The sequence below is a fragment of the Lonsdalea quercina genome, assembly GCF_900107885.1.
GTDB classification, from domain to species: domain Bacteria; phylum Pseudomonadota; class Gammaproteobacteria; order Enterobacterales; family Enterobacteriaceae; genus Lonsdalea; species Lonsdalea quercina.
In genome coordinates this window covers 1-57671 of record NZ_FNQS01000005.1, presented here as the reverse complement: position 1 = coordinate 57671, position 57671 = coordinate 1, and the positions used below count along the sequence as shown (strand labels likewise).

Annotated in this window: 48 protein-coding genes and 1 other annotated feature (1 of these 49 running past the window's edge); of the genes, 30 read left to right on the top strand and 18 right to left on the bottom strand. The window is 56.9% G+C overall.

The genetic code is table 11. From position 1 onward, the window contains the following. The 5 genes from serC to ihfB form a co-directional block, all read left to right on the top strand. Positions 1-602, top strand: the 3' portion of a protein-coding gene (serC, locus tag BLU64_RS08485; protein ID WP_026743459.1) for a 3-phosphoserine/phosphohydroxythreonine transaminase. It extends 484 nt beyond the left edge of the window; only the last 602 of its 1086 coding nucleotides appear in the window; its start codon lies off the left edge, out of view; its stop codon occupies positions 600-602. Positions 603-692: 90 nt separating this feature from the next. Continuing rightward, positions 693-1982: a 3-phosphoshikimate 1-carboxyvinyltransferase gene (aroA, locus tag BLU64_RS08480; RefSeq protein ID WP_026743460.1), complete on the top strand. Its 1290-nt coding sequence runs from the start codon at positions 693-695 to the stop codon at positions 1980-1982. Positions 1983-2167: 185 nt separating this feature from the next. Further along, positions 2168-2857: a (d)CMP kinase gene (gene cmk, locus BLU64_RS08475; RefSeq protein ID WP_074728396.1), complete on the top strand. Its 690-nt coding sequence runs from the start codon at positions 2168-2170 to the stop codon at positions 2855-2857. A 104-nt stretch (positions 2858-2961) separates the two neighbouring features. Then, the gene (rpsA, locus tag BLU64_RS08470; protein ID WP_026740441.1) at positions 2962-4635 is read left to right on the top strand and encodes a 30S ribosomal protein S1; all 1674 of its coding nucleotides are present in this window, start codon (positions 2962-2964) and stop codon (positions 4633-4635) included. Positions 4636-4724: 89 nt separating this feature from the next. After that, positions 4725-5009, top strand: coding sequence for an integration host factor subunit beta (gene ihfB, locus BLU64_RS08465; protein WP_026740440.1), 285 nt, complete (start codon positions 4725-4727; stop codon positions 5007-5009). A gap of 597 nt (positions 5010-5606) precedes the next feature. On the opposite strand, the gene hisIE is transcribed toward ihfB, so the two are convergent. The 8 genes from hisIE to hisG are packed head-to-tail and all read right to left on the bottom strand — an operon-like array spanning position 5607 to position 12675. Then, a complete protein-coding gene (gene hisIE, locus BLU64_RS08460) occupies positions 5607-6221 on the bottom strand; it encodes a bifunctional phosphoribosyl-AMP cyclohydrolase/phosphoribosyl-ATP diphosphatase HisIE (protein WP_026743462.1) in 615 nt (204 codons plus the stop codon). Then, positions 6215-6991 (bottom strand): imidazole glycerol phosphate synthase subunit HisF, encoded by a 777-nt coding sequence (hisF, locus tag BLU64_RS08455; RefSeq protein ID WP_026743463.1) that lies wholly within the window; start codon positions 6989-6991, stop codon positions 6215-6217. Before hisF ends, hisIE begins: the two co-directional genes overlap by 7 nt. Further along, positions 6973-7710: a 1-(5-phosphoribosyl)-5-[(5-phosphoribosylamino)methylideneamino]imidazole-4-carboxamide isomerase gene (gene hisA / locus BLU64_RS08450; RefSeq protein WP_026743464.1), complete on the bottom strand. Its 738-nt coding sequence runs from the start codon at positions 7708-7710 to the stop codon at positions 6973-6975. The genes hisF and hisA overlap by 19 nt, the downstream gene beginning before the upstream one ends. A 6-nt stretch (positions 7711-7716) precedes the next feature. Continuing rightward, positions 7717-8307, bottom strand: coding sequence for an imidazole glycerol phosphate synthase subunit HisH (gene hisH, locus BLU64_RS08445; protein WP_074728394.1), 591 nt, complete (start codon positions 8305-8307; stop codon positions 7717-7719). Continuing rightward, positions 8307-9374, bottom strand: coding sequence for a bifunctional histidinol-phosphatase/imidazoleglycerol-phosphate dehydratase HisB (hisB, locus tag BLU64_RS08440; RefSeq protein ID WP_074728392.1), 1068 nt, complete (start codon positions 9372-9374; stop codon positions 8307-8309). The genes hisH and hisB overlap by 1 nt, the downstream gene beginning before the upstream one ends. 15 nt (positions 9375-9389) lie before the next feature. Then, positions 9390-10463 (bottom strand): histidinol-phosphate transaminase, encoded by a 1074-nt coding sequence (gene hisC / locus BLU64_RS08435; RefSeq protein ID WP_026743467.1) that lies wholly within the window; start codon positions 10461-10463, stop codon positions 9390-9392. After that, positions 10460-11770 carry a histidinol dehydrogenase gene (hisD, locus tag BLU64_RS08430; RefSeq protein ID WP_074728391.1) on the bottom strand — a complete coding sequence of 437 codons (1311 nt, stop codon included), beginning with the start codon at positions 11768-11770 and terminating at the stop codon, positions 10460-10462. Before hisD ends, hisC begins: the two co-directional genes overlap by 4 nt. Positions 11771-11775: 5 nt before the next feature. Beyond that, a complete protein-coding gene (gene hisG, locus BLU64_RS08425) occupies positions 11776-12675 on the bottom strand; it encodes an ATP phosphoribosyltransferase (RefSeq protein WP_026743469.1) in 900 nt (299 codons plus the stop codon). Between the two features lie 66 nt (positions 12676-12741). Continuing rightward, positions 12742-12864 (bottom strand) — a sequence feature (His leader region). A 192-nt stretch (positions 12865-13056) separates the two neighbouring features. Between hisG and BLU64_RS08420 the strand changes: the two genes are divergently transcribed. Continuing rightward, entirely contained in the window at positions 13057-13881 is an 825-nt protein-coding gene (locus tag BLU64_RS08420; RefSeq protein ID WP_026743470.1) for an SDR family oxidoreductase, read from the top strand. A 10-nt stretch (positions 13882-13891) separates the two neighbouring features. Here BLU64_RS08420 and BLU64_RS08415 read toward each other — a convergent pair whose 3' ends face one another. Both BLU64_RS08415 and BLU64_RS08410 read right to left on the bottom strand, forming a co-directional pair. Beyond that, positions 13892-14617: a response regulator gene (locus BLU64_RS08415; RefSeq protein ID WP_026743471.1), complete on the bottom strand. Its 726-nt coding sequence runs from the start codon at positions 14615-14617 to the stop codon at positions 13892-13894. After that, positions 14607-16250, bottom strand: coding sequence for an ATP-binding protein (locus tag BLU64_RS08410; protein ID WP_026743472.1), 1644 nt, complete (start codon positions 16248-16250; stop codon positions 14607-14609). Before BLU64_RS08410 ends, BLU64_RS08415 begins: the two co-directional genes overlap by 11 nt. Before the next feature lie 428 nt (positions 16251-16678). Here BLU64_RS08410 and BLU64_RS08405 point away from each other — a divergent pair, with 428 nt between their 5' ends. The 10 genes from BLU64_RS08405 to BLU64_RS08360 all read left to right on the top strand — a co-directional run bounded on the left by BLU64_RS08405 (position 16679) and on the right by BLU64_RS08360 (position 26977). Then, on the top strand, positions 16679-18043 hold the full coding sequence (locus tag BLU64_RS08405) for a 2-hydroxycarboxylate transporter family protein (RefSeq protein ID WP_026743473.1): 1365 nt from the start codon (positions 16679-16681) through the stop codon (positions 18041-18043). A gap of 58 nt (positions 18044-18101) precedes the next feature. Further along, positions 18102-18986, top strand: a complete 885-nt coding sequence (locus BLU64_RS08400) for a fumarylacetoacetate hydrolase family protein (protein ID WP_074728389.1) — start codon at positions 18102-18104, stop codon at positions 18984-18986. Positions 18987-19058: 72 nt separating this feature from the next. Further along, positions 19059-20102: a [citrate (pro-3S)-lyase] ligase gene (gene citC, locus BLU64_RS08395; protein ID WP_074728387.1), complete on the top strand. Its 1044-nt coding sequence runs from the start codon at positions 19059-19061 to the stop codon at positions 20100-20102. A gap of 32 nt (positions 20103-20134) precedes the next feature. Further along, positions 20135-20425, top strand: a complete 291-nt coding sequence (gene citD, locus BLU64_RS08390) for a citrate lyase acyl carrier protein (RefSeq protein ID WP_026743476.1) — start codon at positions 20135-20137, stop codon at positions 20423-20425. Next, the gene (citE, locus tag BLU64_RS08385; RefSeq protein WP_026743477.1) at positions 20425-21300 is read left to right on the top strand and encodes a citrate (pro-3S)-lyase subunit beta; all 876 of its coding nucleotides are present in this window, start codon (positions 20425-20427) and stop codon (positions 21298-21300) included. The genes citD and citE overlap by 1 nt, the downstream gene beginning before the upstream one ends. Before the next feature lie 36 nt (positions 21301-21336). Beyond that, positions 21337-22866, top strand: coding sequence for a citrate lyase subunit alpha (gene citF / locus BLU64_RS08380; RefSeq protein WP_074728385.1), 1530 nt, complete (start codon positions 21337-21339; stop codon positions 22864-22866). Continuing rightward, positions 22859-23395, top strand: coding sequence for a citrate lyase holo-[acyl-carrier protein] synthase (citX, locus tag BLU64_RS08375; RefSeq protein WP_074728383.1), 537 nt, complete (start codon positions 22859-22861; stop codon positions 23393-23395). The genes citF and citX overlap by 8 nt, the downstream gene beginning before the upstream one ends. After that, on the top strand, positions 23373-24269 hold the full coding sequence (gene citG, locus BLU64_RS08370) for a triphosphoribosyl-dephospho-CoA synthase CitG (RefSeq protein ID WP_026743480.1): 897 nt from the start codon (positions 23373-23375) through the stop codon (positions 24267-24269). The genes citX and citG overlap by 23 nt, the downstream gene beginning before the upstream one ends. A gap of 137 nt (positions 24270-24406) precedes the next feature. Then, positions 24407-25144: a flagellar brake protein gene (locus BLU64_RS08365; RefSeq protein ID WP_074728480.1), complete on the top strand. Its 738-nt coding sequence runs from the start codon at positions 24407-24409 to the stop codon at positions 25142-25144. 471 nt (positions 25145-25615) lie between these two features. After that, positions 25616-26977: an APC family permease gene (locus BLU64_RS08360; RefSeq protein WP_026743482.1), complete on the top strand. Its 1362-nt coding sequence runs from the start codon at positions 25616-25618 to the stop codon at positions 26975-26977. 209 nt (positions 26978-27186) lie between these two features. Here the strand turns inward: BLU64_RS08360 and sbcB are convergent, their stop codons facing one another. From sbcB to BLU64_RS08340, 4 genes are all read right to left on the bottom strand, one after another. Further along, positions 27187-28662: an exodeoxyribonuclease I gene (gene sbcB, locus BLU64_RS08355; RefSeq protein ID WP_083351067.1), complete on the bottom strand. Its 1476-nt coding sequence runs from the start codon at positions 28660-28662 to the stop codon at positions 27187-27189. A gap of 169 nt (positions 28663-28831) precedes the next feature. Further along, positions 28832-29569, bottom strand: a complete 738-nt coding sequence (locus tag BLU64_RS08350) for a LutC/YkgG family protein (RefSeq protein ID WP_026743484.1) — start codon at positions 29567-29569, stop codon at positions 28832-28834. Beyond that, entirely contained in the window at positions 29569-30996 is a 1428-nt protein-coding gene (locus BLU64_RS08345; RefSeq protein WP_026743485.1) for a LutB/LldF family L-lactate oxidation iron-sulfur protein, read from the bottom strand. The genes BLU64_RS08350 and BLU64_RS08345 overlap by 1 nt, the downstream gene beginning before the upstream one ends. Before the next feature lie 9 nt (positions 30997-31005). After that, the gene (locus BLU64_RS08340; protein WP_026743486.1) at positions 31006-31725 is read right to left on the bottom strand and encodes a (Fe-S)-binding protein; all 720 of its coding nucleotides are present in this window, start codon (positions 31723-31725) and stop codon (positions 31006-31008) included. Positions 31726-32457: 732 nt separating this feature from the next. On the opposite strand from BLU64_RS08340, the gene BLU64_RS08335 reads away from it, so the two are divergent. The 8 genes from BLU64_RS08335 to BLU64_RS08300 all read left to right on the top strand — a co-directional run bounded on the left by BLU64_RS08335 (position 32458) and on the right by BLU64_RS08300 (position 42692). Then, positions 32458-32796, top strand: a complete 339-nt coding sequence (locus tag BLU64_RS08335; RefSeq protein ID WP_026740414.1) for a DUF496 family protein — start codon at positions 32458-32460, stop codon at positions 32794-32796. Between the two features lie 335 nt (positions 32797-33131). After that, entirely contained in the window at positions 33132-35396 is a 2265-nt protein-coding gene (locus BLU64_RS08330) for a ComEC family protein (RefSeq protein ID WP_074728381.1), read from the top strand. A gap of 928 nt (positions 35397-36324) precedes the next feature. Continuing rightward, positions 36325-38073: a lipid A ABC transporter ATP-binding protein/permease MsbA gene (msbA, locus tag BLU64_RS08325; RefSeq protein ID WP_026743488.1), complete on the top strand. Its 1749-nt coding sequence runs from the start codon at positions 36325-36327 to the stop codon at positions 38071-38073. Continuing rightward, positions 38070-39080, top strand: coding sequence for a tetraacyldisaccharide 4'-kinase (lpxK, locus tag BLU64_RS08320; protein ID WP_026743489.1), 1011 nt, complete (start codon positions 38070-38072; stop codon positions 39078-39080). The genes msbA and lpxK overlap by 4 nt, the downstream gene beginning before the upstream one ends. A gap of 48 nt (positions 39081-39128) precedes the next feature. Next, positions 39129-39311 carry a Trm112 family protein gene (locus tag BLU64_RS08315; RefSeq protein WP_026740410.1) on the top strand — a complete coding sequence of 61 codons (183 nt, stop codon included), beginning with the start codon at positions 39129-39131 and terminating at the stop codon, positions 39309-39311. Then, a complete protein-coding gene (gene kdsB, locus BLU64_RS08310) occupies positions 39308-40060 on the top strand; it encodes a 3-deoxy-manno-octulosonate cytidylyltransferase (protein ID WP_026743491.1) in 753 nt (250 codons plus the stop codon). The genes BLU64_RS08315 and kdsB overlap by 4 nt, the downstream gene beginning before the upstream one ends. A 268-nt stretch (positions 40061-40328) precedes the next feature. Then, on the top strand, positions 40329-41642 hold the full coding sequence (pelN, locus tag BLU64_RS08305) for a pectate lyase PelN (RefSeq protein WP_051625561.1): 1314 nt from the start codon (positions 40329-40331) through the stop codon (positions 41640-41642). A gap of 156 nt (positions 41643-41798) precedes the next feature. Next, positions 41799-42692 (top strand): YcbJ family phosphotransferase, encoded by an 894-nt coding sequence (locus BLU64_RS08300; protein WP_026743493.1) that lies wholly within the window; start codon positions 41799-41801, stop codon positions 42690-42692. Here BLU64_RS08300 and elyC read toward each other — a convergent pair. Further along, on the bottom strand, positions 42689-43465 hold the full coding sequence (gene elyC / locus BLU64_RS08295; RefSeq protein WP_026743494.1) for an envelope biogenesis factor ElyC: 777 nt from the start codon (positions 43463-43465) through the stop codon (positions 42689-42691). The two genes, BLU64_RS08300 and elyC, sit on opposite strands and share 4 nt — an antisense overlap. Before the next feature lie 153 nt (positions 43466-43618). Here elyC and cmoM point away from each other — a divergent pair, with 153 nt between their 5' ends. From cmoM to btsR, 6 genes are all read left to right on the top strand, one after another. After that, positions 43619-44404 (top strand): tRNA uridine 5-oxyacetic acid(34) methyltransferase CmoM, encoded by a 786-nt coding sequence (cmoM, locus tag BLU64_RS08290; RefSeq protein WP_074728379.1) that lies wholly within the window; start codon positions 43619-43621, stop codon positions 44402-44404. After that, positions 44401-45723: a chromosome partition protein MukF gene (gene mukF, locus BLU64_RS08285; protein WP_026743496.1), complete on the top strand. Its 1323-nt coding sequence runs from the start codon at positions 44401-44403 to the stop codon at positions 45721-45723. Before cmoM ends, mukF begins: the two co-directional genes overlap by 4 nt. After that, the gene (gene mukE / locus BLU64_RS08280) at positions 45704-46423 is read left to right on the top strand and encodes a chromosome partition protein MukE (protein WP_026743497.1); all 720 of its coding nucleotides are present in this window, start codon (positions 45704-45706) and stop codon (positions 46421-46423) included. The genes mukF and mukE overlap by 20 nt, the downstream gene beginning before the upstream one ends. Next, a complete protein-coding gene (mukB, locus tag BLU64_RS08275; RefSeq protein WP_074728377.1) occupies positions 46420-50862 on the top strand; it encodes a chromosome partition protein MukB in 4443 nt (1480 codons plus the stop codon). The genes mukE and mukB overlap by 4 nt, the downstream gene beginning before the upstream one ends. Positions 50863-51308: 446 nt before the next feature. Continuing rightward, positions 51309-52997 carry a sensor histidine kinase gene (locus BLU64_RS08270; protein WP_026743499.1) on the top strand — a complete coding sequence of 563 codons (1689 nt, stop codon included), beginning with the start codon at positions 51309-51311 and terminating at the stop codon, positions 52995-52997. Then, positions 52991-53710, top strand: a complete 720-nt coding sequence (gene btsR, locus BLU64_RS08265) for a two-component system response regulator BtsR (RefSeq protein WP_074728375.1) — start codon at positions 52991-52993, stop codon at positions 53708-53710. The genes BLU64_RS08270 and btsR overlap by 7 nt, the downstream gene beginning before the upstream one ends. Before the next feature lie 29 nt (positions 53711-53739). Here btsR and yjiA read toward each other — a convergent pair whose 3' ends face one another. Genes yjiA through BLU64_RS08250 form a run of 3 tightly spaced genes read right to left on the bottom strand, consistent with a single transcriptional unit; the run spans position 53740 to position 57129 of the window. Further along, positions 53740-54702 (bottom strand): GTPase, encoded by a 963-nt coding sequence (gene yjiA / locus BLU64_RS08260; protein ID WP_026743501.1) that lies wholly within the window; start codon positions 54700-54702, stop codon positions 53740-53742. 17 nt (positions 54703-54719) lie between these two features. Next, positions 54720-54923, bottom strand: a complete 204-nt coding sequence (locus tag BLU64_RS08255; RefSeq protein ID WP_026743502.1) for a YbdD/YjiX family protein — start codon at positions 54921-54923, stop codon at positions 54720-54722. Positions 54924-54975: 52 nt separating this feature from the next. Continuing rightward, positions 54976-57129, bottom strand: coding sequence for a carbon starvation CstA family protein (locus BLU64_RS08250; RefSeq protein ID WP_036153281.1), 2154 nt, complete (start codon positions 57127-57129; stop codon positions 54976-54978). Between the last annotated feature and the right edge of the window lie 542 nt (positions 57130-57671).

The following is a 57671-nucleotide window of genomic DNA, read 5'->3' as shown; positions in this document are numbered from 1 at the left end:
AGCCTGAGTTCGGCGACAAAGTTGTGGTGGCCGACTACTCCTCAAGCATTCTGTCCCGCGCCATTGATGTGACTCGCTACGGCGTAATCTATGCTGGCGCACAGAAAAACATCGGTCCTGCCGGCCTGACGCTGGTGATTGTACGCGACGACTTGCTGGGTAAATCTCGCCGGGAATTACCGTCTATGCTGGATTACAAAATTCTGGCCGACAACGATTCCATGTATAATACGCCGCCGACATTTGCCTGGTATCTCTCCGGGCTGGTGTTTAAATGGCTCAAAGCGCAGGGCGGGTTGGTCGAGATGGAGAAGAAGAATCAGGCCAAGGCCGAGCTGCTTTACTCCGCCATCGATCGCAGTGATTTCTATAGCAACGATGTAGCGGCATCCAACCGCTCCCGCATGAATGTGCCTTTCCTGCTGGCGGATGCCGCGCTGGACAGCGTATTTCTGCAAGAAGCGCAGAGCGCTGGCCTGCATGCGTTGAAAGGGCACCGTGCCGTTGGCGGCATGCGTGCATCCATCTATAATGCGATGCCCCTGGAAGGCGTGAAGGCCTTGACCGAGTTTATGGCTGATTTCGAACGTCGCCACGGCTGATACCGCATCATGCGGCCGTGGTCGCTCTATATAAAAACCCCGGTCTGATACCGGGGTTTTTATATCAATATTTTGGAGACAACAATTCTCATGCAGGAATCCCTGACCCTACAACCCGTAAAACGTGTTAACGGCACGATCAATCTCCCTGGTTCGAAAAGCGTATCCAACCGCGCGTTGCTATTGGCGGCGCTGGCGGAAGGCACGACGCGCTTAACCAACTTGCTGGATAGCGATGACGTACGTCACATGCTGAATGCGCTCAAGGCGTTAGGCGTCAGCTATCAATTGTCTGCGGACCGTACCCAGTGCGACATCGTGGGACTAGGCCATCCGTTTCATGTCAGTGAGCCGCTCGAATTGTTCCTTGGAAATGCCGGAACTGCGATGCGTCCGCTGGCTGCCGCGTTGTGCCTAAGCGAAGGGGATATCGTCCTGACAGGCGAACCGCGCATGAAAGAGCGTCCCATCGGTCACCTCGTAGATTCTCTGCGTCAGGGTGGCGCGCGCATCGACTATCTGGAGCAGGAAAACTATCCGCCGCTGCGTTTGCGCGGTGGTTTCCAGGGCGGCGATATTACGGTGGACGGCAGCGTATCGAGTCAGTTCCTGACGGCGTTGCTGATGATGTCGCCGCTGGCGCCTCAGGATACGCGTATCAGTATCAAGGGTGATTTGGTTTCCAAGCCGTACATCGACATCACCTTGCATATGATGGAATCGTTCGGCATCACCGTTGAAAATAAGGGATATCAAACGTTCCAGGTTGCGGGGCAACAGCGCTATCGTTCTCCGGGTGATTATTTGGTGGAAGGGGATGCGTCCTCTGCATCCTATTTTCTGGCTGCCGGCGCCATTCGGGGCGGAGTGGTGCGAGTGACTGGCGTAGGTCGCCACAGCGTTCAGGGCGATGTTCGTTTTGCCGATGTGCTGGAAAAAATGGGGGCGATTATCCGTTGGGGCGATGACTACATCGAATGCGAGCGCAATGCGCTACATGCGATCGACATGGACATGAACCATATTCCCGACGCGGCCATGACCATCGCTACTACGGCCCTGTTTGCGGAGGGAGGCACTACCACGCTGCGCAATATCTACAACTGGCGCGTCAAGGAGACCGATCGTTTAGCCGCGATGGCCACCGAGTTGCGTAAAGCCGGCGCTGAAGTAGAAGAAGGGCATGACTATATCCGCATCACTCCGCCGAAACAGCTGACGTCAGCTGAAATCGGTACGTATAACGACCACCGCATGGCGATGTGTTTCTCGTTATTGGCATTATCTGATACGCCGGTAACGATCCTCGACCCTAAATGCACGGCGAAAACCTTCCCCGATTATTTTGAACAATTGGCCAGACTGAGTCAGTTTGCTTAATGCCTCTGCTTTCAGGGGGGGCGCTTACCTCCCTGAATAGTTTTATTCGCTATTTGTATAAGAATTCGCCGAATATTTAGCAGGTGCAAGCCTTTTATTTAATGTTTATCGCTATGTCGGCGTATAATAGCTGACTTTATTGTCTACAATGGCACGAAGATTTTCCCTGTGTGAAGGAGAAGAACATGGCGGTGACTGCACCGGTAATTACGGTTGACGGGCCGAGTGGCGCGGGTAAAGGCACGCTATGCAAGGCATTAGCGGAAGCGTTGCACTGGAATCTGTTGGATTCAGGCGCTATCTATCGCGTATTGGCGCTGGCGGCTTTGCATCACCAGGTGGATATCCACTCTGAAGAAGCGTTGGTGCCGCTGGCGACGCACCTTGATGTCCGTTTCGTTCCCGAAGACGGGCAGTTGAAAGTCGTACTGGAAGGTGAAGACGTCAGTCTGGCAATTCGCACTGAAGAAGTGGGCAACACGGCGTCGCAGACAGCGGCATTTCCCCGCGTACGTGAGGCGCTGCTGCGGCGTCAACGCGCTTTTCGCGAAGCGCCCGGCCTCATTGCCGATGGACGGGATATGGGAACCGTCGTCTTTCCCGATGCGGCCGTGAAGATTTTTCTCGACGCCAGCGCGGAAGAGCGTGCGCAACGCCGCATGCTGCAGTTGCAGGAGAAAGGCTTTAGTGTTAACTTTGAACGTCTTTTATCCGAGATTAAAGAACGCGACGATCGCGATCGTAATCGAGCCGTAGCACCGTTGGTGCCGGCGCCGGAAGCCCTGGTGCTGGACTCGACCGAGATGTCGTTAAATGAAGTGGTTGAAAGGGCGCTGGCTTATGTAAGTCAAAAGCTGGGTCCGGCAAACCAATAAATAATCCCACCTCGCTGTAAGGATGCGTAGCGAGGTATGTGAAACAGCCCCATCGAGCAGGATGCCAGATGGACGTTAAATTAAGAAACCCTAAGATTATCAACATGACTGAATCTTTTGCTCAACTCTTTGAAGAATCCCTGAAAGAAATCGAAACCCGTCCGGGTTCCATCGTTCGCGGTGTTGTTGTTGCTATCGACAAAGATGTCGTACTGGTTGACGCCGGTCTGAAATCTGAGTCCGCCATTCCGGCTGAGCAGTTCAAGAACGCGCAGGGCGAAATTGAAATTCAGGTTGGCGATGAAGTTGACGTTGCACTGGACGCTGTCGAAGACGGCTTCGGCGAAACGCTGCTGTCTCGTGAGAAAGCTAAGCGTCACGAAGCATGGCTGATGCTGGAAAAAGCTTACGAAGAAGCTGCGACTGTTACTGGTGTTATCAACGGTAAAGTTAAAGGTGGTTTCACCGTTGAGCTGAACGGTATTCGTGCGTTCCTGCCTGGCTCCCTGGTAGACGTGCGTCCGGTACGTGACACGCTGCACCTGGAAGGCAAAGAGCTTGAGTTCAAAGTGATCAAGCTGGACCAGAAACGTAACAACGTTGTGGTTTCCCGCCGTGCAGTTATCGAATCCGAAAACAGCGCAGAGCGCGATCAGCTGCTGGAAAACCTGCAGGAAGGCATGGAAGTTAAAGGTATCGTTAAGAACCTCACTGACTACGGTGCATTCGTTGATCTGGGCGGCGTTGACGGCCTGCTGCACATCACTGACATGGCTTGGAAACGCGTTAAGCATCCGAGCGAAATCGTCAACGTTGGCGATGAAATCAACGTTAAGGTGCTCAAATTCGACCGCGAACGTACCCGTGTCTCTCTGGGTCTGAAACAGCTGGGCGAGGATCCTTGGGTTGCTATCGCTAAACGTTACCCGGAAAGCACTCGTCTGACGGGTCGCGTAACCAACCTGACTGACTATGGCTGCTTCGTTGAAATCGAAGAAGGCGTTGAAGGTCTGGTTCACGTTTCCGAAATGGATTGGACCAACAAAAACATCCATCCGTCTAAAGTGGTCAACGTGGGCGACGTGGTTGAAGTTATGGTTCTGGATATCGACGAAGAACGTCGTCGTATCTCCCTGGGCCTGAAACAGTGCAAATCCAACCCGTGGCAGCAGTTCGCTGAAACCCACAACAAGGGTGACCGCGTAGAAGGTAAGATCAAGTCTATCACTGACTTCGGTATCTTCATCGGTCTGGACGGCGGCATTGACGGTCTGGTTCACCTGTCCGACATCTCCTGGAACGTCGCTGGCGAAGAAGCTGTTCGCGAGTACAAGAAAGGCGACGAAATCGCTGCCGTTGTCCTGCAGGTTGATGCAGAGCGTGAGCGCATCTCCCTGGGCGTTAAACAGCTGGCTGAAGATCCGTTCAACAACTACCTGTCTATGAACAAGAAAGGTGCGATTGTTACGGGTAAAGTTACTGCCGTTGACGCTAAAGGTGCTACAGTTGAATTAGCTGATGGCGTTGAAGGTTACCTGCGTGCTTCTGAAGCCGCGCGTGACCGCGTTGAAGACGCAACTCTGGTTCTGAGCGTTGGCGATTCCGTTGAAGCGAAGTACACCGGTGTTGACCGTAAGAATCGCGTAGTTAGCCTGTCTGTTCGTGCTAAAGACGAAGCTGACGAGAAAGATGCAATCGCTTCTGTTAACAACAAACAGGACGAAAGCAACTTCTCCAATGCAATGGCTGAAGCTTTCAAAGCAGCTAAAGGCGAATAATCACGGTGGACCGGGTGGCGCCATGCCGCCCGGTCTCAAACGGTAGTAAGTTACTATGGTTTTTAAGAGACCATATACTTGGAGGAACTATGACCAAGTCTGAGCTTATTGAAAGACTTGCTGGACAGCAATCTCATATCCCGGCCAAGTTGGTCGAGGACGCGGTGAAAGAGATGCTCGAGCAGATGGCGAGTACGCTGGCAGAAGGCGATCGTATTGAGATCCGTGGGTTCGGCAGTTTCTCACTTCACTACCGTGCACCGCGTGTCGGACGTAACCCGAAGACAGGTGAAAAGGTGGAACTTGAAGGTAAATACGTTCCTCATTTCAAACCTGGCAAGGAACTGCGCGATCGTGCGAATATCTACGGCTGATTAACGGTTGTAGTTAAACGCCCTCTTGCGCGGCATTACGTGCAACAGACAGCTAAGTAAAAATTCTAAAAGGCGCCCTTAAAAGGCGCCTTTTTTCTATCTGAGATTCGGCCCACTAGCTTATCTCTATCATTATTAATGATTGTGGGGCGAGTGACTTGAATAAATCTATCGGTCATCACTAATCGTCAGAGGTATGCCAGAAAGACTCAGGCGAAACGACCAGCCATGGCAACGTCAAGCGACGTGGTCTGAGTGGCAGCCTCTGTGAGGGGAAAAGGGAAAGCGGCAGCGGCGGCGAATGTACGGCGCAGTGTACTGAGGCATCATATAGCCGATATGCAGCGTTTTTGAGACGTCAAAGGTGTAGACCATTAAACATCCTCAGAAATGATGAGGAGCAGGGCTGACGCACGTGCCGGATGCTTTAAAACCGGGACCTCGGCGAGGACAATTAGCTCGGTGTGTGATAAGGCGAACTAAGCCGATTTGGGTGACATGCAGACAGCGGCTGGCGTCGCTATCGGGGATGTACACGCGAATTTCGAGATGTGGGTCACCCCAGCGACTCCAGGGGTGACCCACGTAGAGGGGCGATTACTGGGTATGACGTTGTTGCAGACAGCCTATAATGGTCGCCAGATCCAAGTCCTGATCCTGAAGCAGTACCAGCAGGTGGTACATCAAATCGGAGGCTTCGTTGGTCAATTCCTCCCTGTCATGTACCGTTGCGGCCAGCGCAGTCTCCAATCCTTCTTCGCCGACTTTTTGTGCGATACGCTTCGTGCCGCTGGCATACAGCCGCGCGGTGTAGGAACTTTCCGGATCGGCGCTCTTGCGGCTGGCTAACAGCTGTTCCAGCTCAAACAGAAACTGCCATTGGCTGGCGGCCGGTGCGAAGCAGCTGCTTGTGCCGGTATGGCAGGTAGGGCCAACCGGATTGGCCAGAACCAGCAGGGTATCGTTATCACAGTCCGGCGTGATGGAGACGACGTTCAGGACATTGCCTGAGGTTTCGCCTTTGGTCCACAGTCGGTTTTTGGTGCGGGAGAAAAAGGTGACTTTTCCTGTTTCTTCGGTCGACTGCAGTGCTTGCGGATTCATATAACCCAGCATCAGCACTTCGCCGGAGACGGCATGTTGTACGATAGCTGGCAGCATGCCGTTGGTTTTTTCCCAGTCTAACTGGCTTCTTTGTTGTTCTGTTAACACACCCGGATCTCCACGCCTTGTTGCTTGAGGAACTGTTTTAGTTCGCCAATATTAATGATTTGTTTATGGAAGACAGATGCCGCCAGCGCGCCATCGACGCGTGCATTCTGAAATGCTTCCAGAAAATGCTCGCGAGCGCCGGCGCCGCCGGAGGCGATCAATGGCACCTGACAGACGTCTCGTACCTGCCGCAGTTGTTCCAGATCGTAGCCGTTGCGGACGCCGTCCTGGTTCATCATGTTGAGAACAATTTCACCTGCGCCGAGCTTCTGAACTTCCTGAACCCAGTCCAGCGTCTCCCACTGAGTGACGCGGGTGCGATTTTCGTCGCCGGTGTATTGATTAACATGATAACGCCCGGTGTCGGCATCATGCCAGGTATCAATCCCGACCACGATGCATTGGACGCCGAAGCGGTCGGCCAATCGGGAAATCAACGTCGGGTCGGCCAGCGCCGGCGAGTTGATGGAAATTTTATCCGCGCCGAACGACAGGATCTGGGCGGCTTCTTCCAGACTTTTGATACCGCCGGCTACGCAGAAGGGGATATCGATCACTTCTGCCACGCGAGAGACCCAGGTTTTATCCACGACGCGGCCGTCGGAAGACGCCGTAATATCGTAGAACACCAGTTCGTCCGCGCCTTCTTGCGCATAGCGCTGCGCTAGAGGAACGATATCGCCAATAATTTCGTGGTTGCGGAATTGAACGCCTTTGACCACCTGCCCGTCACGAACGTCGAGACAGGGAATTATCCGTTTTGCCAGCATGCAATGGCCTCCGCTACGTTAAATTTTCCTTCCAGCAGGGCGCGACCCACGATGACGCCTTGCACGCCGCTGCCGCGCAACGAGTCGATATCTGCCAGAGAGCCAATACCGCCGGAAGCCTGAAACGCCACCTGCGGATATTGCTGGCTGATCTCTCGATAAAGATCGACGTTTGAGCCCTGCAACGTGCCGTCGCGTGAAATATCGGTGCACAGCACGTGACGCAAACCGAACGGCAGAAAGCGCTCGACGGTCTGCTCCAGCGTGATCCCCGAATTCTCCTGCCAACCGCTGATCGCCACATTTTTGACGCCGTCGGCATCAATACGCACGTCCAGCGCCAGTACTAATGCCTCGGCGCCGTAACGGGTAAACCACGACTGCACCAATTCCGGTTCTTTTACCGCGGTGGAGCCGATGACGACGCGGCGGGCGCCGGCTTCCAACAGGGCTTCTACGTCCTGCTCGGTGCGGATACCGCCGCCGACCTGTACCGGCACGGAGACGCCTGCCAACAGCGTTTTCAGCAGAGGGATCTGACGAGCGGCCGGGTCTTTCGCCCCGGTTAAATCAACCAGATGCAGCACCTGTGCGCCTTGCTGCTGATAATCCTGCAGGCGAGGAAGCGGATCGCTGCCGTATTGCCGCTGCTGTCCGTAATCGCCCTGATGCAAACGGACAACCTGCCCGTCGATCAAGTCTAAAGCGGGAATAATCATGACCGTTTACATCTCCAGAAAGTTTTTCATCAACTGCGCGCCGGCGGCGCCGGAACGTTCCGGGTGGAACTGCACGCCATAGAAGTTCTCTTTTTGCACGGCCGCCGTAAAGGCGTCGCCGTATTGAGCCTGAGCGATGGTATCGGCGCAGACCGGCATAGCGTAGCTGTGCACGAAGTAGAAGTAAGCGTCTTCAGGAATGTCGCGGAACAGGCGGTGACCCGCCTGTGGCGTCAATTGATTCCATCCCATGTGCGGCAGAGGCAGGCCTTTGTCTTCCATTTTCAACACGGGCGCATCCACGATGCCCAGGGTGTCGATGCCACCGTTCTCATCGCTGGCGCTGCCAAGAAGCTGCATACCTAAACAGATGCCCAAAACGGGCTGGGTGCAGGCCTTGATCAGGTCGATCAGATCGCGTTCTCTCAACTGATTCATCGCGGCCTGTGCCGTACCGACGCCCGGTAGAAACAGTTTATCGGCGTGTAATACCACGTCCGACTCGCGGCTGATGACCGGATCATAGCCCAGACGTTTCACCGCATAGGCGACGGAGGACAAATTGGCACAGCCGGTATCCAGAATCACCACGTCCATTACAGTACTCCTTTCGAACTCGGCAGCGTATCGCCTTCAACCCGAATAGCCTGACGCAGCGCGCGGCCAAAAGCTTTAAACAAGCTTTCGACGCGGTGGTGGTCGTTGCGGCCTTTGGTCTTGAGGTGCAACGTGCAAGCCATCGCATAAGACAGCGAACGGAAGAAGTGTTCGACCATTTCCGTGCTCAGATCGCCCACGCGCTGATAGTTAAATTCCGCTTTATATTCCAAGTGCGGGCGACCGGAGATATCCAGCGCACAGCGAGCCAGACATTCGTCCATCGGCAGCACGAAACCGAAGCGGCCGATACCGCGTTTATCGCCCAGCGCCTTATTCAATGCTTCGCCCAGCGCCAACGCGGTATCTTCTACCGTGTGGTGGTCGTCGATGTACAGATCGCCTTTGACTTCAACCTGCATGCGGAAGCCGCCATGAGTGGCGATCTGGTCCAGCATGTGGTCGAAGAAGCCGACGCCAGTGCTGATTTTGCTCTCTCCCTCACGGTCAAGCCAGACGTTGACGTCGATGGCCGTTTCGCGCGTCACCCGGCTGACGTGCGCGTGCCGATCGCGGCGGGTCAGCTGGGCGACGATATCAGCCCAGTTCAGCCCGTCTCGCTGGTAGCGCAGACCGGTGATCCCCAGGTTTTTCGCCAGTTCGATATCCGTTTCCCGATCGCCGATGACATAGCTGTTGCCGCTGTCCATCACGTTGTCTTTCAGGAACGCGTCAACCAGCGCCGTTTTCGGTTTGCGGCAGTCACAGTTGTCGGACGGCAGGTGCGGGCAGATCAGCACACGTTCGAAGGCAATTCCCTGAGAGGAGAAGATCTGCATCATCAGATCATGTGGCGGATCAAAGTCTTCCTGCGGGAAGCAGGCGGTGCCCAGTCCATCCTGATTCGTGATCATCACCAGTTTAAAGCCAGCCTTTTGCAGCGCCAGCAGCGAAGGAATGACATTCGGCTCCAGCGCCAGTTTGTCCAGCCGGTCGACCTGATAATCCTCAGGCGGCTCGGCGATCAGCGTGCCGTCACGGTCGATAAAAAGGTATTTCAATCCCACAATCGTTCCTCAAGATTAAGCGGTGGTGATGCCGGAAAGCGCCTGCAGGGCAGCGATAACGCGTTCGCATTCGTAGCGGGTGCCGACGGTAATTCGCAGGCAGCCGGCCAGCCCGGGCTGTTTATTTTGGTCGCGCAGAATAATGCCTTGCTCCCACAGCGATTTAAACACCTGGGTCGTCGGGTCGAACTTCACCAGCAGGTAGTTGCTTTCGCTGGGGAAAACGGATTCCACGCAGTCGAGCGGCCGCAGCGCGTCGGCCAGCCAGCGACGGTTTTCCAGTATCCCGGCGACGTTTTTCTTCATTTTGGCGATACCCGCGTCGCTCAACGCCTGAGCGGCGATGTCCGCGACCGGCAAAGAGAGCGGATAGGGGGCAATCACCTTCAACAGCAGCTGAATAACGTCTTCGTTCGCCAGCGTGAAGCCGCAGCGCAGCCCTGCCAGCGCGAATGCTTTGGACAACGTGCGCAGGATCACCAGATGAGGATAGTCTGCCAGCCAACTGACGGTAGACGCCTCCGGGCAGAACTCGATGTAGGCTTCGTCGATAACGACCAGCGCCTTGTCCTGCGTCAGTTCTAGCAGGCGGCGCAGATCTTCCGGGTTGACCAGGTTGCCCGTCGGGTTATTCGGGCTGCAAACGTAGATCACCTTGACGTTGTCGAGCTGACGTTCGATCGAGTCCATATCCAGCTGCCAGTCAGCGGTGCTCTGCGCCATGCGGCGTTCGACACCAAATGTTTCGGCGCTGACCGCGTACATGCCATAGGTCGGCGGGCAGAATAGAATGGCATCTTTGCCGGGTTCGCAGAAGGCGCGGATCAACAGTTCGATGCCCTCATCCGCCCCACGGCTAGTCAGCACCTGCTCCGGCCGGACGCCCGCATAGGCCGCGTAGCGTTCGATAACCTGTTTCGGCTGGCATTCCGGATAACGGTTCAGCGTCGGCAGCGTGAGCTGGTATTCCGGCTCCTGAGGATATTCGTTGGCGTTTAGCCAGACGTCGCCGCTGCCGCCCAGTCGGCGGGCCGACAGGTAGGGCGTCAACTGACGGACGTTTTCACGTGCCAGATTGTCGATGCTCATGCTTGCTCCTTTAGGGCGGCGACGCGCAGGGAGACGGCGTTTTTGTGGGCGGTCAGCTGTTCTGCCTGCGCCATCACCTCGATCGCGGGCGCCAGCGCGAGCAGGCCCTGCGGCGTTAATTGCTGAACGGTCATCCGTTTCTGGAAGTCCGCCAGACCTAAACTGGAGTAGGTGGCGGTATAACCGTAGGTCGGCAACACGTGGTTGGTGCCGGAGGCATAGTCGCCCGCCGATTCCGGCGACCAGTCGCCAAGGAAGACGGAACCGGCGCTGATGATATCGTCGACCAAATCGCGCGCATTGCGGGTCTGGATGATCAAGTGCTCCGGGCCGTACTGGTTGCTGATCTCAACGCACTGAGTCAGGTCGCGGGCGATGATCACGCGGCTGCTCGCCAGCGCCTGAGCAGCGATTTCGCGGCGCGGAAGCTGACTCAGCTGTTGTTCCACCGCCACGGTGACGGCCTGCGCCAGGTCGCGATCCGGCGTCAGTAGAATCACCTGCGAGTCCGGACCGTGCTCGGCCTGAGAGAGCAGGTCGGAAGCGATAAAGTCCGGCGTGGCGCCGCTGTCGGCGATCACCAGCACTTCGGAAGGACCGGCGGGCATATCAATTGCCGCGCCGTCCAGACGCTGACTGACCTGACGTTTGGCTTCGGTCACGTAGGCGTTGCCGGGTCCAAAAATCTTGTCCATCTTCGGTATGCTTTCGGTCCCGAACGCCATGGCCGCGATGGCCTGCGCGCCGCCCAGCTGGAAGACTTCTTGCACGCCGCACAGCTGCGCCGCATACAGAATTTCATCGGCAATCGGCGGCGGAGAGCACAGGATGACGCGGTTGCAGCCCGCCAGCGTCGCCGGCGTCGCCAGCATCAGCACGGTGGACAGGAGGGGCGCTGAGCCGCCGGGGATATAAAGCCCCACGTTGGCGATGGGGCGGGTGAGCTGCTGACAGCGAACGCCCGGTTGGGTTTCGACGTCTACTGGCGGCAGCTGCTGCGCTTCGTGGAACGTTTTGATATTGCGTACGGCAATCGCCATCGCCTGCTTAATGTCATCGCCCAGACGATCGGCCGCTGCGTCAACGTCCTGCTGACTGATGCGCAGGCTGTCCACCTGCGCTTTGTCAAAACGCGCGCTGAAGTCGCGCAGGGCGCTGTCGCCCTCGGCTTTCACGCGATCCAGAATGTCGCTGACGATGGCGGTGATCTGGCCGGAGGCGGAAATAGCCGGGCGCGTCAGCAGCTGTTGCCGCTCTGGTTCTGAACACGCCTGCCAATCAATGAGTGTTTCGAAGCTGTTTGCCATAGTGATTACTCCATCATCTTCTCAATCGGCAGCACCAGAATCGAGCTGGCGCCCAGTGCTTTTAGATTTTCCATCGTTTCCCAGAACAGAGTTTCGCTGCTCACCATGTGCATCGCGACACGGCTTTTCTCTCCGGCCAGCGGCAAGATGGTGGGACGTTCGGCGCCCGGCAGCAGCGAGATGATTTCGTCCAGACGTTCGCTGGGCGCATGCAGCATGATGTATTTGGATTCGCGAGCCTGAATCACGCCCTGCATACGGGTCAGGAGTTTGTCGATCAGCTCCTGCTTCTCCGCAGGCATATCGCCATCGCGCTGAATCAGGCAGGCTTTGGACCGGTAAATCACTTCGACTTCACGCAGACCGTTGGCTTCCAGTGTTGCCCCGGTCGAAACCAGGTCGCAGATGGCGTCGGCCAGACCCGCGCGGGGTGCGACTTCGACGGAGCCATTCAGCAGACAGGATTTGAAATTGATATCTTGTTTATCGAGGTATTGCTTAAGGATGTGGGGGTAAGAGGTGGCGATGCGTTTATTTTGCAGGCATTGAGGACCGGTATATTCCTCATCCAGCGGCATTGCCAGCGACAGGCGACATCCGCCGAAATCCAGCCGGCGCAGCGTAAAGTAGCGCGGGTCTTCGCCCTGAGCTCGACGGTCGAGTAATTCTTCCTCCAGCACGTTTTCGCCGATGATGCCCAGATCGACGACACCGTCCATGATCAGCCCCGGAATATCGTCATCGCGAACGCGCAAAATATCGATGGGCATATTCTCAGCGAAAGCGATGAGACGCTGCTGCTGCAAATTGATTTTAATACCGCAGCGGGCCAGTAACTCGCGAGATTCGTCACTCAAACGGCCTGATTTCTGCATCGCGATGCGTAAACGTGTTTTATCCAGCATATAAACCTCAATTTTCCTGTCTGATGCGCCTGTTGATGCAGGCTTCTTTTTTAAAAACGGGGGGCCATAAAAAAACCCTCGGAAGATGATCTTCCGAGGGCTCTCTTTAACGTTCTGCGCCACTGGAAGATCTAACCGTCTTCCAGCACCAATCGCCTGAAAGACTAGTCAGGGTGATGGTGATGATGGTGGTTGAACAGAACGCTTAACATAATATTGTCCACTAATGTCGATGATTTAATTCTCGTGTTGGACTTAACCTAAACTAAGTCGTATCGGTTGTGCAACCGTTTTTTACCTCTGCGTGGGCATTTGGAGTTGCGATGGTGAATTGAGCGTGGATAGTAGGTGGAAACAAGCTGGTCAGGGCGGGAGCGTGAAATGAAAAAAGTGTCGATTATCGGGTTAGGGTGGCTGGGCATGCCGCTGGCATTGGCGTTGATGGGCCGCGGGTATCAGGTGGCCGGCAGTAAAACCACGGATGACGGGGTAGAGGCGACGCGCAACGTAGGGATTGAATGTTATCGCCTGCGTCTGACGCCGGAGCCTGAGTGCGAAGCCCGTGAACTGGAAGCGCTGCTGAACACGGATGCGCTGATTGTGACGTTGCCGCCGAGCAAGGTGTCCCAAGAGGGGGCCGGCTATCTGGAGGCGGTTCAAGCGATCGTCAACAGCGCGTTGGCTCTCGGCGTTTCCCGCATTGTGTTTACCAGTACGACGTCGGTCTACGGACGGACGCAGGGCATCGTCAAGGAGAGCAGCGCGCTGAAGCCTGATACCGCGACGGCGCAAAGCATCGTTGAGCTGGAACAGTGGTTGCACGCGTTGCCGAATACGGAGGTGGATATTGTGCGGCTCGCCGGGCTGGTGGGCGCGGAACGTCATCCGGGACGTTTCCTTGCAGGGCGCCGCGACGTGCCGAACGGCAGTCACGGTGTCAATCTGGTTCACCAGGAGGATGTGGTCGCGGCTATTCTCCTGCTGTTGCAGCTGCCTCATGGCGGACATCTCTACAACTTGTGCGCGCCGCTGCATCCCTCCCGGGAAGTATTCTATACCGCGCAGGCGCAGCGTCTGCATCTGGTCCCGCCCCGATTTTTGGCGGGCGACCCGGAGGCGGCGCGCCTCGTCGATGGGCAGCTTATCTGTCGCGAACTGGGATTCGAGTACTTGCATCCAGACCCGATGACGATCCCGCTCAACTGACAAAGCCTCTCTAGCCGTTATTTTTACGGTACAGGCGTCGGGGATGACCGATTTTGCCGTACAGCATCTGCACGTCGAGAAAACGATTCTCCAGACTATGCTCCAGATACCGGCGGGCGGTGGTCTTGCTCAGCCCCGTTCGGGCGACTACCTCATCGACTGAAAACAGCGTCTCCGGGGCGTCATGGAAGATTTGCTGGATCAAATTCAGGGTGTTTTCCTCGATGCCTTTCACCGTCGAGCCGGTGGGGGCGGCGCTTGACTGGAGCTGATACAGAACGTCGACATTCTGCTGATCGACGTATTTGTAGGTGTACTGCGCCTTCACGAACTGGATAAAGCGCTCCAGCGATGAGCGCAGACGCGGGTAGGAAACCGGTTTGATGATGTAATCGAACGCGCCGCAGCGGATCGCCTGTGCGCAGGTGTCCATATCGCTCGCGGCCGTGATGAAAATGACCGAGCAGTTCATTCCTTTCATGAGTTCGCTTTCAATCAACGAGATGCCTTCGCCATCCGGCAAATAGTTGTCCAGCAGCATTAAACGGGGACGATGCTGCTGGAGTAATCGCCGCGCTTCCTGCAGCGTAGAGGCTATACCGACGATGCGTAGGTTGAAATTCTTTTCAATAAACTCGGCATGGATGTCGGCCAGTCGTTTTTCATCTTCGACGATGAGGACCTCGAAGTTTTCGACCGATTTGTCCGTCGACGACGTGGGTTTCTCAATTGACATGATGCGCTGTGTTCCTGTTGGTCTCTGTCTGGTGGGTCTCGGTAAGATGCCGGGGAATAAAAACGGAAAAAATAGTGCCCTGCGGCGGGTTGGCGGAAACCTCAATCACTCCCTGGGCCTGATTGACATAGTTTGCGACCAGATGAAGCCCCAGCCCGTGATCGCCTGCGGTCTTGCTGGTGACGCCCATGTCAAAAATGCGGTCGGCTATCTCCGGGGCGATGCCGGTGCCCTTGTCGGCGATTTCAATCACCAGTTCCCGCTCATTATCATGAATATAGACTTCAATCGGTTCGTGCGGCCGTGGGCTGGCCAGCGTGGCTTCCATCGCGTTATCCAGCAGATTGCCGATGATCGACATCAACTCCGTCTCACGCAGCGCGTCGGGAATAGCCTTCAGCTGGCAGCGAGGGTCGAAGAGCATCTGCAGGCCTTTCTCTCGCGCGCTGGCGTATTTCCCCAGCAGTAATCCACACAGGGCGGGAGCGCTGAACCGCGCGGAGATAAAGTCCAGCGTGGCCTGTGCGCCCTGCGATTGGGCTTCGATATAGCGAATTGCCTCATCGTAGCGTTCCAGGTGCAGCAGCCCGGCCAGCGTCGCCGTCCAGTTCAGCTGCTCATGGCGTAATATCCGCAGGCTGTTGGCGTAGCGTTTTACCTGGCTGAGCTGCAGGCTCAGCGTGTGGAGATCGTTTTTATCGCGAAAGCTGATGACCCAACCCTGTAGTTCGTCTTCCAGCATGATCCGCACGCGGCTGGCGATGACGGTGACATGATTAAAGCGGCAAATTTCGTCGTGGGTATCGCTGGTCCACATCTCATCGCTGGAAAAGAAGGGGACGGACTTGATGACTTCGTCTATCGGTCTGCCACGAAGCGTCACGGCGGGATCGTTCAGTTCCAGCAGCGTTTTCGCCGAATGGTTAATCGCAGCGATATGCGACTGTTTGTCGATGGCGATGACGCCTTCGTCGATGGACTCGAGCAGCGCTTGCTGCTGGCGGACAAGCAGTTTGATCTCCTGCGGCTCCAGCCCGAACATCTGTTTTTTGAGGTTGCGCGAAAACCACCATGAAAACAGGAACAGCGCGATGAAAATCGCCACGATCCCTAACAGAACGTGGCTGACATTACTGAGCGACAGGCTGTCGATATGCGTTTTCAGATAGCCGACGGACACGATGCCCACCACCTCGTCGCCATCCATAATCGGCGCTTTGCTTCGCAGGGAAATGCCAGTTCCGCCGTGGCGTAGGGTGATCGTGGTCTTACCGGCAAGCACCTCCGCATTATCCCCGCCCACCATTTGGCTGCCGATCAGCTGAGCGTCCGAGGAGTGAAAGAGATGCACGGCGCTACGGTCGCCAATCACGATGAAGCTGGCGTCGCTGTTCTGTATCAACTTCTGTCCGAGAAGGTCAATGGCGGGGATATCGCGTTGTTTGACGCTGGTGATAAGCGTGGGGATCACGGCGATCTCTTTTGCCTGCACCTGCGCCCGCCCGCCCAATTCATTGTAGAGGCGTTGAGATGTCGCGCGATAATAATAAAGGCTGCCCATGGCTAATAACAGGGAGAAAAAAATCATCAAATAAATGAAGAGTCTGAGATGAAATGAAAGCCTGAATGCCATGTTGACCTAACGCCGCCAAGTTTGTTTTGTCTAAAAGTTCAATCTAGCATGAAAGGAGTGAAAGGGGATAAGCAGTACCCATTCTTGTGAGCGGCGACAGGTAAGCTATACGCAGGATTAATATAGACAGGCATATATGTAGACATTTATGGGCAAATGAATTTTATATCGAACATTTTAATTACCTTTTTATAACATAATCAGGGGATATATCCGACAGTCATATGGAGAGGAAAGTTAACGGCATCTTCATGAAAATTGTTTAATAATGTTAATTTGGTAACCATATGTTTTTTATCAGATTAATAATTAAAACTTTAAAAACCATAAGTGCCATTAAAACTCATTTTTCAATTTGAAGGTTATCACACAATAATTGTTTTTGACCTCCTAAAATGGCTGATAAAATAATATAAGGAGGAATGGGCATGAGTACGACAGATGATTCATATATCGCTGTAAAGGATAAAATCTCTGTGAAGCGTTCGCTTAAAGAAAAATGGTGGTATGTACTGGATACATACAAAATTGGTATTATTCCTCTGCCGCTATTCCTTCTGATCGGTCTATTAATCGGGCTTGACTGTCTGGACGGCAAACTGCCCAGCGACATCGTCGTCATGGTAGCGACGATGGCCTTTTTCGGTTTTGCCTGCGGGGAATTCGGCAAGCGTTTGCCGATTATTGGAAAAATGGGGGCAGCGGCCATTTGCGCTACCTTTATTCCCTCCGCGCTAGTGTATTATGGGTTGCTGCCTAAGGTCGTGGTCGACTCTACCACCCTGTTCTATAAGTCCACCAACATCCTTTATCTCTACATTTGCTGCATTATCGTCGGCAGCATCATGAGTATGAATCGGGACACATTAATCCAAGGCTTCATCAGGATTTTCTTTCCCATGCTGTGTGGCGAAATTGTGGGGATGTTGGTCGGCGTCGGCGTCGGGGTCGCGTTGGGCCTGGATCCATTCCAGGTGTTCTTCTTCCTGGTGCTGCCCATCATGGCGGGGGGCGTGGGCGAAGGGGCGATACCGCTTTCCATCGGCTACGCGACCCTGCTGCATATGGACCAGGGCGTGGCGCTGGGAAGAATATTGCCCATCGTCATGCTGGGTGGTCTGACCGCTATCCTGCTGGCGGGGATGCTCAATCAGCTCGGCAAGCGTTATCCGCACCTGACCGGCGAAGGGGAACTCCTGCCGGGCAAATCGAACGATGACAAGAAGACGACGGCGTTGTCGGCCGAACTGAGTGGCAAAATCGATGTGACCGCGCTGGCCGCAGGCGCCTTACTGGCCATCATGCTCTATATGGTGGGCATGCTGGGTCATAAATACATTGGTCTGCCCGCGCCGGTTGGCATGCTGTTTGCTGCGGTGTTGGTAAAGTTAGCGCATGGCGTTTCGCCGCGGATTCGGGAAGGATCGCAGGTGGTTTACAAATTCTTTCAGACGTCTGTGACCTATCCCATTCTGTTTGCCGTGGGCGTCGCGATTACGCCGTGGGAAGAGTTGGTGCATGCTTTCACCATCACAAACCTGATCGTCATCGTCACCACGGTGGTCACGTTGGTTGCGACCGGATTTTTCGTCGGCAAAAAAATCGGCATGTACCCCATTGATGTCGCGATTGTTTCGTGTTGCCAGAGTGGGCAGGGCGGGACCGGCGATGTGGCCATCCTGACCTCCGGCAATCGCATGGTGCTAATGCCTTTCGCCCAGATTGCGACCCGCATTGGCGGTGCAATCAATGTTTCCGTGGCGTTACTGGTCCTCGGGAACTTCCTGATTTAATTCAGTACGACAGTAAAGCAGTGAATCAGCATAGGTCATTTTTAATACGGGAATCATTATGAAACTTGCAAGCTACCGCCACAACGGAAAAGACAGCTACGGCATCTATACACCGGCTGGCTTTATTGACCTGCGCAGCAGATTGGGTCAGCGTTATCCGGATTTGAAAGCATTGCTGGCGGGAGACGGCTTGGCGGCGGCGAAAGCCCTGGTCGATGAAGCGCCGGATGTGGCGGAGTCGGATGTCACTTTCTTACCGGTCATCGTTAATCCTGGGAAAATTTTGTGCGTCGGCATGAATTACGCGGATAAACGCAAAGAATTTGATCAAGTCGACCCGGCGCCGACGTTGTTCGTACGCTTTGCCGACTCTCAGACCGGGCACATGACCGATGTGCTGAAACCCCAGTTCACGGACGAATTCGACTACGAAGGCGAGCTGGCGGTGGTCATCGGTCGCCGCGGACAGAACATCTCGCGCGAAGACGCCTTATCGTTTGTTGCGGGATACAGCTGCTACATGGACGGCTCCGTACGAGACTGGCAGCATAGCTGGTTCACCGCCGGCAAAAACTGGCCGAAAACCGGTGCGTTTGGCCCTTACCTGACGACGAGCGATGAGATCCCCGACCCGCAGGTGCTGAATATTCACACCTATCTCAACGGCAGCCAGGTGCAGGACGATAACACCCGCAACATGGTGCACAAGGTGCCGGAGCTGATTGAGTACATCAGCACCTTTACCTCGTTGGCGCCGGGCGATGTCATCATCACCGGGTCTCCGGGCGGCGTAGGTAAAAAACGTCATCCGCCGCTGTTTATGCGCCCCGGCGATCGCATCGAGGTCGACATCGAACATCTTGGTCGGCTGAGCAATACCATCGCCGAGGCCAAAAGCCGCATCGAAGACGTTCATCCCTCGTCAGCCACGATCACCCATTAAATTCGGTCCCCGTTCGCGCGGGGATATTTTTAGCCGTTATGTTGAATAGCCGTCAGAAGCAGGATTACCGTTATGTATGACGATGAGTCTTTCTTTATCACCACACTCGATGTCAAAGACCATGCCGAGGAGCTGGAGGCGATCCACTCGTTTCTGACACGTTGTCAGTTAGGCATGGACAATGACGTGAACACCTTTGTGGTCGGGAGACACAGCGGTCGTCTGGTGGCCTGTGCGGGGCTGGCGTCGAACACCATCAAATGCGTCGCGGTAGATCCTGAGTTCAGAGACCTGAACCTGGGGGTGCGGATGGTCAACGAAGTCATTCAGCTGGCCGCCGATCGTGGCGTGTTCCATCTGTTTCTCTACACCAAACCCGACAACATCGCCATTTTCCGCGGCTGCGGCTTTTACCCCATCGCCAGCTACGACGAGACGGCCGTGCTGATGGAAAATACGCCGATCGGCATTCAACAGTACTGCCAGAAGCTGTCGGCTTTGCGGCAGCCCGGCGACCGTATCGGTTCTATTGTGATGAATGCCAACCCCTTTACGCTGGGTCACCGTTATTTGGCCGAACAGGCTGCCAGCGCCAGCGACTGGCTGCATATTTTCGTCGTACGCGAAGACGTCTCTTTCTTTCCGTATAGCGAGCGGCTGGAGATGGTGCAAAAAGGGGTTGAACATATTCCCAACCTGACGGTGCATCCCGGCTCGGATTATATGATTTCCAAAGCCACCTTTCCCGGCTACTTCCTGAAGGAAGAGAAACTCATCACCCAAGCCCATGCGGCCATCGACCTGATTATTTTCCGCAAATACATCGCCCCCGCGCTCGGGATCAACCAGCGTTTCGTCGGGACAGAACCCTTCTGTCCGGTGACGTATCAATACAATCAGGATATGCACTACTGGCTGGAGCAGGACGGCAGGGTGAAGGCGCCTGCGCTCAAGGTGATTGAAATCGAGCGCACCTGCGAACACTCAGGCCGGGCTATCTCCGCCTCGGAAGTTCGAAAACTCTTGAAGCTGCGCCAGCTTGACCCCATTCGGGACATGGTGCCGCCGACCACGTTGCAGCATTTACAGCGTTACTGCGAGCCTCAGTACGCGTAATTCACATTTCATGTATCAGGCAGGAAATAAAGATGAAGATTGTCAAGGAAGCCTTGGCGGGCACCTTTGAGTCCAGCGATTTGCTGGTCAAAGTCGCCCCTGCTGAAGGTCAGTTAACCGTCGTGATCAACAGTGAAGTCATCAAGCAGTTCGGAGATCAAATCAAAAAAGTCGTCGATGAAACCCTGACGTCGTTGGGCGTGAAAGACGGCACCATCATCGTGGAAGACAAAGGCGCGCTGGATTGCGTGATCCGCGCCCGGGTGCAGAGCGCCGTCCTGCGCGGAGCGGATGCCCAGCAGATTGAATGGGAGAAACTCTAATGTCGACATTACGCCGCAGTATGCTATTTCTGCCCGGCTCCAGCGCCGCCATGCTCTCCAACGCATTCATCTATAAGCCTGACTCCATCATGTTCGATCTCGAGGATGCCGTATCTCTGCGGGAAAAGGACACGGCGCGTCTGCTGGTGTTTCATGCGCTGCAACACCCGATGTATCAGGATATTGAAACCGTAGTGCGCATTAACCAACTCAGCACGCCGTTCGGGCTGTTGGACCTGGAAGCCGCGGTTCGCGGGGGCGCAGATGTGATTCGGTTGCCGAAAACCGACTCCACCGACGACGTCGACGAACTGGAACAGCATCTGGTGCGCATTGAAAAAGCCTGTGGTCGAGAAGTGGGATCGACGCGCATCATGGCGGCCATCGAATCCGCCGTCGGCGTGATCAATGCGGTGTCTATCGCGCGGTCCTCCAAGCGCATGATCGGCATCGCGCTCGCGGCCTTCGACTATGTGATGGATATGCAGACGGAACGCGGAGACGGCACCGAACTGTTCTATGCCCGCTGTGCCGTGCTGCACGCCGCTCGTGCGGCCGGTATCGACGCGTTCGACGTGGTGTACTCCAACGTTAACGATGAAGAGGGCTTCCTGCGCGAGGTCGAACTCATCCGCAAACTGGGCTTCAACGGGAAATCGCTGATTAACCCGCGTCAGATTGAATTGCTGCATAACGCCTACGCGCCGACACAAGATGAGGTGGACTACGCCCAACTAGTGATCAAGACGGCGGAAGAAGGCGAGCGCGCTGGACTGGGCGTCATCTCGCTCAACGGCAAGATGATTGACGCGCCGATTATCGACCATGCCCGCCGGGTAGTGGAACGCGCCCAGGCATCGGGTGTACGTAAGTAAACGTCGGCCTTATTTCAGCAATGACAGGATTTGATCATGAGCAACATTATTGAAGCGCTGCGCCAGCAGTTTCCAGATAAAAACGCGTTACAGCCGTTCGTCGACGCCAACCATAACACCCCGTGGCTGAACGATCTGACTCAGAAGCACGAGCGTAAGCTGTGCGCCGATTTGCAAGAGGCCATCGTCAAAAGCGGTTTGAAAGACGGTATGACTATCTCCTTCCATCACCATTTCCGTGAAGGAGATAAGGTGATCAATAAGGTGATGGATACGCTGGCGGAGATGGGATTCAAAGACCTGACGCTGGCCTCCAGCTCGTTGATGAGCTGCAACGCGCCGTTGGTCAAACACATTCGCAACGGGGTGATTAGCAAAATTTACACCTCGGGCATGCGCGGCAAGCTGGCCGACGCCGTGTCGCACGGGTTGATGAAAGAGCCGGTGCAGATTCACTCTCACGGCGGCCGGGTGCATTTGCTGCAAAGTGGCGAGCTGAAGATAGACGTCGCCTTTTTGGGCGTGCCGTGCAGCGATGAGTTCGGCAACGCCAACGGGACGGACGGCAAATCACGCTGCGGCTCGCTGGGCTATGCGATGGTGGATGCGGCATTCGCCCGCAACGTCGTGCTACTGACCGAAAGTTTGGTGCCGTTCCCCAATATGCCCGCCAGCATTGTGCAGGATCAGGTGGACTACATCGTGCAGGTCGAAGAGGTCGGCGATCCGGCTAAAATCAGCGTTGGGGCCGCGCGCGTGACCAGCAACCCGCGTGAACTGCTGATCGCCCGTTCCGCCGCGGATGTGATTGAACATTCAGGCTATTTCAAACCCGGTTTCTCCATCCAGACCGGCTCCGGCGCGGCCTCCACCGCCTGCACCCGCTTCCTCGAAGACCGGATGCAAAAACAGAACATCGTGGCGCGCTTTGCTCTCGGCGGTATCACCGGCAGTATTGTCGACCTGCATGAAAAAGGGTTGATCGAGAAACTGCTGGATACCCAATGCTTCGACGCCAACGCGGCGGCGTCACTGGCAACCAATCCGAACCACGTGGAAATCTCGACTAACGTCTACGCGAATCCGACCTCCAAGGCGGCGTGTTGCGATCAGTTGGATGTGGTGATCCTCAGCGCGCTGGAAATCGATCTGGACTTTAACGTCAACGTCATCACCGGCTCCGACGGCGTAATGCGCGGCGCTTCCGGCGGACACTGCGACGTGGCCACGGCGGCCAACCTGACGGTGATTGTCGCGCCGTTGATTCGCAGTCGTATTCCGACGGTGGTTCGTCATGTCACCACCTGCGTGACGCCAGGCGAAAGTATTGACGTCCTGGTGACCGATCATGGGATTGCCGTGAATCCGGCGCGTCCTGAAGTGGCAGAGCAACTCACCGCCGCCGGACTGACCGTGATGCCGATCGAAGCGTTGTATGCACGAGCGGTCGCGCTGGTAGGCGAGCCGAAACCGATCGCGTTTCACGACCGCATCGTCGGGGTGATCCGCTATCGCGACGGCAGCGTTATCGACGTTGTGCGTCAGGTGAAAGAGGACGATGAGTAACGTGACGGCGCCCGCAGCGGTTTCGCTGGAACGCCTGCTGGCGGCGAAAGAACGACGCGCCGCCCGCCAGCAGGCGCTACTGGCAAGGCATCATGCCCCGCTGGTGTCGCTGACGCTGGTGACGCCGGGGCCGGTCAAGGACTCGCCGCTGTATCGCCGCGCGATGGAAGAGGCCGTGGCGGCGTTCGACGCCTTGAGCCGTGAACAGGGCTGGCAGGTGGCGGAACATCAGCTGCACTGGCAGGAGACGGGGGCGGAAGGATTCTGGGTGGTGGATGGCGATGCGCTGGCGATTAAGCGTGCCGCCGTAGCCCTCGAAGACACGCATCCGCTCGGGCGGCTGTGGGACTTCGACGTCTTCTGCCCGGCGTCCGGGCCGCTCAACCGCGCGGGTCTCGATCGCGCCAGTCGCCGCTGTTTGTTGTGCGACGAGCCAGCCCATGTCTGCGCGCGTTCGCGGCGGCATCCGTTGCCCGACGTCATCGCCCGGATCGAGGAGAGGCTAAATGCCTATTTCTCCGCTGGCTGATGCCCCGTTGGCGCGGACGAACGTTTCCGGGTCTGTCGCTCGCGTCGCACTGCCTTTGCCGGATATCGACCGGTGGGTCGTACAAGCGCTGACGGTGGAAGTCATGCTGACGCCGAAACCGGGTCTGGTGGACCGGGCGAACAACGGCGCGCACCACGACATGGACGTTGCGCTGTTTGAGAAAAGCATCGGCGCGATCACGCCCTGGCTGCGTCGCTTTATCGACGTGGGCTATGCCCATGCGGACGTGTCGCCTAAGCAGTTGTTAATGCAGGTTCGTCCTGTTGGCATGGCCTGCGAGCAGGCGATGCTCGCGGCGACGCACGGTGTCAACACGCACAAAGGCGGGATCTTTGCCTGCGGACTGCTGTGCAGCGCCGCGGGCTGGCTGGCGGCGAACGGTGTGGTGCTGACGCAGCGGAGTCTCTGCCAAACCGTGGCGAACATGTGTCGCGATCTGGTCCGTGACGAGCTGTCGCTTTCCCATCGGGCGGAGACGGCCGGAGAACAGCTGTTCCAGCGCTATGGCCTGACCGGCGCGCGAGGAGAGGCCGCCAGCGGTTTCGAAACGGTGACCCGATTGGCACTGCCCGCCTATCGACAGGCGCTTGGCGAGCACGATCAGGACATGGCGTTGCTGCATACGCTGGTGGTGCTGATGGCGCACAATCCGGATACCAATATCGTGTCCCGAGGCGGAATGGCGGGACTGGCGTTCGTTCAGCGCTACGCGACCGATCTGCTGAAGCAGGGCGTCACCGTCCCCCGTTTACAGGCGATGGACCGCGCCTTGACCGAACGTCATCTCAGCCCCGGCGGCACGGCCGATCTTCTTGCGCTGACCTGGCTGTTACATCATTATCCCGCTGAATAAATCTTTTAATAATCCCCGATAATGTTAATCCAACGTAAAGTTGGGGGCGCAACTGACGATATCCTACGTATAACTCTAAGCTGTGACTTATCGAGACTGATTTATCGCGGTAATGATTTAACTCTGGGATGGACAAAATGGACGAAACCAAAAAAGAACAATTTCTGAAGAGAAATAAACTGGCGATTTGCGCCACACTACGCGAGCTGCAAAAAAATAATACGGCTCTGATGGTGAACCACTCTCGAGGTCATTTCATCAGCAATATTTTAAGCGTTCAGCCGGACGACAATACCTTTATCTTTGACCTCGGCGGCACGCCGCAAGGGAATGACGTTCTGGACACGGAGATGTACTTCGTTGCCGAACCGGCGGGTGCGAAGGTGGAATTCAATGCGAACGGGGTAACCAGAATCGATTATGAGGGATTCCCAGCATTTCGCGCCGAGATTCCCGCCGACCTTTACCGTATCCAGCGCCGCAACTATTTTCGCATCACCTCACCGGCCTGGCCGCCGATGTTCTGCCGCGGCAGTCTGCCGGATGAGAGCCGTTTCCAGTTCACGATCAAAGATCTTTCTTTGGGCGGCGTCTGTTTGCTGAGCGAACAGGAAGACGTCGCTGAACAGCTGGGGCAGGGCGAGATTCTGGAAAACGTCACGCTTGAATTGGGTTCCTATGGGGAGTTCACCATCGACGTACAATTCATTAGCCATGCGGTCAGCCGGATTGTCAGCGCCAAAGGCGAAGTGAAGAAGGTGCAGCGGCTCAGCTTCAAGTTCCCGTGCCTGACGCCCGGACAGGAGCGGAGCCTGCAACAGGTGATTACCGCGCTAGAGCTGGAACAGCATGAAAAAAGGAAACGGGTGCTTTAATTTTGCCAGCGGCCAGCCTTTCCCGAGACGTTGCCGGTGACTTAATTTAAATAACGCCTGCGGCTGCGCAAAGTCTTGTCTCTTGCCCCCCACTCCGGCAGAATACGCGCCCTGAAATAACCGACGTTGATAGCGTCGGTTATTTTTTTGAGACTTTTTTTCTTCATGAAGGGGCCGGACATCGTGCCGGAACGATATCAGACCACGCTGCCGCGAAGGCAGAAAGAGGAATATGTGAAATGGGGCATTCTCTTGTAACCGTACCGGTGCCCGCCGGTTTGCGCTGTGTGAGCAGCGACTATGGCGCCGCAGCGGCGTCGACTTTCATCGATCGTGCGTCAACGTCCGTTGACGGCGGCAACCCGTTCTCATCTATTTCAAATTACACCGTCTCTCACCGCCTTCCTATGTCCAATAGATCCGCGACATCCCTGAACCGTGCGTCAATTGCCGGCAACGGAGGGATGCGTCATGTCGCATAACGCAGCGGTTTCCAGCCAACGAGTACAACTAAGAAAAACACTGACGCTCTGGCAAGTTGTGATGATGGGGCTTGCCTATTTGCAGCCCATGACAATTTTTGACACCTTCGGCATTGTTTCCGGCCTGACGGATGGCCACGTGGCGACCGCTTACGCCTTTGCCCTGACTGGCATTCTGTTCACGGCGGTGAGCTACGGAAAACTGGTGCGTCGATTCCCGTCCGCTGGCTCGGCCTATACCTATGCGCAGAAAGCGATAAGTCCGCACATTGGCTTCATGGTGGGATGGTCATCGTTGCTGGACTACCTGTTCATGCCCATGATCAACATCCTGCTCGCCAAAATTTATCTTGAGGCCATCTTCCCCGGCGTGCCGTCCTGGATTTTTGTGGCGGCGCTAGTGGGGCTGATGACGCTCTTCAACCTGCGCGGCATCAACATCGTCGCGAACCTCAACTCGGTGATCGTGGTCGTCCAGGTGGCGATTATGGCGGTCTTCCTCACGCTGGTGATCCACGGGATTTCCGGCGGCGAAGGCGCGGGCACGCTGGTGAGCAGCAAACCGTTCTGGTCCGAACACGCACAGGTCGTGCCGATGATTACCGGGGCAACGATACTCTGCTTCTCCTTCCTCGGCTTTGACGGAATCAGCTCCCTATCGGAAGAGACGCCGGACGCGGGCCGCGTGATCCCGAAAGCCATTTTCCTGACGGCGCTGATCGGCGGCATTATCTTCATCGTGGTGTCCTACTTCTTGCAGTTGTTTTTTCCGGACATCTCTCGCTTCCACGATCCGGATGCGTCTCAGCCGGAAATCATGCTCTACGTCGCGGGCAAACTATTCCAATCAATCGTGTTGGTCTTCTCCTGCGTCACAGTGCTGGCGTCCGGGATGGCGGCACACGCAGGGGTTTCCCGTCTGATGTATGTGATGGGACGCGATGGCGTTTTCCCGGAGCGATTCTTTGGCTATATCCATCCGCAATGGCGGACGCCCGCGCTAAACGTACTGTTGGTGGGCGTGATTGCGCTGTCGGCGGTATGTTTTGATCTGGTGACGGCCACGGCGTTGATCAACTTCGGCGCGCTGGTGGCGTTTACCTTCGTCAACCTGTCCGTGATTTCCCAGTTCTACATTCGGGAAGGTCGCAACAAGACGCTAAAAGATAACATCCATTACCTGCTGCTGCCGGTCCTGGGCGCACTGGCGGTCGGCGCGCTGTGGTTGAATCTCGAAGAAACGTCGATGACGTTGGGACTGGTCTGGGCCGCGATTGGCCTGCTGTATCTGGCGGTGGTGACTCGCCGCTTCAGACAGCCGGTTCCGCAGTGCAGTGAAGACATCGTCTAACTCTGCCGCGTTTGCCTGAGGTTAAAACGGCCGCCGAGGATCATGTCCTGGGCGGCCGTTTTTTTATCGCGCGATAGTCGAAATGCGGCGATTGGTTTTTCCCAACCAGTAAAAATACAGCCGGCCGAGAGACGAACTGACCGGTGGTAAAGCGCTCGGCGCTCTATTTCAGGATTGCGCCGTCGTTGGCGGCGGTATAGCCGCGGGGATTAGCCCACGACCTGCTGAACATAAGCGAACAGCGATTTGAGCAACTGAGCCTTCTTCTCATCATCCTGATGCAGCTGATACAGCTCTTGCAGATTATTCAGATAGCTCTCCAGACGCTCCGGCGTAAAGACCTCTTTGCGGTGCTGCAACCAGCGCTGCTGCTCGCGGTCATCCAGCGTGGCCGGATAATTGCGTGCCCGGAAGCGAAAGAGCAGTTCTGCAATGCGGCCGTCGGCGAATTTCAGATCGAGCGCGGGCAGGTTTTGCGGCGAGGTTTCCTGAATGATGGTCATCGCCGCCCGGTCTGCCTCGCTAAAAAAGCCGTCGTACAGTTGAAGATCCACATCGTCGGCGGCGGCGAAGGCGGGCGCCTCGGCATACAGCGCCACCGCTTTTTCCCGCACTAGCGGGTGCTGGCGTAGACGTTGCAGGTTATCGAGACAGTGCTGTCGGTCAATGCCTAATCGCGCCGCGTCTTCAGGGCGCAGCGTGCTGGCGGGCGCGAGCACGGGGCACTTGTTAATCTGTACCAGTTTGATCGGGACGGGAGACTGTCCTGCTTCCAGTTGGTCGCGTCTGGTGTACAACCGCGTGCGCAATTCGTCCGGCTCCAGCTCCAGCAGCGGTGTGATATCGCCCGCCAAGTCGCACATGATCACCGCATTACGATTTTCCGGGTGCCAGGCAAGCGGCACAATCCAGCTGGTATTGCCGCGCGCCGCGCCGAACATGCCCGAAACGTGCATGAGCGGTTTCATATTCGGGATATCAATCAGCGCGTTGACCTTGTTCTTGTTGCGCAGTTGGAACAGATAGTCGAACAGTTTGGGCTGCGCGGTTTTCAGCCGTTTAGCCATCGCGATCGTGGCGTAAACGTCGGACATCGCGTCATGGGCGTGTGTGTGTTCGACGCCGTTCGCCTTGGTCAGGTGTTCCAGTCGGAAACTGGGCAGGCCATCGTCATTTTCCGGCCAGACAATCCCTTCCGGCCGCAGCGCATAGCAGGCACGCAGCGCATCCAGCAGATCCCAGCGCGAGTTGCCGTTTTTCCAGCTGTAGGCGTAGGGATCGTAGAAGTTGCGGTAAAAAATGTTACGGCTGACTTCGTCATCGAAGCGAATATTGTTATAGCCCAGAACACAGGTGCCGGGCACGCTAAAGGCGTCGTGGATCTGACGCGCGAATTCCGCTTCATTAACGCCTTTGCTCTTCGCAATCTGCGGCGTGATGCCGGTGATGAGCACCGCTTCCGGCTCCGGCAGATAGTCGTCCGTCGGCTGACAGTAAATGACCAGCGGCTCGCCGATGATGTTGAAGTCCATATCGGTGCGGACGCCAGCGAACTGCGCGGGTCTATCCCGGGCCGGATGCTTGCCGAAGGTCTCATAGTCGTGAATGAAAAAGGTCGGAGTGCTGGGTTTGTTGGACACGGTGTTTCTCTGTCGGTTGCGAGGACCCGCCGGATACGCAGGCATCGGGCGCGTCGAAGGCGGATAAGGAGGTTTCGCTTGCGACGCCGGTAAGCGAAACATGATATGGCGGCAATGGTAAACCATATCGTCGCCCGGCAGAAGTCGGCGGGAGGAATCGGTGTCGTCGGCGGAAAATGCCCGGCACGGTCGCCGGGACAGGCAGCATCAGCCTTCAGCTATCCTCGATGATGAGATAAGCGGCGTTGACCGGGCCGTGTACCCCAATCACTTTGCTCAGTTCGATGTCGGCCGTCGAACTGGGACCGCCGATCAGATTGATGCAGGACGGCATGCGCTCTCCGGACTGCGCCTTCTGATGCAGATGCTCCGCCAACTGTGCGACGCGGGGCAGGAGCGTGCTTTTGCGCACCACGAAAATCGAGGAAGTGGGTAGCAGGCTCAGCGAACGGGGGCGTTCCGGTGCGGAAAACAGAACGACGCCGCCGGACTCTGTCAGCCCGTACTCGGCGAACACGACGCCGACGTCGGCCTGCTCAGTGGCGTGAATATTCACCTCGCCCTGTGACGCATCCCACTCCTGCGCCGAAAACGCCTCCTGCAACGCGGAGGTGATCCCCAACGTCTGTAAGCGAGCATCTCCGCTCACCATCACGGCGGTCCGGTCTCCATGGTGATCGCCGCTGTTTTCGTGATCCTGAAGATAGTGCCGGCAGAGTTCGCGCACGGCCGCCGGGGCGTCTTGTTCGCTGGTCAGTCGGCAGGTGACCTTGAGGGTCTCTTGCGCCAGTTTGACGAAGGCGTCGCAGCGCTGCTGAAGGGAGAGATCCGCCAGCCGCGTTTTCTCATAGCGGCAAACAGGGGGCGGTACGGCGGCGGGCTGATGGCGCACCGGACGCCCCAACTGTTGGGCTATCTGGGCCAGGAACGTGTCCCGATTGGCATTTCCCATCACTGCTTCTCCTCTTTATTCGCCTGATGTTGCTTGAACCAGCTGCGAAAGCTTTCTCCGTCGCCCTGCGGCAGATCGCGTGCTTCCGTCCACTTGCCGATGGCGCCGATATTCAAGGGCGCTTTGCCGTTTTTGATAAACCAGTTGACGGCGTGAGCGCCGCTCACCATCCCGACTTTCCACAATGTTGGATGACTGTTGACATAGGTAAACAGGCGCGTTGCTATCTGTTCGCCTTTGGGCGGCAGATCAGCATCGACCATCTTGCGGCGATGTTTGAGGATCAGCTGCGCCAGCGGAATTTTGACCGGGCAGACGCTATTGCAGGCGTAACATAGCGAGCAGGCATAGGGCAGGTCTTTGAAATCAGCGTAGCCGCCCAGCAGCGGAGACAGCACGGCGCCGACCGGGCCGGGATAGATGGAACCGTAGCCGTGACCGCCGATATGGCGGTAAGCCGGGCAGGTATTCATACAGGCGCCGCAGCGGATGCAGTGCAAGATGTCGCGGAATTCCGAACCGAGCACGGCCGACCGTCCATTATCGACCACCACCAGATGGAAGTCCTCGGGGCCATCGACGTTGCCGGCTTCCCTTGGCCCCGTCAGCCAGGTGTTGTAGCCGGTCAGCTGAGCGCCGACCGCGCTGCGAGCCAGTAGCGTAATCAGGACATCCACTTCCTCGAACGTCGGCGCGAGACGCTCCATGCCCATGACGGCGATGTGCGTTTTCGGCAGCGTGGTGCACAGCCGCGCGTTGCCCTCATTACTCACCAGACATACCGACCCGGTTTCGGCGACGGCAAAATTACATCCGGTAATGCCGATATCCGCGCTAAAAAACTGCGGACGCATCTGTTCGCGAATAAACAGCGTCATCGCTTCCGGGGTTTCCGACCCGGTGTAGCCGAGTGTGTCATGCAAAATTTTGCGGATCTGATGGCGATCACGATGAATGGCGGGAACCACCACATGGGACGGGGCGTCGTGGGCGAGCTGTAAAATGTATTCGCCCAGATCGGTTTCGATGACGCTCAATCCAGCGCTCTGAAGCGCGGCATTGAGACCGATCTCCTCGGTGACCATCGACTTGGATTTGACAATTTTCTTCGCCTGCTTCTGTTTCGCGACGGTCAGGATATAGTCCGTCGCCTGCGCTTTGGTGGCGGCAAAATAGACGTGTCCGCCGTTTTTCGTCACATTTTCGGAGAGCTGATAAAGATAGGCGTCCAGGTTTTCGAGCACGTGCCGCCGAATCTGTTCGCCACGGCTGCGCCACGATTCCCAGTGTCCGAGGTCGTCGACCATAGTTTGTCGGTTGGCGCCGATGCGCTCTTGAGCCATCGCCACGGCTTTGCGCATGACGGCATCGTCAATCTGGTCGCGGATCCGTTCGTGAAACGGGACGTCGCTGGTTTTGAGATACATGTGGGTTCCTTAGTGGCTCATCAGCACGTCGGCGATATGCATGACTTTCACGGATTTGCCTTCGCGATGGAGGCGACCGCCAATGTTGATCAGGCAACTGACATCGGCGCCGATAAGGTAGTCGGGGTTGGCTTCCATCATGTGACTGACCTTTTCTTTCACCATTTCACCGGATATTTCCGCCATTTTGACGGAGAACGTGCCGCCAAAACCGCAGCAGGTTTCGGAGAATGGAAACGGGACGATGTCCAACCCATTGACGTGCTCAAGTAATGTCATCGGCTCGCGCTGAACGCCCAGTTTGCGAAACAGGCTGCAGGAGGGATGGTAAACCGCCTTGCCGGGCAAGGTTGCGCCCACATCCACGATGTTGAGGGTATTAACGATGAAAGAGGTCAGATCATAAATACGGTCGGCGACATGCGTCGCGCGTTTGGCCCACTCAGGTTCATCCTGCAAATAATCGGGATAGCTTTTAATGGCGTAGGTACAGGAGCCAGCCGGGGAAATAATCGGGTCGTCATTGTCTTCCAGGGCGGCGATCAGGTTTTTCATCCCCGGAATGGCATCGGCGGTATATCCGGCGTTTAACGCCGGTTGGCCACAGCAGCCCTGTTTCTGAGGAAAGTGGACGGCACATCCCAGTTTTTCGAGCAGTAATACCGAGTTTTGCGCCATTTTTGCTTTCAGCGCGTCACCAATACAGGTGACGTAAAAGTTCACATTCACTTGCTTGCCTCTCTGAGATTCCTTTGCATGAAAAAATCATGCGCCTGTAAGCGGGAAAATAGTGTGATAGGCGTTGTTATTTATTTCCGGATAACGGCACTGAACATGTCGAATTAATCCATTTTCGATGATTTATAGCGCCTGGTAATATTTCTCGAGATAAATTATTGATTGCCGGAAAGATATAGAAAGGATTGCGGCGTGGCCTCCTAAATAATGTTTAGAAGACGCAGAAGCATAATGACACCTCATTTTTTGTTTCGGTTTGTTACCGTCCTTCCGTGTGGGCGTAATAATGAATTGCGATGGACCACGCCTCTTTTAAAATAAGCATTCACCAAACAATTTAATGCCCACAGGCCATGACGGGATTGTGACAAGCGCGGAGTGACATGAGCGCATAAAGTCGGTAAAGGCGACGCGAGTCGAGGAGAAAAACAGGGAAGAATGCCGCCGCAGACGCGCTGAGACGTCTTGAGCCATCCAGTCAGAATTGTACGAAGAGTGGTCGGTCGGGCGCTGTGCCACGCCGCCACGCGGCAAGCGGAGGGGAAAGCGGATGAAAGAAAGTGAAAACAATGATAAAACAACCTCATCTGTAATCGCCGTCGGCATCCGGCAGGGACTGCACTCCGTCCATACCGACTTGCCGATGAGAACTGCTAACCTGTATGTTTAGCACGGGCGGTTTCCGCATCTTGAATCTTAATATGAGTTAAGTAAGGGTAGAAAATGGATAAGGGTAACAACAAACCGTGTTTCCAGGACGTATTGGCGTTTGTGCGTACATTCCGTCGTAAAAACAAGCTGCAGCGTGAAATCGCCGATAACGAAAAGAAAATTCGTGATAACCAGAAACGTGTGCTGCTGCTGGACAACCTGAGCGAATACATCAAGCCGGGTATGTCAATTGATGATATTCAGAACATCATCGCCAACATGCGCAGCGACTATGAAGACCGTGTTGATGAATACATCATCAAAAACGCGGATCTGTCGAAAGAACGCCGTGAACTGTCTCGCAAAATTAAAGAAATGGGCGAAATTAAATCGGCCGCTGAGACCAAATAACCCGTGTCATGACCTATCCAAGGGATCGCTTCGGCGATCCTTTTTTTTGCCTGCTCGCGGCTTAATTTCATGTCGCGCACTCCGGGGGGCGCGCTTGGCACGAGAAAGCGTGCTGTCCCACCGCGCATCACCCTGACTGATTTGACTCATCGTCTATCTGCCGCCACGCGCTCCTCTCTCATCCGACGTTGCATGAAATGACACTCATCTTTGTGCGGCGACTCGCGCTTCAACCACCGGCCGCTGTGCTTTTATCACGATGAAAAATAGACTGAATGAAAGGATAAAACGCCGTTCCACTAGCGGTCTAAATGGACAGGGAGTGCCGCTTTACTATGTCGCTGAATGTCATAGCGCTTGCGCTGGTAAGCGGAATATTACCGCTGTTGTGGTTGCCGAAAATTCCGTCCCCCGCCGTCTTGTCAGGGATGCTGTCGGCGCTGATCCTGACCTACCGTTATCTTCCCAACCGATTACGGGCCTTGGGCTTGGCGCTATTCGCGCTGGTCTGGGGATGCTATAACGCCGGGCAGGCCGTCGACCAGACGGCGGACCTCACCTCGCGGCAGGTAATGGCTGAGGTGGACATCAGCAGCGTGCGTTTTGGTGCGTTGCCCGAAGCCGCGCCGGTGGTACGTCTGATTCGGGTCGATGAACGCAGACTGTTTCCTCCGATCTCGGTCCGGTTAAGCCCGGCAACGGCGATGAACACGTGGTGCGGCGGGCAACGCTGGCAACTAAGGCTACAACTGCGGCCCGTGCACAGTCGGCTAAACGAAGGCGGATTCGACAGCCAGCGTTGGTCGTTGGCCCGGCGACAAACGCTGACGGGAATCGTACAACGCGCGGCGGTGTTGGATGCGCGCTGCGGGGTGCGGCAGGGCATCGTGACGGCGGTGGAGCGTCAGACTGAACGCCTGCCGTGGCGCTCCATCCTGTTGGCGTTGACGTTGGGCGAAATGGCCACCGTGGATGACGATACTCAGGCCCTTCTGCGCCAGACAGGAACGATGCATCTGATGGCAATCTCTGGATTGCATATCGCACTGGCGGCGCTGTTCGGCTGGGGGATCGCCCGGGGCGTCCAATGCCTGTTTTTGGTACATCGTATCGGCTATCGCTTTCCGTTGATCGTCGGACTGGTTGCCGCCCTAACCTATGTCTGGTTAGCGGGGGGGAATCCGCCGGCAGTCAGGGCCGGACTGGCGTTATGCGTGTGGACGCTGTTGCGGTTGACGGGCGCAAGCTGTACGCCGTGGCAAGTGTGGCTTGGGTGCGTGGCCCTGATTCTGACGGCCGATCCGTTGAGCGTGTTATCGGACAGCTTTTGGTTATCGACCCTTGCCGTGGCGGCGCTGATTTTTTGGTATCAGTGGGCGCCGCTGCCTCGCTCTTTTCTGCGGCCTAAACGCTGGGTATGGCTTCGCTGGCTGCATTTACAGGGGGGAATGACGTTGTTGCTGCTGCCGTTGCAGGTCGCGTTGTTTCACGGCGTCAGTTTGACGTCTCTGCCAGCGAATCTGTGGGCCGTGCCGTTGGTGTCATTTGTGACTACGCCGTTGGTATTGATTGCGCTGCTACTGTCTTTCAGCCCAACATCAAGCGCAGTGTTTTGGTGGTTGGCCGATCGCTCGCTGACGGGCGTGTTCGCGCCGCTGGCGGCGTTGCCCTCAGGATGGTGGTCGTTGGGGGAGCAGGCGTTGCCGTGGAGTCTCTCGGGATGGCTGGCGGTGGCGATCTGGCGTTTTGCCTGGTGGCGCTATGCGCCACTCAGTGTGCTCAGCCTGTTGCTTATCCTGCTCCTCCGGCCGAAAGCGCCAGCGCCGTTGTGGCGAATGGATATGCTGGATGTCGGCCACGGGCTGGCCGTCGTCATTGAGCGAAACGGCAAGGCCGTGCTGTACGATACGGGCGCGAGCTGGGCGGGCGGTGATATGGCGAGCCGTGAAATTGTGCCCTATCTCCGGTGGCGGGGGCTGGAACTGGAGCGAATTATCGTGAGCCACAGTCATCGGGACCACCGTGGTGGGCTGGTTGAATTGCAGCGACAGTTTCCCGCCGTTCAGGTGTTTAGCCCCATGGCGCAGGCGGGACACCAACCGTGCCTGCAAGGACAGCGGTGGCAGTGGCAAGGACTGAGTTTCAGCGTGTTATGGCCGCCGCGAATGACTCTCGATGCGGGAAACAATGACTCCTGCGTCGTCGTGGTCGACGACGGCCGGTTTCGGGTTCTGCTCACCGGCGATGTAGAGGCGAAAGCAGAGGCGATACTGCTGCGCACCCAGCGGTTGGCGCTGGCGGCCGATATTTTGCAGGTGCCGCATCACGGCAGCGCGACGTCCTCGTCTCCGCCCTTCATTCGTGCGGTGGGGGCGCAATGGTCGGCGTCATCCAACTCCCGCTATAACCCGTGGCGACTGCCGTCGGTGCAAGTTCGGCGTCGCTATCGTCAGATGGGTCACCCCTGGCACGATACGGCGACGTCGGGTCAATTGAGCGTACGCTTTTACGCCCAGCGCTGGCAGGTTTGGGGCTTCCGGGAAGCGATATCCCCGCGTTGGTATCACCGGCGTTTTGGCGTTAATTCCGAGGGGGCATGACGGCGTCCGGCTATCAAAGACGCATCCGCATTGTCGGGGGGGCTAAGCGAACCGGGAAGAATGCATTGTGGTTGATAACGCTGGATTACGCTGGGCTGCGGCAATGTTATTGACGGGGAGCTGAGAGGTCTGACCGGCCGAGCGGCAAAGGGATTAATCGACCCGATGCGAGAACGTTTCATCATAATCCCTTTCGGCCACCAGGTTGGTGAAGAAAGCAGCCATGCGCGAGGCGCTAAATTAGCGAAGTAAGGCTCGTCCAGGCGGTCGAGATGCGCTCTGGCCGGACCAGGAAACGCGGTTCGTTATGGATTGAGTCTCCACTGAGCACAAGAAACTCGGCCGGTTTTCAGCATTAAATGTATTTAATTCCTTCGCCAGATAAGTGAAGTTGTCATGGTCGGCGGTATTTTCCTGTCCGTAATGTCCATTCGATACGACGTTAAGTCGTGTCTTTATTTTTCCGAATGCAGATTTTTTCAATAAATGACCCCCCTTAACCATCTTTCCGGCTGAAAAAATAAAAAACGCCGTCTGGATAACATATTTTCTCCCAAATATTATTGCGGCAAAAATAAAGGCGACATCGTGCTTAATTTAAGGGCGTCATCAATTTATGACTCGTGATGACGTCATTAAAATTAGCCTTGTAAATCTCATGTTTTCGCCCTGTAGCGTTTAGCGGGAGACAACATTAGCGGTTTCTTGAGGCTGTGCGGAAAGGGCGTCGCGGGGCGCGTCTATGCATTACGAAAGCCCTCAAGCCCAGGAGGGGTATTGTCGAAGCAGCGTAAAGACACGTTGCGCCATAGTGCGAATGCATCCGCGGTACCATTTCCGCATATCGCTCTGATTCCCCTTTGGTCTTTCTCACGGGGCCATGAATGGGTAATATAGGCGGCTATTTCTATAGGCTCAGGTTTATTGCATGATTAATGATCAAGATCTTTCCACGTGGCAGACATTCCGTCGCCTATGGCCGATGATCACGCCGTTCAAAACGGGGTTGTTTGTCGCAGGCGTCGCGCTGGTGATGAATGCCGCCAGCGATACGCTGATGTTGTCGCTGCTCAAGCCTTTGTTGGATGACGGATTCGGCAAGGCTGACCGCAACGTGCTGGTGTGGATGCCGTTGGCCATTATCGGGCTGATGGTGATGCGCGGGATCTCAAGCTACATCTCCAGCTATTGTGTGGCGTGGGTCTCCGGCAAGGTCGTGATGAACATGCGTCGCCGGTTATTTAGCCACATCATGGGCATGCCGGTTTCATTCTTCGACCAGCAGTCCACCGGGACGCTGCTGTCGCGAATTACCTACGACACCGAACAGGTAGCGGCTTCTTCATCGGACGCGCTGGTGACCGTCATTCGTGAGGGCGCTTCCATCATCGGCCTGTTCATCCTGATGTTTTGGTACAGCTGGCAGCTGTCGCTGATCCTGATTGTGATCGCGCCCATCGTCTCCTACAGCATTCGTCTGGTGTCCAAACGCTTCCGTAACATCAGTAAAAACATGCAAAACACAATGGGGCAGGTGACCACCAGCGCAGAGCAAATGCTCAAAGGACATAAAGAAGTCCTGATTTTCGGCGGTCAGAAAGTGGAAGCGGAGCGCTTTGATTCGGTGAGCAACCGCATGCGCCAGCAGAACATGAAGATGGTGTCTGCCTCCTCCATTTCCGATCCAGTCGTACAGTTTATTGCCTCGCTGGCGCTGGCTTTTGTGCTGTATGCCGCCAGCTTCCCTTCCGTGATGGAAACGCTGACCGCCGGGACCATCACGGTCGTCTTCTCCGCAATGTTCACCCTGATGCGTCCATTGAAATCTCTGACCAATGTAAACGCGCAGTTCCAGCGCGGTATGGCCGCGTGCCAGACACTGTTCACCATTCTGGATATGGAACAGGAAACGGATAAAGGCAAACGCGTCATTGAGCGCGCCAAAGGCGACCTGGAGTTCCGTCATGTCGATTTCGCCTATCCGGGCAAAGAGACGCTGGCCTTGAACGATATCAGCCTGCACGTGCCGCCGGGTAAAACCGTGGCGCTGGTAGGACGTTCCGGCTCCGGTAAGTCCACTATCGCCAATCTGATTACGCGTTTTTATGATATCCAGTCGGGGGAGATTATTCTGGACGGTCATGACCTGCGCGACTACACGCTGTCGTCACTGCGTAATCAGGTCGCGTTGGTGTCCCAGAATGTGCACCTGTTCAACGACACCATCGCGAACAATATCGCGTATGCCTACGACAAATCGTTCAGCCGCGAGGATATCGAACGCGCGGCGACGATGGCGCATGCGATGGACTTTATCAGCAAGATGGATAACGGGTTGGATACCGTGATTGGCGAAAACGGCGTGCTGTTGTCCGGCGGACAACGTCAGCGTATCGCGATAGCGCGCGCGCTGCTGCGCGACTGTCCGATTCTGATTCTGGACGAGGCCACCTCGGCGCTGGATACCGAATCAGAACGCGCCATTCAGTCGGCGCTGGACGAATTGCAAAAAGATCGTACCGCGCTGGTTATTGCTCACCGTCTCTCGACGATTGAAAATGCCGACGAGATTCTGGTGGTGGAAGACGGCCGTATTATTGAACGCGGTAATCATCACGACCTAATTCTCCGTGATGGCGCTTACGCGCAGTTGCACAAGATGCAGTTTGGCTCATGATTGACCGCATCTGGTCAGGACGTACGCCGCTCTACTGGCTGCTGGTCCCGCTATCGCTGGTCTATGGGCTGGTGAGCGGGATCATCCGCCAGAGCTATCGCTGGGGGTGGCGTCATGCCTGGCGTGCGCCCTTGCCGGTCGCGGTGGTGGGGAACCTGACCGCGGGAGGCAATGGTAAAACGCCGGTCGTCATTTGGCTGGTGGAACAGCTACAACAACGAGGTTACCGTGTCGGCGTGGTTTCTCGCGGTTATGGCGGGAAGGCGGAACGCTATCCTCTGCTGATTTCATCCGACGTCACCACCACACAGGCGGGCGACGAACCCGTCCTGATTTTTCAACGTACCGGCGCGCCCGTTGCCGTCGCACCCAAACGCCGCGAGGCCGTAGAGGCGCTGTTGGCCGACTCTCCGCTCGATATTGTGATCACCGACGATGGGCTGCAACACTATGCGTTGGCGCGGGACTACGAAGTGGTGGTCATCGATGGCGTTCGCCGTTTCGGCAACGGCTGGTGGCTGCCCGCTGGACCGATGCGCGAGCGGGCGTCCCGGCTGGCGTCCGTTAATGCGATTATCGTTAATGGCGGCGATGCTGAGGCCGGCGAGATCGCGATGCAGCTGTCCGCAGACGATGCCGTTAATCTGGCGACTGGCGAACGACGCCCGGTCGCCGAGCTGCCGCCGCTGGTGGCGATGGCGGGGATCGGGCATCCGCCGCGATTCTTTGCCACACTGAAACAGATGGGCGCGACCGTGCAGCATGAGGTTGCGTTCGCCGATCACCAGTCCTATTCACCTGCTCAACTTGCGTCGTTACCCGGCGGCGAACATCAGCCGCTGATCATGACCGAAAAAGACGCGGTGAAGTGCCGCGCTTTCGCACAGGAAAACTGGTGGTATCTGCCGGTGACCGCCGAGCTATCCGCCGCGCCCGCCGAAGCCGTATTATCACGGCTCGAACAGCTGATTGCGCAGTATCGACAGGGCAACCCGAACGCCCGTTAAGGCGCGTTGCCTCTTATTGACAAAGAGCTTCTTGATGGAGGAAGCACGATGGATCATCGTTTACTTGAAATAGTGGCTTGCCCGGTCTGTAACGGTCGGCTGGTCTTTGATAAAGAAAAACAGGAACTGATCTGCAAGATAGAAGGCCTGGCCTATCCCGTGCGTGACGGCATCCCCGTCCTGCTGGATCACGAGGCCCGCCATCTGACTGCCGACGAGACCGCAAAATGACGTTTACCGTAATTATCCCGGCACGCTTTGCCTCCAGCCGTTTACCGGGCAAGCCGCTGGCCGACATCAACGGCAAACCGATGGTGATACACGTGATGGAACGGGCGCAGGAGTCGGGCGCAGAGCGTGTGATCGTCGCCACCGACCATCCTGACGTTGAGCAGGTCATCCGTCAGGCGGGCGGAGACGTCTGCCTGACCAGCCCCGATCACAACTCGGGGACGGAGCGGTTGGCGGAAGTGATTGAGCGCTACCGCCTGCCGGATGACGAGATCATCGTGAACATTCAGGGCGACGAACCGATGATCCCCCCGGTCATCGTACGTCAGGTCGCCGAAAACCTGGCGGGAAGCCGGGCAGGGATGGCGACGTTAGCTGTGCCGATTGTCGGCAGCGAAGACGTGTTTAACCCTAACGCGGTAAAAGTGGTGAGAGATGCGGAAGGGTATGCGCTGTACTTTTCCCGCGCGCCGATCCCGTGGGACCGTGAGCGTTTCGGCCAGGCGAATGAGAACGTCGGCGATCACTTCCTTCGTCACATCGGCATCTATGCCTACCGGGCTGGGTTTGTGCGCCGTTACGTCAGCTGGGCGCCGAGCGAACTGGAAAAAATCGAACTGCTGGAGCAGCTGCGCGTGCTGTGGTACGGCGAAAAAATCCACGTTGACGTGGCGAAAGCGATTCCGAGCGTCGGCGTTGATACGCCGGAAGATCTGGAGCGCGTGCGTTTGGCGATGGCAGGCAGCTGATCGTTCCCGCATCATCGTTTTGTTACGAACACAGGCGGATATGATAGCCGCCTGTCTTTACTGACATCCGGGACAAAAGCCCTGCATCACGGATTCAGGACCGAGCCGAATAGGTCCGGTATCGAACGTTATCAGAGGGAAGCGCCGTCTGACTGAGCAAGGCGGTGAACGATGCGTTCAAGATTGCCTGAGGATGTCACGACACCGCGCTGCGCGTGTCGGGGAACCTCAAAAGAGTCATTTAAGACCCCCAAGGAAGGAGTGATACATGGAAATGAGTAACACCATTCGCTCAGCGCTGGCGCTGAGCCTGCTGGCAGGCGCGGTTGCGCCGACGACGGCCGCCACCTTTTACTTGTCGCCGACCGGCAACGACAACGGCAGCGGCACCCTTACCGCGCCCTGGAAAACGTTTGGGCGGGCGCAGCAAACCCTCATGCCCGGCGACCGGCTATGGATACGCGGTGGTAAATACAGTTTTACCGCGGGGGTTAACCAGTGCGCGAGTCGTACCGATGTCGTCAACGCGGTGACGCTGAATAAAAGCGGGACGGCGAACAAACCGATTCAGTATTGGGCCTACTCAGGCGAAACGCCGGTGTTCGACTTCAGCAAAATGAAAGATGACTGCCGTATCAAAGGTTTCAACGTGGCGGCGAACTGGGTCTCACTGAAGGGACTGGAGGTTGTCGGCGTCCCGCAGAATAACAACCTTAATCATGAATCCTGGGGCGTGTGGATCAAGGGCAGCAATAACACGTTCGAGCAGTTGAATATCCATCACATCATGGGAACCGGACTGTTTTTGCAGAACGGCGCCAATAATAAGGTGATCAACTGCGATTCACACCATAACTACGACCCGCTGACGTCAAACGGGGCAGGGCAGAGCGGTGACGGCTTCGGCGTACATGTCGCCGCCAATCAACCGGGAAACCTTCTGCGCGGCTGTCGGGCATGGTCGAATTCGGATGACGGTTTCGACTTTATCAATGCCTACTCGTCTGTCTTGGTTGAAAACTCCTGGGCGTGGCTGCACGGCTATCTGCCCGGCACTACCACGTCGCTGGCCGCGGGCAACGGCAACGGTTTTAAAATTGGCGGATACGGCGCACGCTACGTCGCTAACGCGCCCAAGCACACCGTGCGTCAGAGCGTTGCGTTCATGAACAAAAGCGCGGGTTTTTATGCTAACCATCACCCGGTAGCCAATAACTTCTTCAACAATACCGGCTACAAAAACAAACCTAACTTCAACCTGCTGGGCATCAACGCCAGCGGTGCCGAGGTTGGGTTGGGTGTGGTTCGCAACAGCATCTCGTATGGCGGTCTGGCCTTGTCGCACTCACAGGGCGCGGATATGCGTTATAACTCATGGAATCAGTCAAAAGTGCTATCCGATGCGGAGTTTGAGAGCGTGGCCGTAACCGGTTGGGATGCAAAACGGAAATCTGACGGCAGTCTGCCTGACCTGAAAAGCCTGCATTTGTCCGCCGGTAGTTGGCTCATCGACAAGGGTGGTAATCTCAATCTGCCTTACAAAGGCGCCGCGCCGGACCTCGGTGCTTTCGAACGTCAATAACCCCTGCCTCACCTTGCGCAGAACCTTTTGCTATTCTATAGGCTCTGCGCCCATCATGGGCTGATTTGGCTTTGTTTGATCTATATTGAGGAAAAATGCCCCCCTTAGCGGCATGATACGATCGACAAGTCTCCCCCCAGTCAAGGTCTCATGTTTATGGAATTGCTTAAAGCCGAGTTGAGTGCGGTATTAGGGGAACCTCTTAGCCGCCTCGAACGAATTAGTGAACAACCTTATGCACATCTGTACGCCATGTATGACAAGGAAGGTCACGCGATTCCGCTGCTGGTCAAAAGCTATGTTTGTCAGGGCGTTGCTCAGCAGGAGGCCTATAAACTGTCTATGTTGGCGCGTGAGGGGGAGGTGCGGGTGCCTACCGTCTACGGGATGGTCATGAGTCAGCATCCGTCGCATAAAGAGCTGTTGCTTCTGGAGCGGCTGCGCGGCGTACCGGTCGAAACGCCGACCCGAACGCCACAGCGTTGGACATCGCTCATGGACCAAATCGTGGATAGCGTGCTGGCCTGGCATCGTATTGATAGCCACGGCTGCGTTGGGTCAGTCGACAGTATTCAGGAAAACAGCTGGCCCAGGTGGTACGCCCAGCGGCTGGAGGTACTGTGGTCGACGCTGATGCTGGTGCAGACGCCGATGCTGACGCAGGAAGATCGCGCGTTATTGTTCCGCTCCCGCCAGGCGCTGCCTGCGCTGTTCCAGGACTTTAACGATCCTTGCGTGCTGGTACACGGCAACCTGTCATTGCGCAGCATGTTGAAGGATAGCCGCAGCGACCAGCTGCTGGCGATGATCAATCCGGGCATGATGTTGTGGGCGCCGCGTGAATACGAACTGTTCCGGCTGTGCGACGAGGGGATGGCTGAACAACTGCTGTACCATTATCTGCGTCGTGCGCCGGTGTCTGAAACGTTCGTTTCCCGGCGCTGGCTTTACGTCGTGTGGGCAGCCGTGTCGCGCTATATTCATACCGGCCGGTTAGATCGGGAGGTGTTCGACCGGGCTTCGCGCGAGCTGCTGCCCTGGTTGAACTAGTCCGTCGTCGCCTGCGTCCCTCTTATCTTCTGCCACAGGCCACCCAACGTTTCATACCACGCCCGCTCGCTGTGCGAGAGATACAGCGCTGACGGGAACAGCTTTTCCCACGGATTCAATGGCGAGGTGATCGCCAATTGATTGGCTGGAGCGGGGATGGGGTGCAGCCCCTGGCCCTCGAAAAAGCGCATGGCGCGCGGCAGATGGTTGGCGGAGGTCACCAGCAGGAAAGGTTGTTGCCCCACCCATCGCGCCGTACCGGCCGCTTCCTCCGAGGTATCTCGCGCCGTGCCTACCTGCAGGATATCTTCCGCCGGTACGCCCAGGCTCTCCGCCACTCGCGCGGCCGTGCTGGCGCTGGTGACCGGATTGCCTTTTGCCGCCGCGCCGGTGAAGATCAATTTGGCGCCTGGATTGGCATGGTACAGACGAATCCCCTCGGTCACGCGCGCCAGGCTATTGCCGACCAGATTTGAACTGGGCGCCCATTCGGGATTGAAGGTATAGCCGCCGCCGAGAACGACGATAAAGCCGACCCGCTGTTGGCCGGGATGCCAGGTGGGATAGATGGACTCCAGCGGGAGCAACAGCCGATCCGCCACCGGCTGCAGGCTGAGTAGGGTCAGCATCAGCCAGCTCACGGTCAGGACGACGCGCCCGGTCTTCTGGCGATGAGTGAACCACAGCAGCAGAAGCGCGATGCCCATCAATAACAGCAAAAGCGGCAGCGGCTGTAGCAGGCTGCCAACATACTTTTTAAGGTCAAACAGCATAAAATAGCATCCAGATTGAGTGAAAAAGCGCCATCCAGGTAGAGAACGTGGTCTCAGGCGATTCATTCTATGCCAGCCTGTGCCAAAATGTCAGAATAGGAGTGAGTCGGCGCATTGTGGATTCGCCGTCATCAATTGCGTGGAACCCGTGGAATGCAGGATCGTAACTTTAACGATATCGCTGAAAAATTTGCCCGGAATATCTACGGCACCACCAAAGGGAAATTGCGTCAGGCCGTGCTGTGGCAGGATCTGGAAAACTTGCTGGCCCGTCTTCCGCAACGGCCATTGTTCATTGTGGATGCCGGTGGTGGCGAAGGTCATATGGCCTGCCGTCTAGCCGCTTTAGGACACCAGGTATTGTTGTGCGACGTGTCCGATGAGATGATTCGGCGGGCGCAGGCTGCCGCCGAGGCGCAAGACCTCACGGATCGTCTGCGCGTCGTTCACTGCGCAGCACAGGATATCGCCTCATATATGGATCGGCCCGCCGATCTGGTATTGTTTCACGCGGTGTTGGAATGGGTGGCTGACCCCCAGCCGGTATTGAGCACGCTGACGGACTGTCTGGCGCCGGGCGGAGCGTTATCGTTGATGTTTTATAACCATCACGCCTTTTTGATGCGCAACATGGTACTGGGCAACTTCGGCTATGTCGAAGTCGGTATGCCGAAACGCAAACGGCGTTCGCTATCCCCCGACCATCCGCTGAATCCAGATGAGGTCTACGGTTGGCTCTCCGCATTGGATCTGACGATCAGCGGCAAAACCGGAATACGGGTATTTCACGATTATTTGCGGGACAAGCAAAAACAGATTGACGAGTTTGACACTCTGCTGGCGCTCGAGCAGCGCTATTGCCGGCAGGAACCTTTCGTCAGCCTGGGGCGTTACATCCACGTTATGGCGCATAAGCCCCTTTTAAAGGATGCATTATGAGTGATTTTTCCCAGACCGTACCCGAACTGGTCGCCTGGGCTAGAAAAAACGATTTTTCGATTTCGTTGCCGACGGAAAGGCTGGCGTTTTTGCTGGCGATTGCCACGCTCAACGGCGAACGTATGGACGGCGAGATGAGTGAAGGCGAGTTGGTGGACGCGTTCCGCCACGTTAGCCAGGGATTCGAACAAACTCACGAAACCGTTGCCCAACGCGCCAACAACGCGATTAACGACCTGGTGCGACAGCGTCTATTGAATCGGTTCACCAGCGAGCTGGCGGACGGCAATGCCATTTACCGACTGACGCCGCTCGGCATCGGCATTACAGACTACTACATTCGTCAGCGTGAGTTCTCCGCGCTGCGTCTCTCCATGCAGCTTTCCATCGTCGCCCAGGAACTGGGGCGCGCCGCGGAAGCGGCGGAAGAGGGCGGAGACGAATTTCATTGGCACCGCAATGTCTTCGCGCCGCTGAAATATTCGGTGGCGGAAATCTTCGACAGTATCGATCTGACCCAGCGCATCATGGACGAACAGCAGCAGGGGGTGAAAGAGAATATCGCCGGGCTGCTGACGCAGGACTGGCGTGCGGCCATCAGCAACTGCGAACAGTTGCTGACCGAAACCTCCGACACCTTGCGCGAACTGCAGGACACGTTGGAGGCCGCCGGCGATAAGCTGCAGGCCAATCTGTTGCGCATCCAGGACGCGACGCTCGGCAACGACACGTTGGGCTTTGTAGATAATCTGGTGTTCGATCTACAGGGCAAACTGGATCGCATTATCAGCTGGGGACAGCAGACCATCGACCTGTGGATCGGCTATGACCGCCACGTCCATAAATTCATTCGTACCGCCATCGATATGGATAAAAACCGCGTCTTTTCTCAACGGTTGCGCCAATCGGTGCAGTCCTATTTCGACCAGCCGTGGGCATTAACCTACGCCAACGCCGACCGACTGTTGGATATGCGTGACGAGGAGCTGGCGCTGCGTAGCGATGAAGTTACCGGGGAATTACCGCCGGAGCTGGAATATGAAGAGTTCAGCGAGATGCGTGAGCAGGTTGCCGCTTTGGTGGAGCAAGCGTTGGAAAAATACAAGCAGCAGCGTATTCCGCTGTCTCTGAGTGAGGTAATGCGCGACTATCTGGCGCAGTATCCTCGTTCCCGGCAATTTGACGTTGCCAGAATTGTGGTCGACCAGGCCGTGCGTCTGGGCGTAGCCGAAGCCGATTTTACCGGATTGCCCGCGCAATGGCAGGCAATCAATGATTACGGAGCCAAGGTACAGGCCCATGTCATCGACAAATATTGAACCTATTATCACGGCCAAACTGATGGCCGCGCTGTCCAACGCGCAGTTTCCGGCGTTGGACAGCCAACTGCGCGCTGGTCGCCATATTGGCGTCGAAGAGCTGGAAAACCACGCCCTGCTGATGGATTTTCAGGAGGAGCTGGAGTTCTTCTACAGCCGCTATAACGTAGAACTGATTCGCGCGCCGGAGGGCTTTTTCTACCTGCGTCCGCGTTCGACGACGCTGATCCCGCGCTCCGTCCTGTCAGAGCTGGATATGATGGTGGGAAAAATCCTCTGCTATCTCTATCTCAGCCCTGAACGTCTCGCGCATGAGGGTATCTTCAGCCAGCAGGATCTCTACGACGAGCTGATGAGCCTGGCGGATGAAAACAAGTTGCTGAAGCTGGTCAATCAGCGTTCCACCGGTTCGGATCTGGACCGCCAGAAACTGCAGGAAAAAGTGCGCACCTCGCTGAACCGTCTGCGTCGACTGGGCATGATTTACTTCATGGGCAGCGACAACAGCAAATTCCGCATTACCGAGGCGGTGTTCCGCTTCGGCGCCGATGTGCGCAGCGGCGACGACCCGCGTGAAGCGCAGCTGCGCATGATCCGCGATGGCGAAGCCATACCGGTGGAAAGCAGCCTGTCGCTCGAAGACAGCGACGACGGAGAGTCAAGCGGTGATAACCAGAGTGTTGAGGATGAACAGGAATGATTGAACGCGGTAAATTTCGCTCACTGACGCTGGTTAACTGGAACGGTTTCTTCGCCCGTACCTTCGACCTGGATGAACTGGTCACCACGCTGTCGGGCGGTAACGGCGCCGGGAAGTCCACCACGATGGCGGCCTTCGTCACCGCGCTGATCCCCGACCTGACCCTGCTGCACTTTCGTAACACCACCGAGGCCGGGGCGACCTCCGGTTCTCGCGATAAAGGTTTGCATGGCAAGCTGCGCGCCGGGGTCTGCTATTCCATTCTCGACGTGGTGAACTCCCGTCACCAGCGCGTGCTGGTGGGCGTGCGCCTGCAGCAGGTCGCCGGTCGCGATCGCAAGGTGGACATCAAACCCTTCACCATTCAGGGGCTGCCGATCTCCGTCGCCCCGACAGAAATCCTGACCCAGACCGTGGGCGAACGTCAGGCGCGCGTGCTGCCCTTGCCGGAGCTGAAAGAGCGTCTCGAAGAGATCGACGGTGTGCAGTTCAAGCAGTTCAACTCCATCACCGACTACCACTCGCTGATGTTCGACTTGGGGATCGTGCCGCGACGGCTGCGCTCTGCATCCGACCGCAGCAAATTCTATCGCCTGATCGAAGCGTCGCTGTACGGCGGTATTTCCAGCGCCATCACCCGCTCGCTGCGCGACTACCTGCTGCCGGAAAACAGCGGCGTGCGTAAGGCGTTTCAGGATATGGAAGCCGCGCTACGTGAAAACCGCATGACGCTTGAAGCGATCCGCGTCACCCAGTCTGACCGCGATTTGTTCAAGCACCTGATTTCCGAAGCCACCTCCTACGTGGCGGCGGACTACATGCGGCATGCCAATGAGCGACGTATTCATCTGGACGATGCGCTGACGCTGCGCCGTGACCTGTTCGGCAGCCGCAAGCAGCTGGCGACCGAGCAGTACCGCCATGTGGAAATGTCGCGCGAGCTTCAAGAGCACAGTGGCGCGGAAAGCGATCTCGAAACTGACTATCAGTCTGCCAGCGACCATTTGAGTCTGGTGCAGACGGCGATGCGCCAGCAGGAAAAAATTGAGCGCTACAGCGGCGATCTGGAAGAGCTGAGTGACAAGCTGGAAGAACAGAACGAAATCGTGGCGGAAGCGCACGATCAGCAGGAAGAAAATCAGGAGCGCGCCGACGCGGCGGAGCAGGAAGTCGACGAGCTGAAAAGCCAGCTGGCGGACTACCAGCAGGCGCTGGACGCGCAGCAAACGCGCGCCATTCAGTACCAACAGGCGCAGCAGGCGCTGGAGCGCGCCCGCGCGCTCTGTCAGCAGCCGGATCTCACGCCGGAAAACGCCGATTACTGGCTGGACACGTTCCACGCCCGCGAACAGGAAGCCACCGAACTGCTGCTGATGCTGGAACAGAAATTGAGCGTGGCGGATGCGGCGCACAGCCAATACGAACAGGCCTATCAGCTGGTGACCCGCGTCGCAGGCGCGGTCAGCCGCGGCGAGGCCTGGCAGGTGGCGAAAGATGTCTTGCGGGACAGCGCCTCCCAGCGTTATCAGGCGGAACGCGTGCAGCCGCTGCGTATGCGGTTGTCCGAACTGGAACAACGTCTGCGCGAGCAGCAGGATGCCGAACGTCTGCTGCAGGACTACGCCAAGCGCAACGGTCAGGAGTTCCAGCCGGAAGAGCTAGAGGGCGTGCAGCAGGCGTTAGACGCCCAGATTGAAGAACTGGCCGGACGGGTGGCGGAAGCCGGCGAACGTCGTATGGCGTTGCGTCAGGAGCTGGATCAAATCCAGCAGCGTATCCAGCAGTTGACGGCCCGCGCGCCGGTATGGCTGGCGGCGCAGGAAACGCTGTCCCAGCTCAGTGAACAGAGCGGGGAGAACTTTGAGGACAGTCGTCAGGTCACGGAATGCATGCAGCAGTTGCTGGAGCGCGAGCGCGAAACCACCGTGGAGCGCGACGAAGTGGCGGCCCGCAAGCGCGAAGTCGAGGCGCAGATCGAACGGCTTAGTCAGCCGGGCGGGTCGGAAGATCAGCGCTTGAACGCGCTGGCGGAGCGTTTTGGCGGGGTACTGTTGTCGGAGATCTACGACGATGTCACGCTGGACGACGCGCCGTACTTCTCCGCGCTCTACGGACCGTCTCGTCACGCGATTGTGGTGGCGGACCTGTCGCTGGTGCGCGAACAGCTCTCCGGCCTAGAAGATTGCCCGGAAGATCTCTACCTGATCGAGGGCGATCCGCAGTCGTTCGATGACAGCGTGTTCGAAGTGGAAGAGCTTGAGAAAGCGGTCGTTGTGAAGATCGCCGACCGTCAGTGGCGTTATTCGCGCTTCCCGTCCGTGCCGCTGTTTGGCCGCGCCGCGCGCGAACAGCGTCTGGAAAGCTTGCGCAGCGAACGCGACGCCCTCTCCGAGCAGTACGCCACGCTGTCGTTCGACGTCCAGAAAACGCAGCGCCTGCATCAGGCGTTCAGCCGCTTTATCGGCGCGCATCTGGCCGTGGCGTTCGATGACGACCCGGAAGAGGAGATCCGCCAGCTCAACAGCCGTCGCGGCGAGCTGGAGCGGGCCATCAGCAATTTCGATAATGAAAATCAGCAGCAGCGCCAACAGTATGAGCAGGCGAAAGAGAATACGGCGCTGCTGAACCGCCTGATCCCGCGTATCAGCCTGTTGTGTGACGACGCGTTGGCCGATCGCGTGGACGAAATCCGCGAGGAGCTTGACGAGGCGGAGGACGCCGCGCGTTTCATTCAGCAACACGGCGCGACGTTGGCGCAGCTGGAGCCGCTGGTCAGCGTCTTGCAGAACGACCCGCAGCAGCACGAACAGTTGCAGGCGGATTACGCGCAGGCGCAGAGCGCGCAGCGTCTGGCCAAACAGCAGGCTTTCGCGCTGACCGAAGTGGTACAGCGCCGCGCGCACTTCAGCTATACCGATTCCGCGAGCATGCTGAAGGCCGACGACGATCTCAACGACAAGCTGCGTCAGCGGCTGGAGCAGGCCGAAACCGAGCGGACTCGCGCCCGTGAACAGCTGCGCCAGCATCAGGCTCAGCTGACGCAGTACAGCCAGCTACAGGCGTCGCTGAAAAGCGCCTATGACGCCAAGCGCGACATGCTGAAAGAGTTGACGCAGGAACTCACGGAGATCGGCGTGCGTGCGGATGCCGAGTCTGAAGCCCGCGCCCGTCAGCGTCGCGATGAACTGCACGCCGCGTTAAGCAACAACCGCGCGCGTCGCAACCAATTGGAGAAACAGCTGACCTTCTGTGAAGCTGAAATGGACGCATTGCAGAAGAAACTGCGCAAGCTGGAGCGCGACTACCATGTGATGCGTGAACAGGTCGTCACCGCTAAGTCGGGCTGGTGCACCGTTATGCGTCTGGTGCGCGATAACGGCATGGAGCGCCGGCTGCATCGCCGCGAACTGGCCTACATGAGTGCGGACGAACTTCGTTCCATGTCGGATAAGGCGCTGGGCGCGCTGCGTCAGGCGGTGGCGGACAACGAACATCTGCGCGATGTGCTGCGCCTGTCCGAAGATCCCAAACGGCCAGAACGCAAAATCCAGTTCTACATCGCGGTCTATCAGCATCTGCGCGAGCGCATCCGTCAGGACATCATTCGTACCGATGACCCGGTGGAAGCCATCGAGCAGATGGAGATCGAGCTTAACCGTCTGACGGAAGAGCTGACGTCGCGCGAGAAAACGCTGGCGATCAGTTCCCGCAGCGTCGCCAACATCATCCGCAAAACCATTCAGCGCGAGCAGAACCGTATTCGCATGCTGAACCAGGGGCTACAGGCGGTGGCGTTCGGTCAGGTCAACAGCGTCCGCTTGAACGTGAACGTACGGGAAACGCATACCACGCTGCTAAATGTGCTGTCGGAACAGCAGGAGATGCATCAGGATCTGTTCAGCAGCAACCGCCTGACCTTCTCGGAAGCGCTGGCGAAACTCTATCAGCGCCTCAATCCGGAAATCGATATGGGTCAGCGCGCGCCGCAGACCATCGGTGAGGAACTACTGGACTACCGCAACTATCTGGAGATGGAAGTGGAAGTCAATCGCGGCACCGACGGCTGGCTGCGTGCGGAGAGCGGGGCGCTGTCGACCGGGGAAGCCATCGGTACCGGGATGTCCATTCTGGTCATGGTGGTGCAGAGCTGGGAAGAAGAGTCTAAGCGGCTGCGCGGAAAGGATATTTCGCCTTGTCGTCTGCTGTTCCTTGATGAAGCGGCGCGTCTGGATGCCAAGTCCATCGCCACGCTATTCGAGCTGTGTGAACGGCTGGAAATGCAGCTGATCATCGCCGCGCCGGAGAACATCAGTCCAGAGAAAGGCACCACCTACAAGCTGGTCCGTAAGGTCTACCAGAACCACGAACACGTGCATGTGGTGGGTTTGCGCGGCTTTGCCAGCGAAACCGAAGAGAGTGTGGCGACGCTGACGTCGTAGCGCCGCGCATACATAGAGGCGGTCTCCGCAGCGGCGGGGATCGCCTGTCATCTTCCTTTTCCTTTGATTCGTGTTGCTGCGGCTCTATTTCCATTTAGACCCAAACGTCTTCTGCGCCTTCGCGGCTCCCAACGTCCGTTATCCCTGGCGGCCGTCTTTACGGTTTTCCTGACCCCGGCTGATGCCAGATCATTATCTGTCCAAAAGGAGTAAGTGACAACGTCACCTGTTCTTGCTCCTTCCCGGTCACAGTGATAACGGCTTCAAAGCAAAATCAGGAAATCATGCCGCACGGCTTGTTATGCCGTACATTCCATCGGGCCTGTAAAATGGATGACGCTCGCGCCGGGGGATGAGCATTTTTTGTCAGTTTTATGCCACGATTCAAAGAAACCCTAAACGAAACACGCTAATGTCATTGCACAGAAAACTGGCGGCTTCCGGGTATGTACGCATTTAATTTGGTGTTACTGCTGTTGCAGCAAATGTGTGTGTTTTTAGTCATCGCCTGGTTGATGAGTAAAACTCGTCTGTTTATTCCCCTGATTCAAATCACGGTGCGGTTACCGCACAAGCTGCTGTGTTACGTCACCTTCTCCATGTTCTGCATTATGGGAACCTATCTGGGTCTGCATATCGACGATTCGATCGCCAACACGCGCGCTATTGGCGCCGTGATGGGCGGCTTGCTGGGCGGGCCGGTGGTCGGCGGACTGGTCGGCCTGACCGGTGGTCTGCATCGTTACGCCATGGGCGGGATGACGGCGTTCAGTTGTATGATTTCCACCATTACCGAAGGACTGCTGGGCGGATTGGTGCATAGCGTGTTGATCCGCCGCGGACGCAGCGACAGCCTGTTTAGCCCCTTCACGGCGGGGGCGATAACGCTGGTCGCCGAGCTGACGCAGATGGCGATCATCCTGCTGCTTGCCCGCCCGTTTCAGGAAGCGTTGCAGCTGGTTCAAAACATCGCTGCGCCTATGATGGTGACCAACACCGTCGGCGCGGCGATGTTTATGCGTATCCTGCTGGACAAGCGCGCGATGTTTGAAAAATACACCTCGGCATTCTCCGCCACGGCGTTGCGGGTGGCGGCCTCGACTGAGGGAATATTGCGGCAGGGCTTCAACGAAGAGAACAGCACCAGGGTGGCGCAGGTGCTGTTTCAGGAGCTGGATATCGGCGCGGTGGCGATTACCGACCGAGAGAAACTGCTGGCGTTTACCGGCATCGGCGACGACCACCATTTGCCGGGCAAGCCCATCTCGTCCGACTATACCTGGCGCGCGCTGGAAACCGGCGAGGTCGTGTACGCGGACGGCAACGAAACGCCGTACCGCTGCTCGCTCCATCCTCAGTGCAAACTAGGCTCAACGCTGGTGATTCCATTGCGCGGCGAGAACCAGTGCGTCATCGGGACGATTAAGCTCTATGAAGCCAAACATCGCCTGTTCAGCTCGATCAATCGGACGTTAGGCGAGGGGATCGCGCAGTTGCTGTCGGCGCAAATTCTTGCCGGCAAGTATGAAGACCAGAAGGTGCTGTTGGCCCAGTCAGAGATCAAACTGCTGCATGCGCAGGTGAATCCGCATTTTCTGTTTAACGCGCTCAATACCCTGATGGCCGTCATCCGCCACGACAGCGATAAAGCCGGTCAGCTGGTGCAGTTTCTGTCGACCTTCTTTCGCAAAAATCTCAAGCGCTCGACGGAGATCGTCACGCTGGCCGACGAGCTGGATCACGTTAACGCCTATTTGCAAATTGAAAAGGCGCGATTTCAGTCGCGGCTGAACGTCCAGTTGAAAGTCCCGGATGAGCTGTCGATGCAGAAGCTGCCCGCGTTTACGCTGCAACCCCTTGTGGAAAATGCCATCAAGCACGGGACTTCACAGCTGCTGGGCGTGGGCCAAATCACGATTCAGGCCAGCCAGGAAGGGGGATATCTGATTCTGGCGATAGAAGATAATGCCGGTCTTTATCAGCCCGGCCAGAGCAGTACCGGACTGGGCATGAGTCTGGTGGACAAGCGTCTGCGAGCGCGTTTTGGCGACAATTACGGCCTGTCCGTCGACTGCGAACCGGACGGGTTTACCCGCATCATCCTGCGGCTGCCTTGGGAGGAGCGTCTATGTTGAGAGTGTTGATCATTGACGATGAACCGCTGGCGAGGGAAAACCTGCGTGTGCTATTGCAAGATGAACGTGATATTGAGATTGTCGGCGAGTGCGCCAACGCGGTGGAAGCTATCGGCGCCGTTCATGCCCTGCGCCCCGACGTCATGTTCCTCGACATTCAAATGCCGCGCATCAGCGGTCTGGAGATGGTGGGGATGCTGGAAAATCAATACCGGCCATACACGGTGTTTCTGACCGCATTTGATGAATATGCGGTCAAGGCGTTCGAAGAACATGCGTTTGATTATCTGCTCAAACCCATTGAATCCCCGCGGTTGCAGAAAACCCTGACGCGTTTGCGGCAGGATCGACAGGAGCAAGATATTTCCGTGCTTTCCGACCCACAGCCGCCGCTAAAATTTATTCCCTGCAACGGCCGCGGCCGCATCTATCTGCTGCAAATGGAAGACGTGGCCTACGTCAGCAGCCGCATGAGCGGGGTCTATGTGGCCAGCCACGATGGTCGGGAGGGGTTCACCGACCTGACGCTGCGGACGCTGGAAAACCGCACGCCGCTGCTGCGCTGTCACCGTCAATATCTGGTCAATATGGCCCATCTGAGTGAAATCCGTCTGGAGGACAACGGGCAGGCGGAGCTGCTGCTGCGCGACGGTCAAACCGTGCCGGTCAGTCGCCGCTATCTGAAAAACCTGAAGGAAACGCTGGGGCTGTGAGCCGCGCAACATCGCCCGTGTGAAGCGGGTCATTGCGGTCGCAGGGCCTCGAAGGCCTGGCGGATATTCTGTTCCGGCAGTTGCACGCCGATAAAAATTAGCGTGCTGCGTCGCGTCTCCTCGGGCAGCCATTCGCGATCCCAATCGGCGTTGTACAGGCGTTGTACGCCCTGAAACAGCAGGCAGCGAGGCTGATCCTTAATCCACAGCATGCCTTTGTAGCGCAGCAGGTTATCGGTAAAACCGACCAGCAAGCCCTCCATGACCTTAGACACTGCGTCCAGCGCGACCGGGTAGTCTAGCGTCACGACGATGGAGGCGATGTCATCCGGTTTGCCAGGGGCAAAACGGTAAACCGGCTTGGCGGCGACCACACGCTCGTCGAGCAGAAAACCGCGGGTGTTGAACAGGTGCGACAGATCGATAACACCCTGCGTGACCGGGTAGATCGGCGCGCGGGCGTTGATTCGGCCAAGGCGCTCGGTCAGCGCCGTATGGTCGTCCGCCAGGTCGGTTTTGGTCAACAGCAGTCGGTCGGCATAGCCGACCTGCGATTGCGCCAGCGGAAAGCGATCCAGCTGTTCATCGGCGTGCACCGCGTCCACCAGCGTGATGACGCCGTCCAGCAAATAGCGCTCACACAGTATGTCATGCGAGAAAAAAGTTTGAAGGATCGGGCCTGGGTCGGCCATGCCGGTGCACTCGATCATCAGCCTGTCGAAAGCAATGTCGCCCTTGTCCCGACCATCGAGCAGATCGAGCAGCGCATCTTCCAGTTCGTTGGAGCGCGTACAACAGATGCAGCCGTTGGTCAGCGTTTTGATTTGCGTAGCGCGGTCGCCGATGAGCTGGTCATCAAAGGCGACATCGCCAAACTCGTTTTCAATCACGGCGATGCTTAAGCCGTGGGGAGCATTGAGGATATGGCGCAGCAGGGTGGTTTTACCCGCGCCGAGGAAACCGGTTAAGACTGTGACGGGAATGGGGGTCATCATGATTCTCCTCTGGGTCAGCAGCAGCGCATGCCGCCTTTGCCGTCGCCGCCGTAGCGCGCCTGTTGGCGCTCACGGAAAAAGGCTTCGTAGGTCATTATCGGGCTGTCAGGATGGTTGGTCTGCATATGCGTGACATAGGTTTCATAGTCAGGGATCCCAATCAGCATTCGGGCAGCCTGTCCGAGATACTTTGACGCCTTGCCGAGTTGATCAAACATCGTGTTTTCCTAAGGGTTCAGCCCCGCTAAAGCGGGGCTGTGCTGAGCATCATCAATGCCCGGATGAGGTTTTGACGCCGCCTTCAGGGACGGGAACGTACGGCGTTTCCTTGTCCGTCCGCTGATCCGTTTTTCTCGCATTCAGCCAGGTGCGAATACCGTAGAAGATAATACTGTAGACCACCACCAGGAAGAGAATACTCAGACCGGCATTGGTGTAGTTGTTGATCACGATGTGGTTCATATTCGCGACCTCCTGCGCGGTCAGTTCGCCGCCTGCCAGAATCCGTGCCTTATACTCCCGCGCCATGAACAGGAAACCTTCCATCTGCGGGTTGGTGCTGAACAGTTTCATACCCAGCGCCCAGGTGGTGCATATCAGCAGCCAGGTGGCGGGCACCAGCGGTACCCAAATGTATTGCGTGCGCTTCATTTTCACCAGGACGACGGCGGCGAGCACCAGCGCGACCGCAGCCAGCATCTGGTTGGAAATGCCGAACAGCGGCCACAGGCTTTTCACCCCGCCCAGCGGGTCGACCACGCCCTGATACAGCAGGTAGCCCCACAGACCGACGCAACCGGCCGTGCCGACGATGCCGGCCGGCAGCGAGTCGGTTTTCTTCAGGAAAGGGATGAAGTTGCCCAGCAGGTCTTGCAGCATGAAGCGGCCGGAGCGCGTGCCGGCATCCAACGCGGTCAGAATAAACAGCGCCTCAAACAGAATGCCGAAATGATACCAAAAGCCCATATCCGCGGCAGGAATGATCTGGTGGAACACCAGCGCGATCCCTACGGCCAGCGTCGGCGCGCCGCCTGCGCGGTTCAGTACGGAGGGTTCGCCGATGTCTTTGGCGGTCTGTAGAATTTGTTCAGGTGAAATCACGAAGCCCCAACTGCTGACGGTCGCCGCCGCCTGCGTGGTGACCTCTTTCAGCTGCGACAAGACCAGCGGCGCGTTTTCCGTCCCCAGTTGGTGCAGGTTCGGCATCACGATCCCCAGCCCCGAGGGCGGGGTATTCATTGCGAAGTAAAGACCCGGTTCAATGATGGAAGCGGCCACTAGCGCCATGATGGCGACGAAGGACTCCATCAGCATGGCGCCGTAGCCGATGAAACGCGCATCCGTTTCGCAGGCCAGCAGCTTCGGCGTGGTGCCGGAAGCGATCAGCGCATGGAAGCCGGAGACCGCGCCGCAGGCGATGGTGATAAACAGGAAGGGGAACAACGCGCCTTTCCACAGCGGGCCGGTGCCGTCGACGTATTGGGTGATGGCGGGCATTTTCAGATCAGGGTTCAGGATCACGATACCGACCGCCAGACCGATGATGACGCCAATTTTCAGGAACGTCGCCAGATAGTCGCGCGGGGCCAGAATCAACCATACCGGCAGGAGTGCGGAGACGAACGCGTAACCGATCAGCGTGAAGGTGATAGTGGTGTCTTTGAAGGTGAGCGCCGGACCCCAGAACGGGTCATGAGCAATGATGCCGCCGAACCAAATGGACGCGACCAGCAGCACAATGCCGATGACGGAAACCTCGCCCACCCGGCCCGGCCGAAGGAAGCGCATGTAGATGCCCATGAACAAGGCGATCGGCACCGTCGAGCACACGGTGAAGACGCCCCACGGACTTTCCGCCAGCGCTTTTACCACGATCAACGCCAGCACCGCCAGGATGATGATCATGATCAGGAAACAGCCGAACAGGGCGATGGTGCCCGGCACGCGGCCCATCTCTTCCTTAATCATCTCACCCAACGACGCGCCGTTGCGGCGAGAGGAGATAAACAGCACCATGAAATCTTGCACGGCACCGGCCAGCACGACGCCGGCCAGCAACCAAAGCGTGCCGGGAAGGTAGCCCATCTGCGCCGCCAGAACCGGTCCTACTAACGGTCCTGCGCCCGCGATAGCCGCGAAGTGATGTCCAAACAGCACGTAGCGATTGGTGGGCACGTAGTTGAGACCGTCATTGTTGATGACGGCGGGCGTCGCGCGCGACGGGTCCAATTTCATGACTTTCTGGGCGATGTACAGGCTGTAATAGCGATACGCCACCAGATAGACGGAGACGGACGCGACGACAATCCATAGCGCGCTGACGTTTTCTCCCCGGCGCAGCGCGACGACAGCGAGGCAAAAGGCGCCGATGATGCCGATAACCACCCAGGGAATATGTTTGAGGAACGCATTATTGTTTTTCATACAAAACCTGCTTGTCTGACGAACCAGTAAAGCAGAAAAACGGGCCGCTTTACTAAGGCTGTATGGGTTTTAGGAGTTTGAAATAAAACCAGTGTTGATACTGGCGGCCATCGTGGCGAATTTTGCGGTCGGTCGGTGGGATAATTGCGTGAGCGGCGGGATAGCCCCCGTAAGCGGTCACGGGCGCGCGCCAGTGGTATTCACTAGGCTATCACCCGGTGAATTGTGTGACGGTAATCTCATTTAACACAGTAAAACAGGGGGGCCAGGAGGTGGGATGCGGCCCATATCCCGCGACAAAATATCAAAAGTGTTACCGATATCAATTTATCGTCCTTCAGGACCAGTCGAAGACATTCGTCAATTCGGTCAGTGCTTCGCGTACCCGCTGTATCGGCCGGTCGCGCAGCGCCGGTTGGCGGCAACCCCCTGCGGCCATGCAAAACGGCGCTGCCGTTTTGTCGAACCCTGACGAGGGTTCTCACCCTCCCTCAAGGGGATTTCTGCATACAAAAAAGCCCGAACGTGAGTTCAGGCTTTCT

Coding starts and splice junctions, on each gene's coding strand:
- citE (WP_026743477.1), top strand. CDS start 20,425: ATGTCGACATTACGCCGCAGTATGCTATTTCTGCCCGGCTCCAGCGCC.
- BLU64_RS08300 (WP_026743493.1), top strand. CDS start 41,799: ATGGAATTGCTTAAAGCCGAGTTGAGTGCGGTATTAGGGGAACCTCTT.
- ihfB (WP_026740440.1), top strand. CDS start 4,725: ATGACCAAGTCTGAGCTTATTGAAAGACTTGCTGGACAGCAATCTCAT.
- hisC (WP_026743467.1), bottom strand. CDS start 10,463: ATGAGCATCGACAATCTGGCACGTGAAAACGTCCGTCAGTTGACGCCC.
- lpxK (WP_026743489.1), top strand. CDS start 38,070: ATGATTGACCGCATCTGGTCAGGACGTACGCCGCTCTACTGGCTGCTG.
- yjiA (WP_026743501.1), bottom strand. CDS start 54,702: ATGACCCCCATTCCCGTCACAGTCTTAACCGGTTTCCTCGGCGCGGGT.
- BLU64_RS08410 (WP_026743472.1), bottom strand. CDS start 16,250: ATGGCATTCAGGCTTTCATTTCATCTCAGACTCTTCATTTATTTGATG.
- BLU64_RS08255 (WP_026743502.1), bottom strand. CDS start 54,923: ATGTTTGATCAACTCGGCAAGGCGTCAAAGTATCTCGGACAGGCTGCC.
- BLU64_RS08270 (WP_026743499.1), top strand. CDS start 51,309: ATGTACGCATTTAATTTGGTGTTACTGCTGTTGCAGCAAATGTGTGTG.
- pelN (WP_051625561.1), top strand. CDS start 40,329: ATGGAAATGAGTAACACCATTCGCTCAGCGCTGGCGCTGAGCCTGCTG.
- msbA (WP_026743488.1), top strand. CDS start 36,325: ATGATTAATGATCAAGATCTTTCCACGTGGCAGACATTCCGTCGCCTA.
- BLU64_RS08365 (WP_074728480.1), top strand. CDS start 24,407: ATGGACGAAACCAAAAAAGAACAATTTCTGAAGAGAAATAAACTGGCG.
- citD (WP_026743476.1), top strand. CDS start 20,135: ATGAAGATTGTCAAGGAAGCCTTGGCGGGCACCTTTGAGTCCAGCGAT.
- mukB (WP_074728377.1), top strand. CDS start 46,420: ATGATTGAACGCGGTAAATTTCGCTCACTGACGCTGGTTAACTGGAAC.
- citX (WP_074728383.1), top strand. CDS start 22,859: ATGAGTAACGTGACGGCGCCCGCAGCGGTTTCGCTGGAACGCCTGCTG.
- sbcB (WP_083351067.1), bottom strand. CDS start 28,662: ATGCCTGCGTATCCGGCGGGTCCTCGCAACCGACAGAGAAACACCGTG.
- BLU64_RS08315 (WP_026740410.1), top strand. CDS start 39,129: ATGGATCATCGTTTACTTGAAATAGTGGCTTGCCCGGTCTGTAACGGT.
- BLU64_RS08330 (WP_074728381.1), top strand. CDS start 33,132: ATGTCGCTGAATGTCATAGCGCTTGCGCTGGTAAGCGGAATATTACCG.
- mukF (WP_026743496.1), top strand. CDS start 44,401: ATGAGTGATTTTTCCCAGACCGTACCCGAACTGGTCGCCTGGGCTAGA.
- aroA (WP_026743460.1), top strand. CDS start 693: ATGCAGGAATCCCTGACCCTACAACCCGTAAAACGTGTTAACGGCACG.
- elyC (WP_026743494.1), bottom strand. CDS start 43,465: ATGCTGTTTGACCTTAAAAAGTATGTTGGCAGCCTGCTACAGCCGCTG.
- BLU64_RS08420 (WP_026743470.1), top strand. CDS start 13,057: ATGAAAAAAGTGTCGATTATCGGGTTAGGGTGGCTGGGCATGCCGCTG.
- citF (WP_074728385.1), top strand. CDS start 21,337: ATGAGCAACATTATTGAAGCGCTGCGCCAGCAGTTTCCAGATAAAAAC.
- cmk (WP_074728396.1), top strand. CDS start 2,168: ATGGCGGTGACTGCACCGGTAATTACGGTTGACGGGCCGAGTGGCGCG.
- BLU64_RS08250 (WP_036153281.1), bottom strand. CDS start 57,129: ATGAAAAACAATAATGCGTTCCTCAAACATATTCCCTGGGTGGTTATC.
- BLU64_RS08345 (WP_026743485.1), bottom strand. CDS start 30,996: ATGTATCTCAAAACCAGCGACGTCCCGTTTCACGAACGGATCCGCGAC.
- hisG (WP_026743469.1), bottom strand. CDS start 12,675: ATGCTGGATAAAACACGTTTACGCATCGCGATGCAGAAATCAGGCCGT.
- kdsB (WP_026743491.1), top strand. CDS start 39,308: ATGACGTTTACCGTAATTATCCCGGCACGCTTTGCCTCCAGCCGTTTA.
- BLU64_RS08415 (WP_026743471.1), bottom strand. CDS start 14,617: ATGTCAATTGAGAAACCCACGTCGTCGACGGACAAATCGGTCGAAAAC.
- BLU64_RS08400 (WP_074728389.1), top strand. CDS start 18,102: ATGAAACTTGCAAGCTACCGCCACAACGGAAAAGACAGCTACGGCATC.
- citG (WP_026743480.1), top strand. CDS start 23,373: ATGCCTATTTCTCCGCTGGCTGATGCCCCGTTGGCGCGGACGAACGTT.
- hisH (WP_074728394.1), bottom strand. CDS start 8,307: ATGGACGTGGTGATTCTGGATACCGGCTGTGCCAATTTGTCCTCCGTC.
- hisA (WP_026743464.1), bottom strand. CDS start 7,710: ATGATTATTCCCGCTTTAGACTTGATCGACGGGCAGGTTGTCCGTTTG.
- mukE (WP_026743497.1), top strand. CDS start 45,704: ATGTCATCGACAAATATTGAACCTATTATCACGGCCAAACTGATGGCC.
- BLU64_RS08335 (WP_026740414.1), top strand. CDS start 32,458: ATGGATAAGGGTAACAACAAACCGTGTTTCCAGGACGTATTGGCGTTT.
- BLU64_RS08405 (WP_026743473.1), top strand. CDS start 16,679: ATGAGTACGACAGATGATTCATATATCGCTGTAAAGGATAAAATCTCT.
- BLU64_RS08360 (WP_026743482.1), top strand. CDS start 25,616: ATGTCGCATAACGCAGCGGTTTCCAGCCAACGAGTACAACTAAGAAAA.
- btsR (WP_074728375.1), top strand. CDS start 52,991: ATGTTGAGAGTGTTGATCATTGACGATGAACCGCTGGCGAGGGAAAAC.
- hisF (WP_026743463.1), bottom strand. CDS start 6,991: ATGCTGGCAAAACGGATAATTCCCTGTCTCGACGTTCGTGACGGGCAG.
- BLU64_RS08350 (WP_026743484.1), bottom strand. CDS start 29,569: ATGGGAAATGCCAATCGGGACACGTTCCTGGCCCAGATAGCCCAACAG.
- cmoM (WP_074728379.1), top strand. CDS start 43,619: ATGCAGGATCGTAACTTTAACGATATCGCTGAAAAATTTGCCCGGAAT.
- citC (WP_074728387.1), top strand. CDS start 19,059: ATGTATGACGATGAGTCTTTCTTTATCACCACACTCGATGTCAAAGAC.
- rpsA (WP_026740441.1), top strand. CDS start 2,962: ATGACTGAATCTTTTGCTCAACTCTTTGAAGAATCCCTGAAAGAAATC.
- hisD (WP_074728391.1), bottom strand. CDS start 11,770: ATGGCAAACAGCTTCGAAACACTCATTGATTGGCAGGCGTGTTCAGAA.